Origin of the sequence: Brasilonema bromeliae SPC951 (assembly GCF_012912135.1) — a bacterium.
GTDB lineage: Bacteria > Cyanobacteriota > Cyanobacteriia > Cyanobacteriales > Nostocaceae > Brasilonema > Brasilonema bromeliae.
In genome coordinates this window covers 8,228-60,749 of sequence record NZ_QMEB01000003.1, presented here as the reverse complement: position 1 = coordinate 60,749, position 52,522 = coordinate 8,228, and the positions used below count along the sequence as shown (strand labels likewise).

General features: G+C 43.3%; 35 protein-coding genes and 2 pseudogenes. 17 read left to right on the top strand and 20 right to left on the bottom strand.

Annotated elements, in window-relative coordinates; all coding sequences use genetic code 11:
- Positions 1-86: 86 nt before the first annotated feature.
- Positions 87-674 (top strand): biotin transporter BioY, encoded by a 588-nt coding sequence (locus tag DP116_RS00915; RefSeq protein ID WP_169153373.1) that lies wholly within the window; start codon positions 87-89, stop codon positions 672-674.
- Positions 675-927: 253 nt separating this feature from the next.
- Positions 928-1,401: a signal peptidase II gene (lspA, locus tag DP116_RS00910; RefSeq protein WP_169153372.1), complete on the top strand. Its 474-nt coding sequence runs from the start codon at positions 928-930 to the stop codon at positions 1,399-1,401.
- 236 nt (positions 1,402-1,637) lie between these two features.
- Here the strand turns inward: lspA and DP116_RS00905 are convergent, their stop codons facing one another.
- Positions 1,638-2,072, bottom strand: coding sequence for a hypothetical protein (locus DP116_RS00905; protein WP_169153371.1), 435 nt, complete (start codon positions 2,070-2,072; stop codon positions 1,638-1,640).
- A gap of 449 nt (positions 2,073-2,521) precedes the next feature.
- On the opposite strand from DP116_RS00905, the gene DP116_RS00900 reads away from it, so the two are divergent.
- Positions 2,522-4,792, top strand: a complete 2,271-nt coding sequence (locus DP116_RS00900; protein ID WP_169153370.1) for a transglycosylase domain-containing protein — start codon at positions 2,522-2,524, stop codon at positions 4,790-4,792.
- 74 nt (positions 4,793-4,866) lie between these two features.
- Here the strand turns inward: DP116_RS00900 and DP116_RS00895 are convergent, their stop codons facing one another.
- Both DP116_RS00895 and DP116_RS00890 read right to left on the bottom strand, forming a co-directional pair.
- Entirely contained in the window at positions 4,867-6,357 is a 1,491-nt protein-coding gene (locus DP116_RS00895) for a DUF4335 domain-containing protein (protein ID WP_169153369.1), read from the bottom strand.
- Entirely contained in the window at positions 6,354-6,980 is a 627-nt protein-coding gene (locus DP116_RS00890; protein ID WP_169153368.1) for a DUF3038 domain-containing protein, read from the bottom strand. The genes DP116_RS00895 and DP116_RS00890 overlap by 4 nt, the downstream gene beginning before the upstream one ends.
- A gap of 389 nt (positions 6,981-7,369) precedes the next feature.
- Here DP116_RS00890 and DP116_RS00885 point away from each other — a divergent pair, with 389 nt between their 5' ends.
- The 3 genes from DP116_RS00885 to DP116_RS00875 all read left to right on the top strand — a co-directional run bounded on the left by DP116_RS00885 (position 7,370) and on the right by DP116_RS00875 (position 9,503).
- Complete coding sequence (locus tag DP116_RS00885) at positions 7,370-7,888, top strand: adenine phosphoribosyltransferase (protein WP_169153367.1); 519 nt, start codon at positions 7,370-7,372, stop codon at positions 7,886-7,888.
- 190 nt (positions 7,889-8,078) lie between these two features.
- Positions 8,079-9,125, top strand: a complete 1,047-nt coding sequence (locus DP116_RS00880; protein ID WP_169153366.1) for an ABC transporter permease — start codon at positions 8,079-8,081, stop codon at positions 9,123-9,125.
- Between the two features lie 96 nt (positions 9,126-9,221).
- On the top strand, positions 9,222-9,503 hold the full coding sequence (locus DP116_RS00875) for a hypothetical protein (RefSeq protein ID WP_169153365.1): 282 nt from the start codon (positions 9,222-9,224) through the stop codon (positions 9,501-9,503).
- Between the two features lie 41 nt (positions 9,504-9,544).
- On the opposite strand, the gene purF is transcribed toward DP116_RS00875, so the two are convergent.
- The 3 genes from purF to DP116_RS00860 form a co-directional block, all read right to left on the bottom strand.
- The gene (purF, locus tag DP116_RS00870) at positions 9,545-11,041 is read right to left on the bottom strand and encodes an amidophosphoribosyltransferase (RefSeq protein ID WP_169153364.1); all 1,497 of its coding nucleotides are present in this window, start codon (positions 11,039-11,041) and stop codon (positions 9,545-9,547) included.
- 148 nt (positions 11,042-11,189) lie between these two features.
- The gene (purL, locus tag DP116_RS00865) at positions 11,190-13,556 is read right to left on the bottom strand and encodes a phosphoribosylformylglycinamidine synthase subunit PurL (protein ID WP_169153363.1); all 2,367 of its coding nucleotides are present in this window, start codon (positions 13,554-13,556) and stop codon (positions 11,190-11,192) included.
- A 1,488-nt stretch (positions 13,557-15,044) separates the two neighbouring features.
- The gene (locus tag DP116_RS00860; RefSeq protein WP_169153362.1) at positions 15,045-15,530 is read right to left on the bottom strand and encodes an allophycocyanin subunit alpha-B; all 486 of its coding nucleotides are present in this window, start codon (positions 15,528-15,530) and stop codon (positions 15,045-15,047) included.
- Positions 15,531-15,817: 287 nt separating this feature from the next.
- Between DP116_RS00860 and rlmD the strand changes: the two genes are divergently transcribed.
- Positions 15,818-17,215 carry a 23S rRNA (uracil(1939)-C(5))-methyltransferase RlmD gene (gene rlmD / locus DP116_RS00855; RefSeq protein WP_169153361.1) on the top strand — a complete coding sequence of 466 codons (1,398 nt, stop codon included), beginning with the start codon at positions 15,818-15,820 and terminating at the stop codon, positions 17,213-17,215.
- A gap of 396 nt (positions 17,216-17,611) precedes the next feature.
- Positions 17,612-18,067 carry an ATP-binding protein gene (locus tag DP116_RS00850; protein ID WP_169153360.1) on the top strand — a complete coding sequence of 152 codons (456 nt, stop codon included), beginning with the start codon at positions 17,612-17,614 and terminating at the stop codon, positions 18,065-18,067.
- 64 nt (positions 18,068-18,131) lie between these two features.
- Here DP116_RS00850 and DP116_RS00845 read toward each other — a convergent pair whose 3' ends face one another.
- The 3 genes from DP116_RS00845 to DP116_RS00835 form a co-directional block, all read right to left on the bottom strand.
- On the bottom strand, positions 18,132-18,416 hold the full coding sequence (locus DP116_RS00845) for a DUF6439 family protein (protein ID WP_169153375.1): 285 nt from the start codon (positions 18,414-18,416) through the stop codon (positions 18,132-18,134).
- Between the two features lie 208 nt (positions 18,417-18,624).
- On the bottom strand, positions 18,625-18,822 hold the full coding sequence (locus tag DP116_RS00840; RefSeq protein WP_169153359.1) for a hypothetical protein: 198 nt from the start codon (positions 18,820-18,822) through the stop codon (positions 18,625-18,627).
- Between the two features lie 347 nt (positions 18,823-19,169).
- Positions 19,170-19,352, bottom strand: coding sequence for a hypothetical protein (locus DP116_RS00835; protein ID WP_169153358.1), 183 nt, complete (start codon positions 19,350-19,352; stop codon positions 19,170-19,172).
- 233 nt (positions 19,353-19,585) lie between these two features.
- Here DP116_RS00835 and DP116_RS00830 point away from each other — a divergent pair, with 233 nt between their 5' ends.
- On the top strand, positions 19,586-21,418 hold the full coding sequence (locus DP116_RS00830; RefSeq protein WP_169153357.1) for a right-handed parallel beta-helix repeat-containing protein: 1,833 nt from the start codon (positions 19,586-19,588) through the stop codon (positions 21,416-21,418).
- 14 nt (positions 21,419-21,432) lie between these two features.
- Here the strand turns inward: DP116_RS00830 and DP116_RS00825 are convergent, their stop codons facing one another.
- Complete coding sequence (locus DP116_RS00825; RefSeq protein ID WP_169153356.1) at positions 21,433-22,656, bottom strand: glycosyltransferase family 4 protein; 1,224 nt, start codon at positions 22,654-22,656, stop codon at positions 21,433-21,435.
- 455 nt (positions 22,657-23,111) lie between these two features.
- Here DP116_RS00825 and DP116_RS00820 point away from each other — a divergent pair, with 455 nt between their 5' ends.
- The 5 genes from DP116_RS00820 to DP116_RS00800 all read left to right on the top strand — a co-directional run bounded on the left by DP116_RS00820 (position 23,112) and on the right by DP116_RS00800 (position 31,059).
- Positions 23,112-24,143, top strand: a complete 1,032-nt coding sequence (locus DP116_RS00820) for an Npun_R2821/Npun_R2822 family protein (RefSeq protein WP_422614236.1) — start codon at positions 23,112-23,114, stop codon at positions 24,141-24,143.
- Between the two features lie 32 nt (positions 24,144-24,175).
- Positions 24,176-25,123: a glycosyltransferase family 2 protein gene (locus DP116_RS00815; RefSeq protein WP_169153355.1), complete on the top strand. Its 948-nt coding sequence runs from the start codon at positions 24,176-24,178 to the stop codon at positions 25,121-25,123.
- 324 nt (positions 25,124-25,447) lie between these two features.
- Positions 25,448-26,299 (top strand): transcription factor RcaD, encoded by an 852-nt coding sequence (locus tag DP116_RS00810; RefSeq protein ID WP_169153354.1) that lies wholly within the window; start codon positions 25,448-25,450, stop codon positions 26,297-26,299.
- Positions 26,300-26,353: 54 nt separating this feature from the next.
- Positions 26,354-28,429: an AAA family ATPase gene (locus DP116_RS00805; protein ID WP_169153353.1), complete on the top strand. Its 2,076-nt coding sequence runs from the start codon at positions 26,354-26,356 to the stop codon at positions 28,427-28,429.
- 17 nt (positions 28,430-28,446) lie between these two features.
- The gene (locus DP116_RS00800) at positions 28,447-31,059 is read left to right on the top strand and encodes a DNA translocase FtsK (protein ID WP_169153352.1); all 2,613 of its coding nucleotides are present in this window, start codon (positions 28,447-28,449) and stop codon (positions 31,057-31,059) included.
- A gap of 19 nt (positions 31,060-31,078) precedes the next feature.
- On the opposite strand, the gene DP116_RS00795 is transcribed toward DP116_RS00800, so the two are convergent.
- Positions 31,079-31,903 (bottom strand): hypothetical protein, encoded by an 825-nt coding sequence (locus DP116_RS00795; RefSeq protein ID WP_169153351.1) that lies wholly within the window; start codon positions 31,901-31,903, stop codon positions 31,079-31,081.
- Positions 31,904-32,413: 510 nt separating this feature from the next.
- Here DP116_RS00795 and DP116_RS00790 point away from each other — a divergent pair.
- Positions 32,414-33,337 (top strand): ParA family protein, encoded by a 924-nt coding sequence (locus DP116_RS00790; protein ID WP_169153350.1) that lies wholly within the window; start codon positions 32,414-32,416, stop codon positions 33,335-33,337.
- A 206-nt stretch (positions 33,338-33,543) separates the two neighbouring features.
- On the opposite strand, the gene ileS is transcribed toward DP116_RS00790, so the two are convergent.
- The 6 genes and pseudogenes from ileS to DP116_RS00755 form a co-directional block, all read right to left on the bottom strand.
- Entirely contained in the window at positions 33,544-36,534 is a 2,991-nt protein-coding gene (gene ileS / locus DP116_RS00785) for an isoleucine--tRNA ligase (RefSeq protein ID WP_169153349.1), read from the bottom strand.
- 198 nt (positions 36,535-36,732) lie between these two features.
- Positions 36,733-37,731, bottom strand: coding sequence for a cation diffusion facilitator family transporter (locus DP116_RS00780; RefSeq protein WP_169153348.1), 999 nt, complete (start codon positions 37,729-37,731; stop codon positions 36,733-36,735).
- Between the two features lie 227 nt (positions 37,732-37,958).
- On the bottom strand, positions 37,959-39,953 hold the full coding sequence (locus tag DP116_RS00775; RefSeq protein ID WP_169153347.1) for an alkaline phosphatase: 1,995 nt from the start codon (positions 39,951-39,953) through the stop codon (positions 37,959-37,961).
- 602 nt (positions 39,954-40,555) lie between these two features.
- Positions 40,556-41,037, bottom strand: a pseudogene (locus DP116_RS29895) (IS66 family transposase); the annotation flags it as partial.
- Between the two features lie 136 nt (positions 41,038-41,173).
- Positions 41,174-41,490: pseudogene (locus DP116_RS29890) on the bottom strand (IS66 family transposase); the annotation flags it as partial.
- 458 nt (positions 41,491-41,948) lie between these two features.
- The gene (locus DP116_RS00755) at positions 41,949-42,722 is read right to left on the bottom strand and encodes a Ycf66 family protein (RefSeq protein WP_169153344.1); all 774 of its coding nucleotides are present in this window, start codon (positions 42,720-42,722) and stop codon (positions 41,949-41,951) included.
- A gap of 533 nt (positions 42,723-43,255) precedes the next feature.
- Between DP116_RS00755 and gnd the strand changes: the two genes are divergently transcribed.
- The gene (gnd, locus tag DP116_RS00745) at positions 43,256-44,686 is read left to right on the top strand and encodes an NADP-dependent phosphogluconate dehydrogenase (RefSeq protein WP_169153342.1); all 1,431 of its coding nucleotides are present in this window, start codon (positions 43,256-43,258) and stop codon (positions 44,684-44,686) included.
- Positions 44,687-44,841: 155 nt separating this feature from the next.
- On the top strand, positions 44,842-45,120 hold the full coding sequence (locus tag DP116_RS00740) for a hypothetical protein (protein ID WP_169153341.1): 279 nt from the start codon (positions 44,842-44,844) through the stop codon (positions 45,118-45,120).
- A gap of 137 nt (positions 45,121-45,257) precedes the next feature.
- Here the strand turns inward: DP116_RS00740 and DP116_RS00735 are convergent, their stop codons facing one another.
- The 3 genes from DP116_RS00735 to hetF all read right to left on the bottom strand — a co-directional run bounded on the left by DP116_RS00735 (position 45,258) and on the right by hetF (position 51,259).
- A complete protein-coding gene (locus tag DP116_RS00735; RefSeq protein WP_169153340.1) occupies positions 45,258-46,760 on the bottom strand; it encodes an aldehyde dehydrogenase family protein in 1,503 nt (500 codons plus the stop codon).
- A gap of 320 nt (positions 46,761-47,080) precedes the next feature.
- Positions 47,081-48,346 carry a serine/threonine-protein kinase gene (locus DP116_RS00730; RefSeq protein WP_169153339.1) on the bottom strand — a complete coding sequence of 422 codons (1,266 nt, stop codon included), beginning with the start codon at positions 48,344-48,346 and terminating at the stop codon, positions 47,081-47,083.
- Between the two features lie 315 nt (positions 48,347-48,661).
- A complete protein-coding gene (gene hetF / locus DP116_RS00725) occupies positions 48,662-51,259 on the bottom strand; it encodes a cell division protein HetF (protein WP_169153338.1) in 2,598 nt (865 codons plus the stop codon).
- Between the last annotated feature and the right edge of the window lie 1,263 nt (positions 51,260-52,522).

Below are 52,522 nucleotides of genomic sequence, written 5' to 3'. Positions count from 1 at the left end.
CAAGATAATACAAAAATAAAAGAATAAAATAATACTTAATTGATTGACATGTTTGTACGAGAGTCCTTTGCATGAGTACTTTGTAAATGCTAGCTGCATCCAATCAATTACTATGGTCTATGATTGGCTTATTGCTAACGATGGGTGGTACCTTTTTAGAAGCTTATGTCGCCACCTCACCGTTGAGTTGGAGTCAATATGGAATTCATGCTTTTTCTCTGGGTGTCACCTATCAAATTGGCGGGGTGCTGCTAGCCGGTTGTTTAGGAGGCAAAAATGCTGGTGCACTATCGCAAATTGCGTATTTAGTAATGGGGTTAACATTGTTACCAGTATTTGCTGATGGTGGTGGCATTGGTTATGTTAAAGTATCCCAGTTTGGTTATTTGCTCGGTTTTATCCCTGGAGCGTGGATTTGTGGCTTTTTCGCATTTAAAGCTAGACCTCGACTAGAAACTCTGGCCTTTAGTTGCTTTTGTGGCTTGTTAACTGTCCACTTGTGCGGTATTACTTATTTGATACTCAGCTATGTTTTTCAATGGAAAGGAACAGAAACTCTGTCTTTAATGCAAGCTATGCTTAGATACTCCTGGTTTGCACTCCCTGGACAACTAGCCGTTGTTTGTGCTGTCGTCGTAATAGCATACGTGCTGCGCCACCTGATGTTTTACTAGTCATGAGTCCACAGTCAACAGTCAGTAGTCCAGAGTTCTTTGACTAATGACTAATGACCCTTACGGGTATCTCCTATGCCTGCACGACGCCTGCGGCGAACGGAGACGCTGAGCGCAAAGCGCACGTACTCGCGTTCGCGTTCGCCCTCTGGGCGTGCGCTTGCGCTTACGCCAGTCGCCGTGAGAGCGGGAGATCCTCCTGCTGCGCTGGCTCACTAATGACTAGTGACTAATGAGTAATGACTAATTCACCATGAGTGTAAAAAATCTTCTCTTCTGGATTGCTGCCTTTTTAGCTTTTCTCTTAGATCAACTGACAAAGTACTGGGTGGTGCAAACCTTTAACTCAGGACAGACACAAGCCCTGTTACCGGGAATCTTTCACTTTACCTACGTTACCAACACTGGTGCAGCCTTTAGTTTGTTAACAGGGAAGGTAGAGTGGTTACGCTGGCTATCTTTAGGAGTGAGTTTAGCATTGATAGCACTGGCATGGTTTACAGTGTTGCATTTTTGGGATCAACTAGGCTATGGCTTAATTTTAGGGGGAGCGATCGGTAATGGCATTGACCGATTTGTTCATGGCTACGTGGTTGATTTTCTGGATTTTCGACTCATTAACTTTCCAGTTTTTAACTTAGCAGATGTCTTTATTAATATTGGTATTATTTGCCTACTGATTGCTACCTTTCAAAAGACTCCCGCTTCGCATCGTAGATCACGATAACAAGTCAAAGAATTCCGAATTCCGAATTCCGAATGCAATGAGTGGGGACAACAAAATCCCAAGTTGACTCCCGGCTTTAAACTGTTGACAACTTCTTTGGTGAAACCAAAAAATAAAAAGTCCGTATGAACGGACTTTCTGTTTTTAACGCTAGACTCTCGTCTGAGGGCATTGATTATTTAAGAGACGACACTTAGCCAAGCGTAAGACTACTTCTTTACTCCGCCTGTGCTGGGCTATTTTCGCGTACCAGACCCTGGAGAACCAGAGGGAGTTGTAGTGCCAGGATTAGCAGGGTTACCAGCAGGGGGTGGGGCGATTTCATTTGTACCCCCGGGAGTGTTGGTAGTGCCGGGGTCAGCAGGTGCTAAACCTGGTGTTGCCGTACCGCCAGGGGTACTCTTAGAAGGTTTCTTTTTTGTTTCAGTACTGCTATCAGAAGGGCTTGATGTAGATGCTGAGCCTTCTTGACAGCGGGAGTTCAAAGGGTAATCGTTGCAAAACTTTTTCTTATTTACCCTTGGTGAAAGTTTGATTTCCCCCGATGATCCAGAGGATGAACCTCCGCTAGATTGACCTATCAGGAATTTGGCTGACTCGGCAACAGCAACGTTGCTGGTTAAAGCTAGAGTTAGTGCTGCACCGATAAGGGTCAAATATTTTCCGTTCATATTACTTAACCTCAACACCTCAACGGAGTACTTCCGCTCATTAAACCAAAATATGAGCTTTTAAAAAATCATCCTAAAAGAAGATATGTATTCTTGCTTTTAAAATTCTTATATGTTAACAAAATAGGGTTTTTCTATTTACTTTTATAAAATGTTTGGTAACAAAAGTCTATATCGCAAGTCTCAACATCACATTTGGGAAACAGAGTAAAGTAGACAAAATAACCACTACAAAGCAAGAAGAAAATTCCTGCGATTCTATTAAAAATGTGACAAAATTAACAACAGAAGTCTAGTTATTGTATATATTTTTTTGAAGTATCAAATTGAATCGGGAACCATTTCATGCCACCAACGTCTTCGTAGGCTTATGATTACAATGGTGGAATACTAGCATCGAGATTGCAATGCGCCCGATTCCTTACCAATAAATGTGGTGTAAATAGCCGATGAGTTCCCCCCAACCGCCTCAAAAGCCACAAACTTTGCTTGGTCAAATAACTCAAGCAGTACAAACAATTCAAGCGAGAGTCGATTTCTCGAAACTAGCACTCAAACCAAACGCCAAGGTACCAGAGCTATTGGTGCAGGATGCAGGGGCGGATAAGGCGGAGGTGTATCCGTTGTTGGGCGATCGCTACATGCTAGGTCGCAGTTCCAAATCCTGCGATATTGTTGTCCGTAACCCAGTTGTCAGCCAAATTCACCTGTCTCTTTCACGAGATTCTGCGAAAAGAGAATCTGTTTTCGTCATTAAAGATGAAAACTCCACAAATGGCATTTATCGGGGTAAGCGTCGCGTCAATTCTTTAGAGTTACGTCACGGCGATATTCTCACTCTCGGACCTCCAGAACTCGCCGCCTCAGTCAGACTGCAATACATCGATCCACCTCCTTGGTATCTCAGAGTAGCAACTTGGGCAGCTTACGGGGTGGGTGGAGCCACCGCTCTCATGGCTCTGGTTATTGGCGTAGAATCGCTGAAAGTTTCTGTCAAACCTTTACCTGGAGCGACGCGAGCACCAGTGGTTGTTTACGCTCGTGATGGAGTCACCAAGTTACGTGAGCCTCGGACGACTTCTCATATAGACATGAAGCAGTTGAAGGACTTTGGTCCTTTCTTGCCCACCGCAGTCGTTGCTTCTGAAGATAGCCGTTATTACTGGCACTTTGGAGTTGACCCGCTAGGGATTTTACGAGCCGTATTGATAAATAGCAAGAGCGGTGATATTCAGCAAGGAGCTAGTACAGTTACCCAGCAAGTTGCGAGGAGTTTGTTCCGCGATTATGTTGGCAGACAGGATTCTTTTGGTCGTAAATTCCGAGAAGCGGTTGTCGCCCTGAAATTAGAAACGTTTTACAGCAAAGATTATGTTTTACTTACTTATTTAAATCGGGTTTTCTTAGGAGCAGATACCTCTGGTTTCGAGGATGCTTCTCGATATTACTTTGACAAGTCAGCAAAAGAGTTAACTCTGTCAGAGGCAGCAACGCTGGTGGCAATTTTACCTGCTCCTAACGGCTTCGATTTTTGTGGACGAGATAGCCAGAATAAGCTCACAACCATTGAGTACCGCAATCGTGTATTGAAGCGGATGCTAGAGATGGGCAAAATCAAACAAGATGAGTATAACCGAGCGAGGCGATCGCCCATTGAAATCAGCTCCAAAGTTTGCGACCAACAGTTAAAAACGACTGCTCCTTATTTTTACAGTTATGTGTTTCAAGAACTAGAAGCCATTTTGGGAAAAGAACTGGCAACAGAAGGGAACTTTATTATTGAAACTCAGCTAGATCCAGCAATTCAAAAACAAGCGGAAGAAGCATTGCGTAAACATATTAGCAACGCAGGCTCATCTTTTGGTTTTTCCCAAGGAGCAATGCTGACACTTGATTCCAGCAATGGAGCTATTCTTGCAATGATCGGAGGCAAGGATTATAAATCAAGCCAGTTTAATCGTGCGGTTCAGGCAAAAAGACAACCAGGTTCCACCTTCAAAGTTTTTACCTACACAACTGCTATTGAGCAAGGCATTTCACCTGGAAATTCATATTCCTGCTCCCCTTTTCGTTGGAAAGGCTTTACCTACAAACCATGTCGTACAAGCGCAGGTAGCTTGGATCTCGCCACAGGGCTAGCATTATCTGAAAACCCTGTTGCATTGAGGATTGCCAAAGAAGTAGGGCTAGATAAAATCGTGACAACGGCGAAACGATTAGGAGTGAAGTCAGATCTAGACCCAGTTCCTGGTTTAGTGTTAGGTCAAAGCGTCGTAAATGTCATGGAAATGACAGGTGCATTTGCCGCTATTGGTAATGGAGGTGTGTGGAATCGTCCACATGCAATTAGTCGGATTCTAGATAGCAGTGATTGTCGCGACCGAAACGACTTAAAAACTTGCCGTGTGATGTACTCCTACGACCAAGATCCCGAAGCCAACAAACGAGTACTGCCAATCAACATTGCTGATACAATGATTCGTCTTTTGCGCGGTGTTGTTACAAACGGTACTGGACGCAGTGCTGCTATCGGACTGGGGGAAGCAGGTAAAACTGGTACAACAGATAAAAACGTTGACTTGTGGTTTATTGGCTTTATTCCTAGTCGGCGGCTAGCAACTGGTATTTGGTTGGGCAACGACAATAATGCCCCCACATCTGGCAGTAGCGCTCAAGCTGCTGAGTTATGGGGAAATTACATGGGCAAAATTACAAAATAAATGGAGTCAGAACAGAGAATTTACCAATCTTTGGAGAGAAAATTATTTCCTCGTTCCTGACTCCTAATAACAATCTACCGATATCCTCGCCAAGGAAGAACCTCCAGGCTACCGTCAGGCTTAAACATCACCTGGTAATGTGCTAGAGGTTCTTTATTATTTGGAGGAGCCAAGTTTGAGCCGTAGACATCTTGAAACATCTTAGGAAGGGGTGTTGCCCGATAATAGTCAACGGCTGGTTGGTTGAGTGGTTCGTAGTCAGCAATAACGCCATCTTTAGTAACCGCTACTCGGTATCTCAAATCTCGTGCAAAGGCAGAAGAAGTACTCCAATTTTGACGGATAGTGTTATAAAGCTTTTGGTTCAAATCCTTAACTGCGTTGGGGTCTGTAATTTTTGTACCAACAACATCTGGTGTCTTGGTGTATCCCCGCCAAGGGCTAACCTGTAGCACGCCTGCTTTTGTAAAGACTACTCTATATTGGGCGATCGCTTCATTACCACTAGAAGTGCGGTTTGCCGGATTAGAAAGTAGGTTTGCTAAAGGAGTGTTCTCCACTGCATCATTTGCTTGCTTATTGACTGCTTTGTATCCAACAATTCCACCATCTGCACCCACTCCCACACGAAAGACTAAATCCTCATTCAGTCCTGAGCGCTTTGCCCAACGTGGATTAATTTGGTTATATAATTCACGGTTCAAGGCACGCAGTTGAGATGCTTCGGTAATTTCTCCAGATGTATTTAAAAGTACTTCTAAATCCTTGACAACAGGCGCTGCACCCGGTGTGGGAGTTGCTGCAGTAGAATTTAATACTACTGAGGAAGAAGCTGTTGTGGGTGTGAATCTAGGATTTGCGGCTATCTGTTCATTAGCAGTTGGAGTAGGAGTGATAGATGCTGTTGCAGGACTATTAACATTAGTAGTTCTATTGACATCTTGCTGTGTGTTCAGTTGCGGCGAACGAACTTGCGGAGTTGGAATCATGGTAAAAGCAACTGCTGCTGCTGCCAAACTCGTCACTCCCACACTCGCAGGCACTGCCTGCTTGATCACAGCTTGACTGACACCGCCATGACGTCTGGCAACTGGTTGTAATTGTAATGTTAATTCTGGTAAAGTTTGGCTGTCTGCGAAAAACTGGTCTATTGCTTCCACTAAATCGAAAAACTGCACCGTGTTCAAATCGACTTGTATTCGCCGGTTTCCATTGTTGGAGTAAGACTCCATTTCATCTGCTGCATCGGAATGCACAATTAATCTATGTTGGTTATTGCCAATTTTTTGGAACTGCACTAACTCAGACTCAGAGTTATGCGCTTCGGCATGTGGCACACTACTCAGAAATTCCTGGGCATATGCACTGACTCCCCTAACCAAACTTTCAAAAAATTCTCGCCCTCCACTCAGTGGTCTAGTGTAGCCAGATAGATAGCATTCTGCATTTACCAATATAGATAATTCTGGGCGCAGTTCCTGAAAATGTGCCGCTCTTGAGGCATCACTTAAACCCTCTAGCAGTAGTGTGCAATTAGGTAAACTATACTTACGTTGAATATTCATTCCACCTCACCATCAAAAAGACTAATCCAGAATCGCTGCATTCCAGCTGTACCAGTACAAAATAATAATTGTTCCAACAAACTTATAGCTAGCTCATCTAATTTTTCATCGGAATTTAAGGCTAAAACACCAGAACGTCGAGAATTCATTCGGCTCTTAAAGTGGCTTCTAAAGCGCTCTAGATAGTTAGATAGACGTAAATTCTGTTCCAGTGGAAGCTGTTTTTCAACCATTTGTTGATGTATCGCCAGCAACTGGCGAATGACAACAGTTAACCGTCGCGCAATGTAGCAACCAATGACCACCAAAGCTTTGGCTTCCATGATAGACAGAGGACGGCGGATGTGTGCTCGTCGCATGGGGTTGGTGCTACGCATTCGCCATAAATTGACTCGGTTTTTAACAATTCCTTTAAGATCCAACTCTTCAGCAAATGCCAAAATAGCTTCAGAGCCACCAAGCTCTAAAGCTTCAATTGCCAGTAGTATAAGATCTATTTGCAACCGAGCTCTACGGGGACATCCCTGTCCTTCAACCACAGGTTCGGGTAAAGAGTCCAGAATCATCGGCACAGACTGGGGAGTTGGACTGTTAATTGGTGTGATACTAGCAGAAATATTCATTATAGATACCATTAACGGTTGCAACAAACTGAGTAAAACTAATTTAAAATAGATGACCAATCAAAAAAATCAGACTGATCGCATTATTAGCAAGTTTGCCTGATACATACATTACTTACTCTTTTGACACAAAGGTTTCCGCATTGCTTTTGATTAAAGTTTATAAACTTTAAGTTTTCTTAGCTCACTCGTTAATATCGTTATATCCTTAGCTTGGTGTAGATTCCAATAATCGTCAATGGATAGACTTTTTCGAGGTCTCATACCAAGCGTATGACATTTTAGTGTACGATTTTTCCGGTACATACCTCCTGTTGAACCGAGAGCTTGCAATCGGGCGATAGTGGTTGTAGGTTGTACTGCTGGAACTAAAACTTTTTCTCTATTTTATGAATTTAAAGTCTCTGATTCGTGACATTCCTGATTTTCCTAAACCGGGAATTTTATTTCGCGATATCACTACGCTACTGCGCGATCCAGAGGGACTGCGCTACACGATTGACCTGTTTGCACACAAGGTAAAAGATGCTGGACTGAGACCAGAATACGTGGTGGGAATAGAGTCACGGGGCTTTATTGTTGGCGCACCGCTTGCTTATCAGTTAGGAACTGGCTTTATTCCTGTCCGTAAACCTGGTAAGTTACCAGCAGCAGTTCACTCAATTGAGTACGCACTGGAATACGGTACTGACGGTTTAGAAGTCCACCAAGACGCTTTGCATCCAGGAAGCCGAGTTTTGATTATAGACGACTTGCTCGCAACTGGTGGAACTGCAGGTGCAACAGCAAAATTAGTCGAAAAAATTGGCTGCAAACTTGAAGGTTTTGGGTTTATCATCGAGCTACAGGATTTACAAGGACGAAAACATCTGCCAGATGTGCCCATCCTCACCCTTGTAGAATACTAGTACAAGAAGGCAGGAGGCTCAATTGGGAGCTATGCTGAAGGCGCAAAACTTAACACATAAAGTTTTTGTGTCCTTCTAACAAAACAGATGACTTCCGCCTTAATGTACTACTAAGTTAATAGTCTAGATTCCAAAATATTTTTGACTATTAACTCTTGACCCTTGACTGTTGACCCTTGACCCTTGACTAATGACTACTACACGAATTTCCTTGGATGCAAGTCGTGACTGGCTTTTGAAGTTAGTCACCAGTGAGAGTTTTATTTATGTCATCAAGCGGGTATTGCAGGCGCTGTTGACTTTATTTTTAGCATCGGCGTTGTCGTTTATCATTATTCAACTTGCTCCAGGGGATTATGTAGATACGCTACGGCAAAACCCAAAGATTTCCCCAGAAAGAATTGAGGAACTCAGACGACAGTTTGGTCTGGATAAATCTTGGCCAGAGCAATTTGGACTTTGGGTGTGGCGAATCATAACACAGGGGGATTTTGGCACAAGTTTTGTTTATCAACGGTCGGTGGCGTCGTTGTTGTGGGAACGGATACCTGCCACTTTGTTGTTGGCAGTGTCTTCTTTGATTGTAACTTGGGCGATCGCCATCCCTTTGGGTATAGTCGCAGCTGTAAAACAAAATCAGTGGGTTGACCGGATTTTGCAGGTAATTAGCTATGCTGGACAAGGGTTTCCCAGTTTTATCACCGCCCTATTGTTGCTGATTTTTGCCCAAAACGCCTCACCAATCTTTCCAGTGGGTGACATGACTAGCATTAATCACACTGAACTCAACTGGTTTGGTCGAATTCTCGATATTGGCTGGCACATGATTTTACCCACTATTGCTTTAAGTGTCACCAGCTTTGCTGGCTTACAGCGTATTACTCGTGGTGAATTATTGGATGTCCTGCGTCAAGATTACATTCAAACAGCTCGTGCCAAAGGACTGCCAGAAAACCGTGTTATCTATGTTCATGCTCTGCGTAATGCAATCAACCCCTTGATTACTTTATTAGGTTTCGAGTTAGCAAGTTTATTGGGTGGTGCATTTATTGCGGAATTTTTCTTCAATTGGCCTGGTTTAGGAAGGTTGACTTTACAAGCGGTGCAGGCTCAAGATTTGTATTTGGTGATGGCAAGTTTGGTTATGAGCGCTGTGTTGCTCAGTGTTGGTAATTTGATTGCGGATTTGCTACTCAAGGCGAGTGATCCTCGCATTCGCTTAGAAAATCTCAATTAACTCATTTTAAATTCAAGCGACGGTACACTCGTATTCACTGTCCTTAGTCATTAGTCATAGCTATGACTAATGACTAGTGACTAATAACTGATAACTATGTTTTCTGAAGTCTATTATCTTGTACGGTCGAAAGCTAACGGTGATTATCTTACCGCTCGTCCCAACGCCGAAGCTAATGGTTATTTACTGTTGTTTCGCGAACATTTTGATGCCCTCAGCTACCTCAATACTCATGCTGGTGAGGTGGCAAACCGCTTTGCTGTAGAGTTTGTTCCTGGTTCTCAAGTAGGAGGTTTGCTCAAACGTTGGGGTTTTAGTGGCGTGGGTATTGTTTCTGACCCATTATTACCAAAAATTGAATTTTTGCAACAAAGCTAAACCGCAGATAAAATTTCTCTGCGGTTCAAAATCTAAAATGCCTAAACAGATACTTTCTCCAATATCAATTTAGAACGCTTCACTTGCTCAGGGACAGAAACTGGATAGTCTCCTGTGAAGCAAGCGGAACAGAAGCTTTCTGGATCTTCTCGTGTTGACTGTAGCATTCCTTCTCTGGTGAGATAGGCCAGACTATCTACTTCTAGTAACTTGGCAATATCTTCTACTGAACTGGTAGCAGCAATGAGTTGGTCTTGGGTATCAGTATCAATACCATAAAAGCAGGGGTGAGTCACTGGTGGAGAAGAAATTCGCATATGCACTTCCAGTGCACCTGCTTCACGCAAGGTTTTAACTAACTTACGGCTAGTAGTTCCCCGCACAATGGAATCATCTACAATAATGACTCGTTTACCAAATAACACATCTTTGAGGGGGTTGAGTTTCATGCGGATACCCGACTCTCGCATACTCTGTGTCGGCTGGATAAAAGTACGTCCAACGTAACGATTCTTAATCAATCCTTCAGCATAAGGAATGCCAGAAGCTTGAGAGTAGCCTATAGCAGCGGGAATTCCAGAATCAGGGACACCAATCACCAAATCAGCATCAGCTGGAGATTCTTTAGCCAGTCGCCGTCCTATACGCATCCGATAGCTGTACAAACTCTCGTCATGCATGACGCTATCAGGACGAGCAAAGTAAATCATCTCAAAAATGCACAGCTTTCTCTTGGACTTTTGACTCCATTGAAAGGAAGTTAAACCCTCTTCAGTAATCCAAACTAGCTCACCTGGTTCCACATCTCGCAGGTATTGCGCACCAATGATGTCTAAACCACAAGTTTCAGAGGAGAGAACATAGCGAACTGGATTATCACCCAAGGTACCAATCACAAGGGGACGAATGCCATTGGGGTCGCGAACCCCCATAATACCCTTTGATGTACCAATAACTAAACTAAAAGCTCCCTGACAACGGTGAAAAGCCCGCATGCAGCCCTCTTGCCAATCTGCACCAGCGTTGATTTCTTCAGCAATGGCAAAAGCAATCATTTCTGAGTCAGTGCTGCTAACTAAGTTGCAGTTGTTCTTCAACAACTCCTCGCGTAGCGCCACTGTATTGACTAAATTACCATTATGTGCCAGCGCGACAGAACCCAAGCGAGTTTCGACAACAGCAGGTTGAGCATTCACTTTGCGGCTAGAACCAGTGGTTGAATAACGAGTGTGACCAACAGCTAAAGTTCCAGGCAAATTTCGCAAGGTAGATTCATTAAAGACTTGGGACACCAACCCCATGTCTTTGTGTAAGTTGACTTGTTCACCCTCAAATGTGGCAATACCAGCCGATTCTTGACCCCGGTGCTGGAGGGCGTACAATCCAAAGTACGTTAGTTTGGCAACGTCTTCTCCTGGTGCATAAACACCAAAAACACCGCAAGCTTCTTCTGGCTTATCTGGACGATTTTCATGGTCGTTGGCTGAGTTCGGGGGCAATTGAGAGTCATCCAAAGAGTCGGGTTGGCAGGAAATCATGGCAGGTGTGCTCCTGATGAGGATGTCAAGTCGCAAAAAATATATCTAAGGATAGTTGCAGACAAATCTTAAAATTTCTTAACCATCCATTAACACAGTATCGCAATTATGCCTATGAACGCTAGTCTCTTGGGTGAGGAGATGCTATCTATGAATTCGGAGTGGTGTTATGGATGTTCAAACGCCTTTCAATCGCGTTTAGGTAGCGATCGCTCATTTCCTCAATTGTAACTTTTATTAAAGTATGATTACCAGTTGTTAAAACCCGCAAACCTATTTCGGAATTCCCAACCGTACCAAGTTTTTGCCAATGATCACCTAGTTGTTCTCTTAAAAGACTCTCCCAAGTTTCTTGTTGTTCTATTCCAACAGAGACTATAATCCGTGCGCCACCTTCACCAAAAAGAACTTCATCCCAACGTTGGTTGTTGTCTGCTGGTAATTCTAATTGGATATCAGCACCAAATTTGCCCGTTATACAACATTCTGCCAGAGCAACGGCGACTCCACCCTCAGCACAATCATGAGCCGAACGTACCCAACCTTTGCGAATTCCCTCGCGACAGACTTGTTGTACTTGGCGTTCCAATTCAAAATCAACTCGTGGCGGTATTCCAGCAACAGTGTTGTGGATAGTGGCTAAATATTCCGAACCTCCTAGCGTAGAGTGGGAAGAAAGTTCACCCAACAAATAAATTACATCACCATTCACTTGCCAAGCTTGACCACAAATCTTGGTCAAATCAGGGATTAAGCCTACCATACCCACAACAGGGGTAGGATAGATTGGTTGTGGCTTACCTTGAGAATCGAGAGTTTCGTTGTAAAGAGAGACATTTCCGCCAGTCACTGGAGTTGTCATTTCTCGACAACCTTCAGCCAAACCGCGACAAGCTTCTGCTAATTGCCAGTAACCAATAGGTTTTTCTGGACTACCAAAATTCAGGTTATCAGTAACTGCTAAAGGTTCTGCACCCACACAGCTAAGATTTCGTGCTGCTTCTGCGACAACTGCCTTCGCTCCTTCATAGGGATCAAGATAAACATAACGGGGATTGCAGTCTACCGTAGCCGCTACGCCGCTTTGGGTATTGGAAACTTTCCCCTGAACCTCTACTTCCTGTGGACGTAAGCGAATCACAGAAGCATCTGCACCACCTGGTAGCAGAACGGTATTATTCTGTACCTGGTGGTCATACTGTCGATATACCCAACGTTTTGATGCGATTGTAGGAGTATTCAGCAAAGTCAACAGGATGTCATTCCAACTTTGCAAGCGTCCTTGAATTTCAATGCCAGCAAATGTACTCTTAGGCAGAGAATCAGGAGTCCATTCCCAAGCTTTTCGCACATATTCCGGTGGTTGGGCCAACAATTCCCGGTGATATAGGGGCGTATTTTCTGCCAACGCCGTTGCAGGAATTTCTGCAGCAACTTCACCCTGGAATAAAATCCGGACAATGGGTTCAGCAATGACAGAACCTGCAACAACTGCATGGAGTCCCCAACGATGGAAAATGTCAATTAACTCTTGTTCGCGTCCCTTGTGCGCAACAAACAGCATCCGTTCTTGAGATTCCGAAAGCAGATATTCGTACGGAACCATTCCTGCTTCGCGTACAGGAATCTTATCTAAATCAAATTCAATCCCCACATCGCCTTTTGCAGCCATTTCTGAGGTAGAACAGGTAATACCAGCAGCCCCCATATCCTGTGCGGCGACGACTGCACCTGTTTTAAACGCCTCCAAGCAAGCTTCAATCAGCGACTTCTCCAAAAAAGGATCACCCACTTGTACCGCTGGACGATCATCCATAGACTCATCACTGAGTTCTGCACTGGCAAAACTTGCACCTCCCATACCATCACGTCCGGTCGTAGAACCAACATAAAGAACGGGGTTACCTATACCAGACGCGCCAGATTTCACAATTTCTGGTGTTTCCATCAATCCCAGCGCCATCACATTCACCAAAGGGTTGTCAGAATAAGCGGGATCAAAGTAAACTTCACCGCCGACAGTGGGGACACCTACGCAATTTCCGTAATGGGAGATACCAGCAACCACACCACTAAAAAGCCTTTGGGTTTTCGCATCGTCCAGAGAACCAAAGCGCAGAGAATTTAACACCGCAATGGGACGCGCACCCATTGTAAAAATATCTCTTAAGATACCTCCTACTCCTGTCGCAGCTCCTTGAAAAGGTTCGACCGCTGAGGGGTGGTTATGTGACTCAATCTTAAACGCAAGTCGCAGACCATCGCCCAAATCTACAACACCAGCATTTTCGCCAGGTCCAACAAGAATGCGGGGTCCTGTCGTGGGAAACTGTTTGAGTAACGGACGGGAATTCTTGTAACAGCAATGTTCTGACCACATCACCCCAAACATTCCCAGTTCCGCTTTGTTGGGATGACGCCCCAGACGCATCACGATTTCTTCATATTCTTCTAGCTTCAAACCAACAGCCGCGATTTCTTCAGGAGAAAAAGGAGCAGAGGAAATGGGGATCATGGCAATAATGCAGCAAGGGGACAGAGCATTATTTTAGCGATTTAAGTGCCCTGTAGGTATTCACGCAAATGGTTTTCTATTTTCTCAAGTCAGATGCTGCGTGCTTTGTTCTGCTGCGTTAAGCTAGCTGCGCCTCCGGCGATCGCTATTCTTACTGAAGTCTCTTGCAAGACGTGACAAATTGGTATTCCTACTACCTTAGCCGATTATTCTTCTATGGTAGAGATTGTCGAGCAACTGTATAAACACGTAAATTTTTATAGAGGCTTTAAGTTTCAGAAAAATCAAATAAGTGTTTTCACTATTTGAAGAAGAGAAATCCTTTCATACCATTAATATTAACTAAGTCAAGTATGGTAAACAAGTTTTCCCATATACAATACGCGTATCTAAAGTGATGATTTAACAAGTTCGAAATTGTTACAATCATCGGTTTTTTCATGGGCAATCATACTTGTATTAGTTTGTAAAATTTGATTTTTGTAGTGTGCTCACTACTACTCAACACAATTGTCCCACGTACCCAATTGATTGAATTTGTGGTTTAATCTGCTCTTTTCACAAAAGGAATTGTATAAAAATGTTAGGGGAATCTTTCTCTGTTGAAAGTTCCTCTAACATTTTTCACATACAACAGAAAACCCCATTTCTTGGTAGGACTGGCTCCCCAATGTACTAATGCGTTGGACGCGGAAAGAAAGCTACCACTTGAAACCAGTAAAAATATTACAATATAAGTGTTGTTTCTTTGTCACTTTTTCCTTGTTGTACTTATACAAAAAAGCACCTATGCTGTCGGGCAAAGCCATTCCTCCAGATAAGGCTGTAATCCTTATAGCATCTACTTTTTGTCATTTATAACTGTTTAGTTATTTCTACCGCGCTGCACTAGCTTGGCTTCCAGTCTGAAGTGCAAGTTACACATTTGGGATGCTCCCAAAATAACTATTATGTGTATAAAATGATTTATCGAAATTAATACAGTTTCTGATTATCCAGAAACTGCTCCTTCTTAGGTAAAAGGCTATGCTGGTTGTATCTTAATTTTTGAGTTATGAAAAAGATGAAATTATGCGTATTTATGTATCTATGCAGTTTATTAGAAATAGTTTTGTGATGAGAATCACTGGTGCTGATGATTAAGATCCTATGTTTTATATAAGCCAATAGACATAATACTAATAACTGAACTCTAGCCGAGTCATTAATAGGGAACACACTAAACGCCGACAGCTTTCACAAGAAAACTGTCGGCTTTTTGTATAAAAGAGGAAATAGAGAAATAAAAATAGTAACAAATGACTCTTGACTATCAAATGAAATTTCCCCACAACTTGTTAGTAACTTGACACAAATTGTGCCGTAGCCACTATCCAGTGTGGGGAGAGTATGATCAGTATGTGGGTATTATTGAGATTGAGAATGAGTTGACTGCATTCTCACTTTGTAGTCTGCAAGTCCACTCAAAGAAGTCTCACTAACTTTGTCTTACGACATCGCTTGGATGATGTAATCAAAGTAGGGGGCTGCTTCAGCCGCGTCTTCTGCATTCAGTAAGTTAAGGGAGGCTTTTTTCAGACAGTTGATTGCTTCTACCATTCCAGGTACGGGAACGCCAAGGGAATTGTACATTTCCCTGACGCCAATTAAACCAATATCTTCAATTGGTTGTTTGTCACCAGCTAGTATACCGTAAGTGATTAGGCGCAAATACCATCCGTAGTCACGAACACATAAAGCCCGTTGCTTGTCACCGTATGCATTGCCCCCAGGTGCGATAAAGTCAGGACGCTTCTGCCAAAGCTGTTTAGTAGCTTCTTGAACTATCTTTTTTTCATTTTCGGCTAGGGTTGAGACAATTCGTATCCGTTGCTCGCCGGTTTGCAAATAGTCTTTGATATTGTTGAGTTCGCCACTGCTAGGATAACGCAGTTCGTCGTCGGCTTTGAGAATAACTTGGCTTACTACAGTCATGATTATTGCAATGACATGAATTAATTATTATTTGCTAGTTTAACGAGTCTTGAGGACACAAGTGAAGAGAGGACAAGGAAACAATGTAATCGGGAACCAGCGGAAGACACTTCCGTACCAAGAGTTGTTGGGCGGCTGACGCCCGTGGTCTAAACTATGCCCCAAGGGAGGTTTCACCGCCTTGCACTGGCTGGTAATGAACGGTAAGTTGCACACTCAGGGGGGATCCCCCGTGCGCTACCTCCAGAACCTCCAAAGGCGCACTGCTTGCTAATAAGTAATGACTAATGACTAAAAAAAATTGGAAACAAGGTGAGTTAATTGACGTTGAGATAGTGGATTTGAATGATGCAGGTGATGGTGTAGGGCGTTGGGAAGAAAGGGTCGTATTTGTAAGCGACACTGTACCGGGCGATCGCGCTGTTGTCTTTTTGGTACACGTTAAACCTAACTACGCTCACGGTAAACTCAAACAACTTTTGAAATCATCACCCTACCGCGTCCGACCTAGCTGTATCGTGGCTGATAAATGTGGTGGTTGTCAATGGCAGCATATTGATTATCAATACCAGTTACTAGCAAAGCAAAATCAAGTTATCCAGGCTTTGGAACGTATTGGTGGTTTTGTCCAACCACCAGTAGATCCAGTGCTTTCGACTCCTGAATGTTTGGGCTACCGTAACAAAGCGACTTATCCTGTGGGATTATCTGCCACTTTTACGGTTCAAGCTGGTTACTACCAAAAAGGTAGCCACCAATTGATTAACTTGAACCAATGTCCCGTACAAGATCCAAGATTAAATCCTTTGCTGTTGGAAGTTAAACAGGATATCCAAAAGCGGGGTTGGGAAGTTTACAACGAACAGCACCACACAGGTGTTGTACGTCATCTTAGTTTACGCATTGGTCGCCGCACAGGGGAAATATTACTAACTTTGGTGGTTAAGGATTGGAATTTACCCGGAATTCAAGACCAAGCGCTGGAATGGTTAAAACGCTATCCCCAGTTAGTGGGGGTTTGTTTGAACCGCAACCCAAACCGTACGAATGCCATTTTTGGACGAGAAACTCATTGCATTGCTGGGCATTCTTACTTAAGAGAAAAATTTGCCGGACTAGAATTCCAAGTACGACCGGATACATTTTTTCAAGTACATACAGAGACGGCAGAAGCATTGTTGCAGGTCGTTCAATCAGAACTCAATTTACAAGGTTCTGAGGTATTACTGGATACTTATTGTGGTATTGGGACTTTGACATTGCCACTTGCCAAACAAGTTAGGAAAGCAATGGGGTTAGAATTGCAACCAGAGGCAGTAGAACAAGCGATTTTAAATGCAAAGCAGAATGATATTTCAAATGTCATTTTTCAGACTGGGGCTGTCGAGAAATTACTTCCCCAAATTGAAATTCTGCCAGACATCGTTTTGCTTGATCCACCGCGTAAGGGATGCGAACGTACTGTTATTGAAACTTTACTCAAATTTCAACCCCCACGTATTGTTTATATCAGTTGTAAAGTTGCTACCCTTGCTCGTGACCTGAAATTACTTTGTGAAAACGGGGTATATAATCTCACACGGATACAACCGGCTGATTTCTTTGGGCAAACCGCTCATGTGGAAGCTGCCGCATTTCTTGTGCTATCGCAATCGGACAAAGGTACTAACTCATTTGCAACTTAACTGAAATAAAAATTTGTCGTCCAACGTATCGTAACAATGCTATAATACTATTAAGAGAAATATATAATTCCTTTTGTCTAAAGAGATTGACGTTGCAAAAACTCTCCCAAAAATATGAAATGAGTTGTCTAAGATGCGAATCGGCGTAAAAGAGTATTAACCTACTCTTTTGACTAAAAAACATATCAGTTGCTTACTGTTTAAACAGTTGCAAACAAGCCGTTTTTTCTGTAAGTGACTCTATGTCGTAAAGGAGAGTTAATGCTCCCTAGCATTTTCAAAATTTAGTTGTGAAGACGAAAGTTTGAAGGCAACATAACCACCTCAAATTCTATCAGGGTGCCTGTGACAGCAAACTGATGTCTAGCTAACTCTGAAAGCTACGGGGTTTCTATTGTGATTACTATCTCGCTTCGTCCTACAGGGCGTAATTGGGGCACAATTAGTTTTGCCTCAACTTTGTACCTCTGTCCGATACTAGATTTGCTTTTGGCAGAAATTCCGGGCAAATTACAAGCAGAACTGCGGCTAGGACTTCAAGAAGCTCTGGTAAATGCAGCCAAACATGGTAACAATCTAGATCCTGGGAAAAGGGTTGTCGTTCGCTTTTCCTTAATTGATAATCAGTATTGGTGGGTCATATCAGACCAAGGTAGCGGTTTTACACCATGTTTTACCAGCGACGTTGATATCGATCCTACAGAATATTTACCAGCCGATGAGTCAGAAAATGGTCGTGGTATGTCTATTCTTCATCAAATTTTTGACCAAGTTCAGTGGAACAGTAAAGGTACAGAGTTGAGGCTTTGTAAACAGATAGAAAATCGAAACCGACTCGCTTTGCGACGGTGAAGACGGATAAGCCAGAGGAGGGAGGACAACACTTCCTCATCTGGCTCATCCTCGTCACCTTCGGCTATCTCTTTTGCTCGCCGTGAGTTGGACAAGGTGGAGCAGAAATAGAACGATCCAACCAAAGCGCTGCTTGCTGGAGTCTGAGTAAAGCTTCTTGTGGTTCATCTTTGAGGAGAAACACAAGAGCTGCTGCTACTTGTTCACTTGCGCGAACATTGCGGTTAGACTTGAGACGATGCCAATCGTTAGGAGATATGCTCAGCTTCTCCATCAGGGCTTGGGCTAGTTCCAAGCTGCTAAACTGACTCAGTTGATTAGCTTGAGGTAGCTGGCTTGATTTCGACATGATATCAGACATGAGTGCCGAGTACTGAAGTTGTGGGTGATAGTCTGGGGCTATTTCATTCTATGCACAACCACACAGTCTAATAGCCGAAGTCTGTTAAAACTCAATACGGTTCAGCTAGCGTTAAAACTGAGATCTTACCCGCCATAATTATTGCGATTTTGTAGCCTCAAAAGCTTATTATTCCCTAGCGCGGGCACTGTTCACCTTACTCTTTTTGAGAAAGTGAGCCAGCGCGGTCTTGGGGAGCCAGCGCGTTGGGGAGCCAGTACTGCAGGAGGGTTTCCCTCCGTAGGTATCTGGCGTTCGGGTTTCCCGACTTGTAGACGCCGGAGGCGGCTTCCCGCAGGGTAGCACCTGGCGTTGTGGGGGTGTGGGGTGTAGGGGAAATGCACAGTCCTTTCACCCGGAGCGGGTACAAGCCCAGACCGCCACGCACTCCATAGCGGTTTGCACTCTATTGTGGTATGGGGTTCCCCCTACACCCTTATACCCTTATACCCTTATACCCTTACACCCCTAACGTAGGGCGTTGACAATAAATATTTTTTTCGCTAAGCGCTACATTGATAGTTCTGTTTTTTTTATACAAATCTGCGTTCAGAAACAGCATTTAAAAATGGGGGGAGATGAAGCAACCCACCTACTATCTTTGAATGCAACGCGGGTATCAGTATTACTTGTCCGACAGTACGTAGTAGGGTGTGTTATGCCTGGTGGCTCACCATGATCATCAGGCTTTGGTGCGTTATGCTACGCAATAACACAATACGGTTCAGTTAAGGTAATGGTAGGTTGGGTTAAGCGTAGCGCAACCCAACAACAAACGTTTTGTGTTGGGTTTCCTGGCGTCAAACGCCAGACACCTACGGAGGAGCCAGTGCGGTCTTGGGGTCTCCCCAAGTGGAGCATCTGGCGTTGGAAACCCTTCTGCATGGCTAGCGCTCCCCAACCTACGCAATTTAAGGGTTTTGGCTCTAACTGAACCGTATTGCGCAATAACACACCCTACAGATACTTAAATTTTTTCACCAAATCAAATCGGATTCTTATATTACTTGTCCGACTGAAAACAAGGCATCTCGTGATGAAGGCGATTCGCCGAGTTTTTTGAAGTTTTGCACCAAGGGAAAACTACAGATGTTCGTTTTCTCGGCAAGTTTTACCGAATGAAGAATCATAAGCTTAAGCGTTTCCTTTTTCCCAGACAAAACGGGACAGCCGTTCCAGCATGGCAGATTTTTGGGTTGTTTATGTTGATATTCTTCTCAATAAGCAGCCAAACACAGCCAGGATTGGCTAGTCTTACGAGTAACTTATTTACAAAGTTGTCGAGTTTTGTCATGGTTTCCCCCAACTCAGAGCAGAACAACTTTGCTAATCAGAGAAGAACGCTATATGTCAGCCCTGACGGTAAGGGGAATGCCTGTACAAGCACAGCACCCTGCACCCTGACAAGTGCGCAGCAGTATGTGCGTTCCATCAATACCTCCATGAAAACCGATATTACCGTCATTCTGAAAAACGGCACCTATTACCTGTCAGATACTTTTACCCTAGGAACACAGGACAGTGGCTTCAACGGGCATTCTATCATTTTTCGAGCCCAAACACCCGGAAAAGTTGAACTTTCAGGCGGTAAGGTGATTACGGGATGGCAAACTCAGGACGGAAAGGTTTTTCAGGCTACGGTGGATAACCAGGATTTCCGTCGGCTGTTCATCAATGGCGTTCCAGCTATCCGCGCCCGACAACCAAACACTGGCACTTATTTTCGTGTTGTTAATTGGGACATACCCAATAAAAGGGTGGAAGTAAACCCAAGCGAGATCAATCGATGGAAGAAACTCAGCGAAGCAGAAATGATAGTTTTCAGACACTGGACTATCAACAGATTTAAAGTTGAAGACTTTACAATAAACGGTAACATTGCTTCTGTCGCGCTACAGAATCCAGGCAGAGATCTAGCTTTTATGGGCAATACCCAATTCCTGGAACCAGAACTCTCCTATTATTTTGAGAATGCTTATGAATTTCTTGACGACAAGGGAGAGTTTTATCTCGATAAGGAAGCACACACCTTATATTACATACCCCGCCCAGGCGAAGACATGTCCCGAACAACTGTTATCGCCCCGCGTCTTGAGCATATCCTAAAAATTGCCGGAACCGCTGAAAAACCAGCACATAATATTGTTTTTCAAGGCATCGTTTTTCAGGATACCAACTGGACAGCACCTTCGCAAAAAGGATTTATCGGTGGCCAGGCTGGTACGGAAGTTAGCACAAAGCACGTATGGGGCGATACGACGATGATCGCAGGGGTAGAACTGTCTTACGCGGGAAACGTCAGCTTTGAGAAATGCACCTTCCGTAATATGAGTGCTTCAGGCGTCAATGCTTCTACGGATGTTGAAAACCTCTCCATTAGGGACAGTCATTTCGAGAACCTGGGGGGACAAGGCATTGTTATGGATACCCTTTTGCACTCGGAACCTGCAACAGCGACGATTCGCAATGTGTTAATCAACAACAATACCCTTACCGCCCTCGGTCAGGACTATCCAAATTCAGTAGGAATTTTCGCTGGTTTTGTCGAAAACATGATTGTTGAAAACAATAAACTGTGGAATCTCCCTTACACAGGTATCAGCATTGGCTGGGGATGGACGAAGGATATCCACAGGGTAAAAAGCAACACTATCAGGAACAACGAAATTTACAACGTCATGCATACCCTTGATGACGGTGCGGGTATTTATACTTTGTCTAACCAGTATAATACCTTGATTTCAGATAATTATATTCACCATGTTGTTCGCTCTCCCTGGGCTGCAAGCTATCCGATCTCCGGTGTTTATCTGGATCAGGCAAGTGGAGGGATTACAGTCACAAGAAACAAAATCGATAATGTTCTTATGCCAATTTATACACATCAGATTCAAAATAATAACATTATCGAGGGTAATTGGCCGAACGCCGTGACCGATAACAAGTCCTAAGAAACGGTATAAAATCACAATCCAGTATTTGTCAGGACTTCCTCATAGCGTTTACCTGCGCTTTCCCAAGTGAATTGACTTTCTACGAATTGTCTGCCGTTACGAGACAATTCTGCTCGCAATTGCGAATTTTCAAATAATTGACGAATAGCTGTAACGTATTCTGTAGGCTGATTTGCTCGTAATGCCCTCAATGGTATATTTGAACCATCTACAGCCAGTCCTTCTAAACCACGCTCACTTGCTACAACTGGCACACCTGCAGCCATCGCCTCTAAAGTTTTATTTTTAATACCAAATCCCGTCCGCATAGGCACAACGCAGACTGTTGCTTTGTGTAAATATTCTACCATAGAAGGAACACGCCCGGTAACAGTAATTCCGGGCTTTTCTTTGAGTGCTAAAACTTCTGGTGCAGGACGAGAACCAACAATATCAAAAGTAGTATCAGGGTAAAGCTTTTGAATTTCTGGTAATATTTCGTTGCTAAAAAAACAAACAGCATCAATGTTTGCTAAATTATCCATAGCACCAATGAAAATGATACGATGTCCGTTTGGATCATAAGTGCGGTAGGGAAAAGAAACTAAATCTACCCCATTGGGAATAACTTGAATTTCGCTGTTTGGGTTAAATTCTTGCATCTGAACCCTATCTTCTTCTGTTGTCACCACAATTGCCGAGAATTTAGAGCAGTAGCGTTGTTCATAACGACGCAAAAGTGGTAAATAGAGTTTATCGCGAAATCTATTTTCCGAAATGCCCGTTTTTAGCTGGTTGCGACAAGTACCGTAGACTGAACTATGAACATTAACTATAGTTCTAAGATGTTTTTGAAAATGCGCTCGCACATAAATTTCATTCACGCTATGTTCACAGGTAATAACATCACATTTCCCCGCCTCCACAAAGTTATCAATCCAAGTTTGCATCTCGCTTGAGTAGCGGTTTAACACACTTGGTGGTGTTCCTTGTTGTATAAAAGAATAAAAGCGCTGGATTTTTTTTAGTATTCTTCCAGATTTACTCGTGTCTTGAGGGCGATTAAAAACAATTAAGTTATCAACACAATTCCGTAATTCTACTACTTCTGTATCTGTCACATCAGGCTCTCGTTGAGTCACCAGCGTAATAACATGATGTTGGCTGAGATACTTGAGTAAATGAAATGTCCTTACCTGGGTTCCGCCTCGTGTAGGAGGATAGGGAAATGTGGAAGATAGCATTAAGATATTCATAAACCTAATTATAGGGAACGCTTAACAGGGAATAGGGAACGCTTAACAGGAAACAGGGAACGCTTAACAGGGGAAAAACAATAAAAGTGTACCTAGCTTCGTAAAAATCAAATAGGAGTTCTATAAAAGTCCTATACTAACAAAAGCGGTGATATATAGCAGTCCTAAATCATTCGTAAGATTTTCTCCTCTGTTTCTTGGCGTCCTTGGCGTCTTGGCGGTTCGATAAATTCTCACAACTCATATAGGATTGCTATAGCAGTCCGAAATCATTTGTGAGCAAACTTGATACCCGACTTCTGGTAAAAAGTCGGGTATTTTAGTTTTTGAATTTTCACAACTCATTTCGGTTTACTATACATATAGGATGACTTTTAATCACAATTTATATCATCATTTGACGACTGATAAATTTAAAATTTTGATAAACTACGTGAAGAAACCAAGGATATTTCATGATGGAAGATTTTGGTGTTTACACACTTGCCAATGATATTGTTTATAATCAATTAGTGGCATTACTAAATAGCATTGAAGTGAATGTTAGCCCAAATATTCCGATTTGTATTATTCCCTATGATGAAAGACTAGAGCTAGTGAAGCTAGAGGTAAGTTCTCGACCTAATGTCACCTTGTTTGAGAACAAAAGCTCAATGCAACGCTGGGAAGATTTTTACAATCAAGTTTGGAATGCCCATCCCCAGGCTAGGCAGCTAAAGCAAGGTCACTCTCGAAAATGGTACAAACAAAGTAATTTATTGAGGAAAATGTGTGCCTTTGATGGCAACTTTAAACGATTTGTCTTTTATGATGCCGATAGTTTGGCAATGACTTCGCTGGATAGGGTTTTAGAAAAGCTAGACGACTACGACTTTGTTTTTGATGACTGGGAGCATGGCAAGTCAAGTCCTGTTGCAGCACTCAATTTTTCTCGGATTGAAAAGGCAATTTCCTTGCCAGAATCCCAGGTCAAACCACTATTACATTGCTCTAGTTTCTTCGGTTCAAAAGAGGGAATTTTTGGCAAGGATGAGCTAGAGATGCTAAGAGAGCGTTTGGTGGTAAACCAGGAGTTTACCTGGATTAATGAGCGGTCTTGGTGGTGTGATGCAGACTTATTTAGTTACATGACATTCCGATGCGATCATCGCCCACTATTTAACTTTACCCTCAGCCCCAATGGTCAAGACATAACTGGTAATTGTGCCGACGCCGACCCTTTTATCAATATTAATAATGTCCTCTACAATCAAGATGGATTAAAACCGATTCATCGCCTGCATTACATGAATTATCCTGCAATTGATTTTACTCGGTTGTGTCAAGGCGAAGACGTTGATATTCGTTACAAAAATGAATTTTTATACTATCGATTTCTGAAAGAACCAGAAAAACGACCTAAGCAACTCAAGCCACCGAGTATAGTGGTTAAAACCCATAGATTCATGCAAAAGGTTAAGAGTAGAATTGAAAGAACTATTTCTTAAGTTTAGTTTTTGTCAACCCTACTATTACAAAAATGCCTAAAGTCAGTGTTTGCATTCCGACTTTTAATCGTGTTAATCTGCTGCCTTTCGCAATTGAAAGTGTACTCCAGCAGACTTATCAAGATTTTGAATTAATTGTTTGTGATGACGGTTCTCAGGATGAGACAGCTAAACTCATGTCGCAGTATACAGATAGCCGCATCAAATACATCCGTCATCAGCAAAATATTGGTAAAAGCAATAATATGCGCTCTGGCTTTGATGCTGCAACAGGGGAATATTTTATAAAATTTGATGATGATGACAGGTTAACTTCAGATTTCCTATCACGTACCACAGCAATTCTGGATAAAAACCCCAATATTGATTTTGTTGGAACTGACCACTGGGTGATTGATATTAACAATATCCGAGATGATACGAAAACACAAGAAAATTCTCGTCGCTGGGGTAGGGCGAATTTGCCAGAAGGTGTTGTTGATAATTTACAGGAAGTTGTCTTTGTGAATCAAAGCTTTCAAATTGGTGCAACCTTATTTCGCCGTTCTACCTTGCAAGAATTAGGATTTATGCAGCCTAATTGGCAAAATTGCGAAGACAATGATTTATTTGTGCGGCTGGCTTTGGCAGGAAAGAAAGGCTATTATCTACCAGAGTTGTTAATGGAATATCGTTTCCATGCACAACAGCAAGGGATTGACAGGGCGATTCCTTATTTATCTGACAAGTTACGATATTTGGAAAGTTATCAATTTGAGTTTGAGAAGCTGGAGAAAATTAGACAACAGCGTCTTACAGAAACACAGTTATTGTTAGGGTTACGGTTAATTGAAAAGGGTGAAACGCAAAAAGGAAGAAAGTTAGTTTTAGCAGGGAAGTCTTTTTCTCCTGCTAAGGCGTGGACTGGGTTGGGGTTGTCGCTGTTACCTGTGAGGTTGCGTTCTTTGGTGTTTGATTTGGTGAGAAGAGTGAAGGGGTAGGGGAGATGGAGGGGTGAAAATTGAAAAACTCAGATCCCCGACTTGTAGTGAGAAGTCGGGGATCTTGTTTCTTACAAATGATTTAGGACTGCTATAGCAATCCTATTTGAGTTGTGGAAATTATCGAACCGCCAAGACGCCAAGAACGCCAAGAGAAGAAACAGAGATTTTCATGAATTATTTAGGACTGCTATATATATGTATTGATATTTAGATAACACTCACCCTGCCTAAATACCCTAAATCTAGTTAGGATAAGAAAAGGTGTGAATTATTGCCACTTGAGCTAGAGTGGTGCTGAATTAAATACAGGCAAGAATCCGCATGGATACAAATGAGTTAAAGTTTCTACTCAAGTTATTAGGATGTCCTAATTATCGGTCAAGCCTTAGTGCTAGTGGTTTCAAAGCTTTTAAGGGTAAAGATAAAATTTGTCAAAGTTTAGGCGATCGCGAACTAGTAGACTATTCCCGCGAGATTGCCTCAGTTAAAATTTTACCACCTGGTAACGCTTTATTGAAACTCGAATCAGCTCAGTTGCCAATCACAGATCAAGAATTCAAGGTACTAGAAAAGATAAGTAAAGCTGCTGGTAAAGTCTCCCCCAGCAAAATCAAAGTGTCGTCGTTGAAAGCGCCTGAGAAAGAGGCGATATTGAAAACTCTGAGTGAACGGGGATTGATTGACGCTGAATCCAAAATCAAAAAGACTAAAGCTGAAGTATGGCTGACTGAACGAGCACTAGAGTATTTACGGGAAGATTATAGTCCGAAGGGCGCTGCAACGATTAGATTGGATTTGCTGAATAATTACCTGCGCTTTTTACGGAAATCTCTACATAGTAAGCCTGAGGAAGTCTCTACTTCAGCACCTACCAGTAGAGAATCGGCTGCTGTAACAATTATCAATTTGACTGACGAAGAAATTTTAGAAACCATCCGGAGATTAGATCGGGAACTGGGTACTGACAATTATTTGCCAATCTTCCATCTGCGGCAAAAGTTACAACCTCCGCTGTCACGGGAAGAAGTAGATAAGGTGCTCTATCGTCTGGAAGAAGCTGACCAAATTGAATTGAGTACATTAGCAGAACCACGCGATTATACTCCTGAACAAATTGACGCTGGAATTTCTCAGATCAGCGGTGGCTCTTTGTTTTTCATCACAGCAATCTAGCGACATACACCTAAATTATGAGCAGGCTAACTTTAAGACAGCAGGGATATTGGCATGGCAACAATTGATCAAGTTATTAAAAAATCGCTGAATCCATTTGATAACCCAGCAGCACGTAACTTTTGGGAAGAGCAAGAGCCATTCCCTACTGTTGAATCTATTCATCAAAAGCAATTAATCGAAATTAAAAGTGTAATAGCACAAATTGCCCAAGACCATGAAACCCGTAGCCTAATTCTCTATGGTGACGTTGGAACGGGAAAGACTCATTTCTTGGGTCAGCTCAAAGAACAGCTAAATGACCAAGCTTTTTTCGTTTACATTGAGCCATTTTCTCAGAGCGACCGTATCTGGCGGCACATCTTACGCTACACCGTTGATAGTTTGGTTAATGCTCCAGCAGGACAAGCAGATTCCCAATTAATCCTCTGGATCAAAAGCTGCTTGTCTACGATTGAGAAGGGCTTAAAAAGCGAGCAGCAAAAATTTATTGATAGAATTAAAGGCTTTTTTGGAAAAACAGACACTGAACGCGATCGCCAACTCTTCATTGACATCCTTAAAAAGACCATCGGTACCACAGGAATTTACAATGCCAATGAATTTTTTGGTGTGCTTTATGACCTGACAAATCCAGACTTATACTCTCTAGCTTGTGAATGGTTGAAAGGGGATGATTTAGATGAAGAAAGTTTGAAAAAGTTAAAAGTTAAGCAATCTATTGATGATGAAGACAAGGCGCGGGGTATTTTAGCCAACTTTAGCAAAGTTTCTGCGAAAACCCAGCCCATTGTGTTGTGTTTCGATCAGTTAGATAGCATTGCTCGTTTACCAGATGGCTTTCTTGATCTACAAGCTTTATTCAACGTCAACTCTACAATTTATAACGGCAGGTGGAAAAATTTCCTGATTATCATCAGCATCAGAACAGAGAACTGGTATAACAATTCTAAGCGAGTTCAGCCCTCTGACATAGATAGAGTTAGTATCAGAATTCCACTAAAACGCATCACGCTGGAAGAAGGCGAAGCCCTCTTAGCTTCTCGACTCTATCCCCTGCACAATCAAGCTAACCCCAAACCTACTTCCCTAATTTACCCGTTAAATCGGCAGGTGTTAGAAAAAGTGTTTCTCAGCCGCAAAGCTACACCCCGCGATTTTCTGACGCTAGGGAAACAACTATTCCAGGATTATAAGGAATGGCTATTTAGAGATAAACAACCTCCTCAGCCAAAATGGTTTGATGGTGAGGTGACGGTAGAAACGGAAATTTCTTGGGAGGTAATTAAAGCAGAATTTGAATTGCTATGGCAGCAGGAATATCAAAAAGTTCAGGGAAAAAATACCAAAATTATCTTGTTAGCTGCACCCGATCTCATTTGGATGTTGCAACAAGCCTTGGAAGCATTACAAGTACAGGAAATTAAGCCGAAACTTATAAGTGGAAGGTACGCTAGTTATTCTTTGAGTTATCAACAACCTGGTAAGCGTGAACGGGTAGGAGTAGTCTGGACAGAAGATTCACACATGAACAGTTTTTTCAATATGATGACTGCTTGCCAGAAAGCTATTCAGCAAAATCTCTGTCAAACTATGTACTTGCTCCGGGCTGGAGGGGTAGGGAAACCAAACCTTGTTGGGAATCAGCTCTACCAACAGATTTTCACATCTACTAATCATCGTCATATCAAGCCTAATCTGTCTTCTGTTCACTATTTGGCGACATACCACAGCTTTGTGAAGTCAGTGGAAGCTAATGAATTGGTGCTTGCAAGTAAAACCATTACTTTACAGGAACTACAAACCTTAATCCGTGAGTCTAAAATTTTAGAAAAATGTACTTTATTACAGGATTTAGGAATTCTTTCTAAACAAGAGACTGTTCCAGAAGATAGAAATGGGAAAAAAGATTTCAGACCTGTCAAAGATTTCTTGTTGAATCTAATCAAAACTCAAGGTTACATGGGAGTTCCAACTTTAATGATACAGTCTGTTAATCAGTTTTCTTTTGTTAAAGAAGCTGATGTTCAACTCTTGATTGATCTATTGTGTCAAGAACAGAAGGTGACAATTATTAATCCAAAAGCTAAGTTACAAGACCAATTAATTTGTTTCATAGCTAAAACATGATTTTTGTTTGAAAGCCAATGCAATATCTCACACAACCAACTGAAATACGAGCGCAAATAGCCAAATTTGCCTCGGCTAAAACCCTATGGCTAGATACAGAAATCGCTGACTGGGATACTTACTATCCGAGACTGTCGCTCATTCAAGTGCTAGCTGAACCGACAAACTTGACGAGTGACTCTGCTTATATCCTTGATGTATTGAATAAACCTGATTTAGCAGCATATTTTATTAATCAAATTATAGTTAACCCCCAAATAGAAAAAGTATTTCACAACGCCAGCTTTGATTTAAAATATCTTGGAGGTAAGCAAGCACCAAATGTTACCTGTACGCTGAAGCTAGCCCGAAAAATTACCCGCGAAGTTTTGCAAGTCTCTAATCTACAACTGAAAACTTTAGCAACGGAACTTTGTCAATTCTCTAATGTAGATAAAGAAGAACAGGGAAGCGATTGGGGAAAACGACCTCTCACACAAAAACAACTACACTATGCTGCAATGGATACAGTCTATCTGGCTGCTGTCCATCGTCGCTTATTGGAAATTTCTAACCCTAATACTATAAATAATATTTTTGATATGGTAGCTAATGGTTCAAAATCAAGAAAAAAATCTGAACAATTATCTTTAAGCGCTACAAAAGTACGAGTTGCTTTTGAATGCCCACGCTTATTTTATCTCAATCAGCGCTTTGGAGGCAATACATTATTTTTGCCTCCAGAAAATCCTGTTGGAATTGGTAATACATTTCATCAATTAGCTAATGATTTTGTACGTTTTGTTTCTCATGAACCTCAATGTACAGATTTGTTTCAACCAACAGCAGCCCAATTAGAGATAGAGGAAATTGCTTCTAGTCTGCAACAGATTTTTTATGAAATCAAGTTTTATTCTTACCTACAAGAAGCTATTAAAAAAGATTCGAGTCAAGCACAAGCATTATTCAAAGTTTGGCAAGGATTACAAGGACTCATCAAACACTTTGCCCAATTGCTAATCATCAATCGCCGCTATTGCAGTGCAGAAACACTTATTCGTGACACTTTTATCACTGAAGAGCGCAAGCTTGAGTACTACTTTAATCTGCCGGATGACACGCAGCAACGAATAGCAGGGGAATTTGATTGCTTAGTCTACAATTTTGAAAAAAAGCGCCTTTGTGTGGTGGAATTTAAAACCTATCAACCAGCGGATCCATCAGCACAATTAGCTCAAGTTGCGCTTTATAGTTATATGCTGTGGCAAAAGAAAAAAGTAGCTGTTGACTCAGCGGTTTACTGTGTTTTACCAGAATTCAAAGAGTATCAGTATTCTTGGGAACAACTGGAAAATACGGTTCATCAGTTGATTCCTTATAAATTACAGCAAATGCGTCAATGGTTGACTTGGGAACCACCATTACCTAATTCTCCACCCTTAACAACCCAGCCTCACCTGTGCAAAATTTGTCCACAGCAGCAAAAGTGTCAAAGTTACTTTGTGGAACAATCTCAAGGTGAGGAATCATCTTATGAAGAGAATCAGCAAAAAACAGTTAGTCAGGATGAACAGACAGGAAACAATCATAAGCAACCATTTAATCCTGATGAAATGGGAGAAAATTTGGTTAAAACTCTGCAATCTTTTGGTATTAGTGTAGATTATCACGGAGCGGCTGTTGGTCCAGCTTTTGTTCGGGTAAAACTTAAGCCTCAACTTGGTGTTAAGGTGAACTCCTTGCTGAAATTGTCAGCAGATTTGCAAGTTCAATTGGGGTTAGCAAATCCGCCTCTGATTTCCCCTCAAGCTGGATATGTCAGTATTGATTTACCTCGTCCCGACAGACAAGTTGCTAAGTTTGAGAATTACATAAAATCGCAAGTTTTGCCAGCAACAGCACCAGTGAAAATTGCAATTGGAGTAAATTTGGAGGGACAACTGATAGAAGCTGATTTGTCTGATCCAAATACGTGTCACTTTTTGGTAGGGGGGACTACTGGAAGTGGGAAGAGTGAGTATTTGCGATCGCTCCTCCTCAGTCTCATTTTGCGTCATTCCCCTGCACATTTACAAATTGCTCTTGTTGATCCTAAACGAGTGACATTTCCTGAGTTTGAGCGGATGCAGTGGTTGTATTCACCTGTTGTGAAGGAGAGCGATCGCGCTATTGAACTGATGCAGGAACTGGTAACAGAAATGGAATCGCGCTATCAACGGTTTGAAAAAGCGAAATGCGCTGATTTAAGTACTTATAATCAACGTTCTCCTCAGCCTTTGCCTAGAATTGTCTGCATCTTTGATGAATACGCTGATTTCATGGCGGAGAAAGAATCCCGCACAGCACTAGAACAAAGTATAAAACGATTAGGTGCAATGGCAAGAGCAGCCGGAATTCATTTGATTATCGCCACTCAACGCCCAGAAGCCGGTATTGTCACCCCAATTATCCGCTCAAATTTACCAGGAAGGGTTGCACTGAGAACTGCTAGTGAAGCAGACTCAGCTATTATCTTGGGAGGTAAACAAACAACCGCTGCTCGTTTATTAGGGAAAGGCGATTTGCTTTATCAAATGGGCGCTCAATTGTACCGCTTACAAAGTTTATTCGCAACAGATATTCGGCTACCCCTCTCAACCTCCCATCGGTAACAGGGTTGATTCAGCGTAACTATTGCATTGACTTAGTTTGCGGAATTGTTGGAGAAGGTTGGTTAGTTAAGTTTGGTATAAATTGACTGATAAGGAAAAGTGTACTCAGAGTTAATGCAACTGATAAAATTGCAATCATAATAGGATTATTTTTTCGAGTGCTTAGTTTACCTTGTGTATATGCTGTATTGGCTATATCTATTTCACGCCTAGACTGTTCTAAAATTGATTGAAGAGCATTAATTTCTTCATCTTCGAGTTCTCGGAATTGCTCTTGCCTAAAAGCATTTTCTATAATTTTTACTTTTTCTTCTGGAGATGCTTGACCAAGTTCTGTTTTAATAACTTTGTAAGGATTATTTTGCTTTACAGGTTGTGATAATGGTGGAGTTTGAGCCGTTGAAGCTTGTTGAGGTTGACCATTTTGTTGGAAAGATTTTTCCGAAAATTTCTGTAGGTTTTCGTGCTTACTAGGTTGTGATGATGGAGTTTGAGAGGTTGGCTTGGCATGTTGTGATGATTTAGTTTGAGGAGTTGATCGAAGTGGACTATCTTGTTTAATCTCTTCTTTAGTAAAGCTATACAGGTTATTTTGCCTTACAGGTTGTGATGACTTAGTATGAGAAGTTGGCGCTTGAGTTGAGGGACGCTGAGTCTTGCTTATTTGATTTGTTTTCAATGACCATCTATAGTCACTATCTTGCACAACCATATGCTTTAATGAAGAGTATAGGTAGTGGTTTATCTCTCTTCTTTCAACTCCAAGCATATCAGCAATATGTACTGCTCTTAGAGGAGTACCACGCTTTAAAATTTCAACAATTTTCGATTCTAAATTATCCATCTTAGCCCCCGATTTGCATCTTTTCTAATGATGCTGAGATAGCTATTCCATTGCTCCAATGTGCTTTCCGGATATTTTTAATTGGCATGGAGTAATGCCTTCTGCACAGACAGAAAGACACGATCATAGTACTGTATGATATAAAGAAAATTACGTAACTCAATTAACTTGTACCTACCGTAAAGCTATCAATCATTTTTAGGATCGTTTTTTCTCTAAACCTTCTGAAAGCTTGAATTCAGAATTTATAAACAAAACTATTGAGCCGAACTTTGCTAAATTGCTTTGTATCTATTATAACCATAATAGATCTAAAATAAGAAAGATTACACCCTTATCTCCCCACCAAAGTACCGCTCACTGCTATAATCTTGACTGCTTCAATTAAAGAAGCGTCACTGAGGTCATGCTCTTGACTATTTAAAAATATTAAACTTCGCAAAAATTTTCTCTCTATAATAAAACATTTACGTTAAGTAGATGAGAATGCTTTATCAGAGGAATTAACCGATGGGATATGTCATTGCTACTGCAAATATGAAGGGCGGAGTTGGTAAAACCACCCTCACCGTCAATATGGCGACTTGTTTAGTTAAAAATCATAACAAGCGGGTGCTTGTCCTTGACTTAGATAGCCAAATTAGTGCCACACTTAGTCTGATGTCCCCTGTGGATTTTGCCAAGCTTCGCAAAAACAAACGGACATTGAGATATCTGATAGATGACATTATCAACCCCTCATCAAGGGCAAAACTGACGATTCGAGATATCATTCAGCCTCAAGTTTGTAATCTCCCCGGACTGGATTTATTGCCAGGAGATATCGACTTGTACGATGAATTTGTCGTCTCACAAATGCTGCATCAACAAGCAGTCAGTTTGGGTGAAAATGAATTTGAAACGATTTGGAATCGTTTTGAAAGAGTTTTGGTTGGAAAAATCTTAGAACCCATTCGGCAAGAATATGATTTTATCATCTTAGACTGCGCTCCTGGATATAATCTTTTGACTCGTAGTGCTTTAGCAACTAGTAATTACTATATACTTCCTGCTAAACCAGAACCACTATCTGTGGTAGGTATTCAATTGCTGGAAAGACGCATCGCCCAGTTGAAAGAAAGTCACGAACATGAAGCACATATAGATATACAAATGCTGGGAATCATCTTCACAATGTCTAACGCTAACTTTCTCAGCGGAAGATATTACAAACAAGTGATGCAGCGCGTTCATCAAGATTTTGGGGATGGAAAAATTTGTCAAACACAAATACCAGTGGATGTGAATGTTGCTAAGGCTGTTGACAGTTTTATGCCTGTTGTTTTAAACAATTCCAGCACAGCAGGGTCAAAAGCATTCTATCAATTAACTCAAGAGTTGTTGCAAAAGCTAGAGTCTGCTGAACTTCAAAAGCAGCAAAAAACAAATTTATAGCAGGGAACGCTTAACAGGGAACAGGGAACAGTTATCAAGTTTGGTGAGATGGATTTCACAGTGAACAGTTATCAAGGTTATGAGTAACAAGTACTGATAACTGATAACTGATCACCCTATGGCTGACGCCACGCCTTACGGCTATCGGGTTCGCCAGATGCCTACGGAGGGAAACCCTCCTGCAGCACTGGACTCACTGATAACTGTTAAAACTCTCCTGCTAAAGCAGAAACACAACGTTCACAAATCAGGGGATGTTCGGCTGACTCTCCGACATGAGTTGAGTAGTTCCAGCAGCGATCGCACTTTTGTCCCTCTGCGTTCACAATTCCAATTTCCCATGCATCGGACTGCAATTTGTACTCCAATCCTTGCACCGCTTCCGGAGAATCCAACAACTCTACTTGTGAGGTAATGAACAAATAACGCAGTTCGTCTATTCCATTCTGAGTTGCATTCAGTGATTTTACTGTAGAGCGTAACTGCTCATCTACTACAGACAGTAGCACCTTAGCTTCCAAGGAAGAACCAATCATTTTCTTGACTCTGGCTTCTTCCAGCACTTTATTCACCTCAGTGCGGACTTGTCGCAATTGCTGCCACACTACTGCTAATTCTGGATTTCGCCACTTCTCGTCCAACTGCACCCAACCAGCTTCAAACACTGACTTGTAAGGTGTTTTGTACGGGAGAAATTGCCAGATGTCTTCTGCCATATGGCATAACACAGGGGCGATCGCCCGTGCTAAATTCTCCAAAGCAATCTTCAGCACCGTTTGACAACTGCGACGCCGGAAAGCATTTGGCGCACTGATGTACAGTCTATCCTTAGCAGCATCCAGATAGAAGTTGGATAAATCAACCACGCAGAAATTTTGAATTGTTTGGAAAAAGCGGAAGAATTGGAAACTTTCAAACGCTTCTGTCACTTCCTTAAAGACTTCCGTCATGCGGTGCAGCATATAGCGATCAAGCTGCGGTAATTCCTCGAACGGTACTGCGTCTTTTTGAGGATCAAAATCGTGCAAGTTACCCAACAAGAACCGCGCCGTATTGCGAATCTTGTTTCTGATATCCGTCAGTTGCTTGAGGATATTTTTACCAAGCGGAACATCCGAGGTGTAATCTACTGACGACACCCATAAACGCAACACGTCTACACCATAGGCGGGTTCTTCTTTTTGATTTTTCCCACCTTCAATCACGACTTTCGGTTCAACCGTGTTTCCCAGTGACTTACTTTGCTTACGCCCTTGTTCATCTAAGATAAAGCCGTGAGTCAACACCTTTTTGTACGGCGCACAATCGTTAACCGCTACACTGGTGAGTAAACTTGACTGGAACCAACCGCGATGTTGGTCTGAACCTTCCAGATACAAATCAGCAGGATAGCGCAACTCTGGTCGTTGTTCTGCCACAGCTGCCCAAGATGAACCAGAATCAAACCACACATCCATCGTATCAGTCCCCTTACGGTAAGACCGACCGTTGTTCCGGTATTTTTCTGGTAATAACTCCTCAACCGAAAGTTCCCACCAAGCATCAGAACCCTTTTCGGCAAATATTGCTTGGACGTGGGAAATGGTTTCTTCATTCAGCAGTGGTTCGCTGGTTTCTTCATCGTAAAAAACAGGAATTGGGACACCCCAACTGCGCTGACGGGAGATACACCAGTCAGAACGTTCTGCAACCATTGGTGTGATGCGGTTTTCGCCTTGGGCGGGAATCCATTTTACAGTGGCGATCGCCTTGAGTGCCTCATCCCGAAATCCTTCGACTGAAGCAAACCACTGTTCCGTCGCCCGGAAAATCGTCGGTTTCTTTGTCCGCCAGTCATAAGGATACTTGTGAACATAAGCTTCCTCCTTCAACAGAGAACCCGACGCCGTTAAAGCATCAATCACCGCCTGGTTTCCATCACCCAGAACATTCAACCCAGCAAACTGTCCCGCTTCCTCGGTGAAATTTCCATTGTCATCTACTGGCGCAAGAATCGGTAAACCGTAGCGCTGACCAACTATGTAGTCTTCTTGACCATGTCCGGGAGCTGTGTGTACCAAACCAGTACCTGACTCAGTCGTTACATAATCACCGCCGATGACAATCGGACTTTCGCGGTCAAACAAAGGATGACGGTAAGTGGAATGTTCTAAATCTTTCCCTTTGACTGTGGTTTTTACTGTTAGCTGAGTTCCCAGAACCTCAGATAAACGTTCCACCAAATCAGCAGCAACAATCAGGTAGCGGAACCTCACCCCCTCAGTCCCCCTCTCCCCAAGGGGAGAGGGGGAAGCAACTTCTTCACTCTCTCTTCCTGCTTGCACGGAGTGGGAAGCATTTTCTTCACTCCCCCTCCCTGCTTGCGGGGAGGGGGTTGGGGGGTGGGGTTCCACTTCCACCACCGCGTACTTGAGATCTGGGTTTACCGCAACAGCCAAGTTAGCAGGAATTGTCCAAGGTGTCGTTGTCCAGATAGCCACACCCAACTGAGTTAAAAATTCCCCTAGTGCAGGTTTTACCGTCTCCGATAAACCCGTCATTGGGAAAGCCACATAAATACTACGCGAAGTGTGACCTTCAGGATACTCCAATTCAGCTTCTGCCAGTGCCGTATTAGAACTCGGACTCCAGTGTACTGGCTTCAGACCACGATAGATGTATCCTTTTAACACCATTTGACCGAAAACACCAACTTGAGCCGCCTCATATTCCGGCTTCAGAGTTAGATACGGGTGTTCCCAATCACCCCAAATCCCGTAGCGTTTGAAACTTTCACGCTGTTCATTGACTGTAGAGAGGGCAAAATCTTTTGCTTTATGACGCAGTTGCAAAGGCGTCAAATTTTGTCGTTCTGCCGACTTCATATTTTGCAACACTTTTAGTTCAATCGGCAAACCGTGACAGTCCCAACCAGGTACATAACGAACTTTACGCCCGCGCAGCAGTTGATAGCGGTTAATAATGTCTTTAAGAATTTTATTTAAAGCATGACCAAGATGGAGAGAACCATTTGCGTAGGGTGGTCCATCGTGCAATATAAATAACTCGCCTGGATTATTTTGGGACAGGCGTTCATAAATTTTATTTTCTTCCCAAAACTTTTGGATTTCTGGCTCCCGCTTCACAGCGTTCGCTCGCATATCAAAGTTTGTTTTGGGTAAATTTACGGTATCTTTGTATTTTCCAGTTTCTGTCACGATTTCATGCCAAGGAATAGTAATGTCTTTTTCTCACGAATAACGGTGAGAAGGTTTTTGACTTGGGTGCAAAACATTTCAACAGGCGACGCGAGCTATGCCTGCGAAGATAGTCGAATATTAAACATATGGTACTCTATCTTTGTTGTTAGGAGTTTTCTTTAAAGTAATCCGATTAATCCTGCTGACATTTCCCGGTTACTTATAAATATATGAAACCAGGCTACGGTTGAGTAGCGGATGCAGAGGAACCAAGTTTGTGACACTGCCGCTAGACAATTGCAGCGTCGATTCGTGGATACCAAACGCTTCGACTAAATGAGTCTGTAACTCCCATTGCAATTGATCCTGCTGTTGAGCATTTAACGGCTCGATACGTAAGTGGGCGCACAGGGCAGTCTGACCGCACCCAATCGCCCAAATTCTTAGCGTTTCAACCCGGCGCACCCCCGGAAACGATTGCAATGCTGCTTCAACCTCGGTAGGCTTGATGAAGCGCGGAGCATACTCTAGCAAAACCTCCAGACTACTCCAGATTAGGGGAATGGCGCTTAGACCAGCAAAACAGGCAATCAATAGACTCATGACCGGGTCAATCCACCACCATTTCAGCCAGTAAATCACCAGTGCTGCTACCAGAATCCCCACCGCGCTAAATGCATCAGCAACGATGTGCAGGAATGCTGCTCGGAGATTCAAATCGTCGAGACTGTGCTTGTGCAGCAGCGTTAAATTCAAACCGTTGACAATCAACCCCAGTCCTGCTCCTAACAACAAAGGCAGACTCAAGATAGGTTCTGGATTCTGGAACCGTGCGATCGCTTCCCAAGCAATAAACCCGGCGATCAACAGCAGCCCTAAACCATTTATTAACGCCGCCAGAATTTCAACTCGCCCATGTCCAAAGGTCGCCCGCCCCGCCGCTGGACGCCCGGCAAGCCAGCTTGCCAACAGTGTTAGCCCCAACGCACCGACATCCGATAACAGGTGTCCGGCATCAGCTTGGAGCGACAGACTATGGCTCCACAGTCCGATACCAATTTCTGCTGGCAGAACACTGATTAGCAACGCCAGCACCAGCCATAATCGCCAGATCTTTTTCTGAGGCTGATTTTGTGAACGACTAAAGTCACAACAAGTGCAGGAGCGATCAAAGGCAATTTCAGACCAATTCAAGTGCTGCTTAACCGAAAGCATATCGTAATATCTAATGTTTCTAGCTGTTTGTAATTGGGTAAGGTACACCAAAGAAATAATGAACCAGAGATGAACACAGATAAATGTATCTGTAACTCATTCAAAACTCCTTTCCCTCTCCGAACCTGCGGAGAGGGAAAGGAGTTTGGTAAGGTTTTTAGTTTTTTACAAGTGTTTATCCGGACATGATAGACAAGGGGGAAACTCTAATTTCAGACAAGCCCTTTTTATGAGGGATCTTGCGGTTCTTTACCAGTGATAGCCTCATACATTGCCTTGTAAATGTGAACCTGGTCTACTGCATTTGGAACGCCAGGAACATCAAATCCGTAGTTTTTGTAGCCCTTACCGATGTACTTGTCCAGCTTGAACGGTCTGCCCTGATAGTAAACTGGCACCGGACGACGAGTGTGGCTGCCCCAACCGTATTTGTCTTCAGGAATTGACCCAAAGCTGTGACCCACAGAAGCCGAGTCAGTTTCAGAACCATAGGTAAGTGCTTTAGCGCCCTTGGTTCTCAGCAATTCTGGGAAGTTGGGATACAGTGTTAAATAATGGTCATGGTCTGCCGTGACAATTAGAACGTTCTTTTGCCAACCACCGTTACGCTCGATCCATTTCATTGCAACGCCTACAGCCTTATCAAAGTCGAGTACCGTACCAATGATGTTATCGATGTTGTTGTCATGAATTCCCCAATCAACATCGCCGCCTTCGACCATCAACCAGAAACCGTCCTTATCCTTGCCTAACACATTGAGTGCCGCTTGTGTCAAGTCTCCTAAGGTAGGATTCTCATTCACCTCACGCGCAATGAAAGCCTCATTGGTTTCACCGGGCTGGAGTGGGCGATCGGTATCATTGACTGGTATATCACCCCGCTTATAAGCATCGTTGGTACGGTTGTACAAAGAAGACTGACGGGCAAAGTTGGCAAGACCGGTAATACTGTAATCCCCGTCAGCACCACTCACTGGAATGTTGCCCTCCTGTCCGCGAGCACCGTAGAGTCCCAGCAAGCGTTCACCCTTGTTGGGATCAATTTCTCTGGAAGTCTTTAGGAGAAGCTTCGCGGCATTCGGACTCCGTTCTAAGAAACGATAGCCGTAGCGGTTGTTGGGATTCGATGAAGCAGTCGCTTTGCAAGCCTCTGCATCACTGAGAGAAGTTTTACCTGTCAGTTCCTTATAGGTAGATGCTCTGATGTAGACGTAGTTGCAAGTACCTGGCTCTTTGTAACCCACTTGACCTGGTGTGTTGACCGTGTTGTCATGATCGAGGGGATGACCACCACCTAGCAGCACCGTGGGTAGGAAAATGTCCTCCAGGTCAGGTCGGTCTGGGTTTTCATTGAAATCCGGTCTAATAGACTGCTGGATAATGTTATCCAAGGTTGGATAGTCAGCATCATACTTGGTACGCCGGTTGACAGACGCTTCGGCTGCACCGGGCGTTGCGTGGCTGATGGGAACTGAGGTTAACAGACCTGTTGATTTGCCTTGCTTTCTCGCGGTTTGCAGAATCGTTTCGATAGGCTTTTCAAAGATGTCTACCATGGCGTTGTTGTAGCTCTTCACTCCTGTGTAGAGTGTGAAGGCAGTGTTGGCGGAATCTGGTAGGCTCAGCTTGATATATTCTGCCTGGCAGTTGAACCGATTAGGAACGTCGTTAATAGATTTTCCTACTGGTACTGTAATGTCGCAAGGTGGCGGTGTAGCAGGTGTCCAGGGATTAGGACCACCTTTTTCAACCTCCCAACCTGTAAGATTACCCAACGATGGGTCTGTTGCACCACCTGATCCACTTGCTAAGTCAGTACCGGGATTAAACGGTAAAGGCTTAAAGGAAAACCCAGGACGGATGTTGCTCTGACCGGTTACATTGTTAGTTCCATCCAATGCGGAGTTGCCGGTAGAAAACCTACCACTCTTCTGATCGAAAATGGTAGTACCGTAGGTCGTCGCATAGGTGTAGCCTTTCAGCTTCTGTAAATTCAGACCACGACCTTCTCCACGGGTGTAAAAAGAACCACCGTTGGTAATGGCAGCTGCACGCACAGGCTCCCAACCCATTCCATCGCCAATCATGATAATGACGTTAACACCATTCCCGCTTACCTCTTGAGCAAAGGCAGGCTGTTCAATCAAGAGCGTCGTGAAAAGGAGCAGACAACTTGTGAGCCATGCGATCGCTCGTACATGCTTTTCAAACCAGGAAATCATCGGGGTTGCCTTGATAATTTATTTAGAAATGTTTCGTCAAAAGTTGAAATTGTAATCTATCGGGATCACTAAGGAACTTCCAAAGTGCGATTCAGCCATCAACGAATCGCACCTTGGAAGTTCCTAAAACCTAGAAGCCACTAAAAATTTGGCAAGTGGTTTGAATCCCTGGTCACCCCAGCCGACCAATACGGAGTGCCAGGCGGGTTTTTTGGGGTATATGCATGAGCAGAACTCTGATGATTGGGGTTCTGAGCGGTTGAAGCTAACTGAGTAAGCGGCAATCCCAACGCTAACAGAAGCACACAGATCAAGCCAACTGCAAACCAGATCAATGTTCGTAGATGATCTCTGAGGAGTTGAATCATAAATACCACCATTCGTGCGGATTAAACAAAGTTTCGATGCTCTGCTGTGCTGAGGAAAATTTCAGGCAATTGAGGTTAGCTCAAACATTCCGTGCCCACCGGAGTGCCATTGCAAGGGAGTGCAGTAAGTCTGTGTATTTTTTTACGCTTGCTAAAGCTTACAGAAAGAATATCAACTGTTCAATTGATCAAACACTAACGTTTGATTAAACTTAGGTAAAATCTTTAGTTGTAACGCGAACCACCACTGACTTTACGTTTTGTTACCGCCAATCGCAACGAGCGCTCCGCCAAATTGTTATCAGGGGGAACTTCCGGATGATCAAGAAAAAACCACCACGCTGTCATACTTGTCCGCAATTTCGATAACAGGTTCAACACAAAAGCACTAGCTTTTGGTATCCAAGTATTCAAGGCATGGCTCAACTTTGATTTGAATTGTTTCGCCCAACTGGTATACTGTTGAAAGTCGTTTGAGTGTTGAAATTGACGATAGTTATCAAACACATCATCAATCAAATCAACGAACGCATTACCTGCTCGTTGCATTATCCCGACCAGGACGCGCTCATTAACCGCAGAAAATGTCGTCGTAAGTGTGCCAGACACTTTTGGTGACTTGCAACACAGTAGGCATTGTAAACACTAAAATCGTCACTGCTGTTGACCCCACGATACTCAGTTCCCAATAATTGTTCGAGTTCGACACGCGATCGCGCCTTGCGCGGCTCCCCTTGGGAGCAGGGCGCGCTTCGCGCTACTGCCAAAGAAAGTTCTTCCAGAATAGGGTTCCCCGAATCTCCGATTCGGGGCAACGAGGCGTAGCCTGGTTGGGCAGTATACGGGCGATCGCGTGTCGGCGGCATGAAACAAACAAAACGTTTTATTGGCGACGACCCACAACCATTCCTTTACTCCTTTGACTGACCAAGGTGTCTCATCAACGTGAATATTTGGTTGCTCGTTTTTCACCCATGTACCCAATGCTTCGACTGGCGGGTCAATCGCAACAGCGACACGTTCATTTGTCGCAACGAGCGTTCCCTCGCCGATATCAATTTGTCCCAACTCAAATAACAGTTCGCGGATTTTCGCATATGGTACGTGTCCGTAATTGCCCAACCAACCAATTAACGCTTGCAGTCGTACTCTAAATCTTGTCCTGGAATCATCTCCCGCTTCATTAAAACCGGAAAAACTGCGGTGCCCTTCGGGTTCGCCAGTCGCCAAGTGAGGGAAACCCTCCTGCAGCGCTGGACTCACCTCATTACTAAGCGCCTTGGTTTAGCGCCAACGTTCGCGCAGCGTGTCCGGAGGACACTCTGGGCGCTAAGATGCCCCAAACGTAGATTTTTCGGAAAAAATGAGTATTTATACACGGGGCATCTCAGGTCGGCACCGCAGTATTTCAATCGTTGTGACCCAACCCTGACCAGTCGGCAGGACAAGATGTTCCGCAGTGCGAACATTGATTGTGATAGCGATGATATTCGACGATTTCAATAGGAGAGTGCGACTAACTGCGCGACTTGCTGGATTTCGACATTAACCATATTAGGCGCGAAGTACTTTCCTCCGCAGTGCGGACACACTTGTGGACGTAGAATTTTGATATCGCCTTTAACTATTATGAACCTTCAGCCTGGTTTTTCGGTGGTACTTGTCCTGGAGGTGCTTCTGCTGGAGGAGCAAGTGCAGCTCGTGGTGCTACTTCCTCAATCGGAGGCGGTGTTTTTTCCTCAGTCTCATGTGCTTGAGCGGCTTCTAGCAATTCCGGAGATGAAGGATTCGGTGGAACTGCTTCTGGAGGAGTCTCAGTTTTTGCTTCCGTAGGAGCAGATGCTGTTGGGGTTTTTGCTTCGGTATCAGTGGTAGCAGGCGGGATAACTGCTGGTTGGTCTGTGACTGGAATGCGTTCATCGACAATCTCAACTACAGGTTTGGCTGTGGGTACAGGAGTCTGTGTCCTTTTAGACTTTTCGGGTGTCTTTTTACCCGCAGTTTGCGCTCGGTCTTTGACCCCCGAAAAACGACTACCAATAGCTTTTGGTAACTGAGCAAGTTTTTGTGGAAGCGACAACTGAGAAACCTGCTGCTGAATGTTTGTTTTTACTACCTCAGTGCTGGGTATCTGAGTTTGTTGTATCTTTGGTGTGAGTTGACGACGTAACGACAGTGTTTGCCAGCCAAACCAACCTAAAAGAGCCACACTAGCTACATGACCCAGCAAAAGACCCCCAGTAATGCCTCGGGCAAATATCCATAACACCAAGGCGTAGAACAGTCCTACACCACTCAAAATAAAATCATTCTTACGGTGGATTTCAGGAAAAAAGAAAGCTGCTATGTAAAGCGCTACACTTCCAAGACCGACAGTCAACGCTAGGATATATGCCAGCATTTTGTGGTTACTCCTTACTGTGTCATTTCACTAGGGATTTGGGATTGAGGATGAGGAATTGGGAGTAGAAGTACTCAGTCCAAAGTATCTAGTCCAACGCGGCGGAAATAAAGCTACCCTAGTGGGAACGGCCACGCCTTACGGCTATCGGGTATGCCTGCTTTCGCCTGACGGCTTTAGCCCTCTGGGCGTGCGCTTTGCGCATACACCAGTCGCCAAGTGAGGGAAACCCTCCTCATGCGCGCTGGATTCACCATTCCAAAGCAGCGAAAAGCCCACATAATCAACTTTTTGACTTTTGACTTTTTACTTCCGCGCAGCGGTACTAGTCCCCCATCGTTTAACTAGATATCTCAATTTTGCAAATTTTGCCAGAAAGTTGTTGAATCAGATACAAATTAAAATTTTTTATCTGTGTGGGTGGAATATTTCGGCTGAGTTTAGGAAGTCTTAATGTCTTCTTTAGGAGAGAAGCAGAAATCTCAGACTACCCTTAAAGAGAAAGAGAATCTGCAAGAGTTAGCCAAAATTTTATGACACAGCAAAGCTTTGGTGTGATTGGTCTAGCTGTTATGGGTGAAAATATCGCTCTAAACGTTGAACGTAACGGCTTTCCAATCGCAGTTTACAACCGCTCGCGCGACAAAACTGATAAATTCATGGCTGAGCGTGCCCAAGGAAGAAACGCTAAAGCTGCTTTTACTTTAGAAGAGTTCGTTGGCTCCTTGGAACGTCCCAGAAGAATTTTAATCATGGTGCAAGCAGGTAAACCTGTAGACGCAGTGATTAGTCAGCTCAAACCCTTGCTGGACGAAGGCGACATTATTATCGATGGTGGTAACTCTTGGTTTGAAGATACAGATAGACGCACCCAAGAACTAGAACCCGCTGGGTTTCGGTTTATTGGTATGGGCGTCAGCGGTGGTGAAGAAGGAGCACTCAATGGTCCTTCACTAATGCCAGGAGGTACTCAAAGCTCTTACCAGTATCTGGAGCCAATTTTTACAAAAATTGCTGCCCAAGTCGATGATGGTCCCTGTGTCACCTACATTGGTCCTGGTGGTTCTGGTCACTACGTCAAAATGGTACACAACGGTATTGAGTACGGCGATATGCAACTGATTGCAGAAGCCTACGATTTACTGAAAAATGCCGCTGGACTTGACCATAATCAACTTCATGAAGTTTTTAGCCAGTGGAACACCACAGACGAGCTCAACTCGTTTTTGATTGAAATTACGTCAAACATTTTCCCTTACATTGACCCAGACACAAATTTACCTTTGGTAGATTTGATTGTTGACTCCGCAGGTCAAAAGGGAACAGGACGTTGGACTGTACAAACTGCTTTGGAATTGGGTGTTTCCATACCAACGATTATCGCAGCAGTTAATGGTCGCATCATCTCTTCCTACAAACAAGAACGGGTCGCAGCATCCAAGGTACTCACAGGTCCTACTGGCAAGTATGACGGAGATACCAAAGAGTTTATCAACAAGGTGCGTGACGCGCTCTACTGCTCGAAAATCTGTTCTTATGCTCAAGGAATGGCGTTGCTGTCGAAAGCTTCCCAAACCTATAATTGGGATTTGAAACTGAGTGAATTGGCGCGGATTTGGAAAGGTGGTTGTATCATTCGCGCTGGATTTTTGAACAAAATTAAGAAAGCGTTTAACGAAAATCCAGCACTACCTAACCTCCTGTTAGCCCCAGAATTCAAGCAGACAATTCTTGATAGACAAACAGCTTGGCGTGAAGTTTTGGTAACAGCCGCCAAACTGGGAATTCCAGTGCCAGCATTTAGTGCATCTTTGGATTACTTCGATAGCTATCGTCGCGATCGCCTACCTCAAAACCTCACACAAGCTCAACGCGACTACTTCGGTGCGCACACCTACGAGCGTGTCGATAAGCCCGGTGCCTTCCATACAGAATGGGTACCCATCACTGAAACATCTGTATAACATGGCATGTCATAACAACTGCAAGCTAGACAACCAAAGACACCTTCAAATTCTACGGTAGTCTCAAGAACTTCAGTTGAGAATTTTGAGTGACTCTGAGTTTTTCAGAGTCACTTTTTTTAGCTTGTTTTCTCGTTCCTTGCCTCTGGCAAGGAATGCATTTGGTCAAGGCTCTGCCTCAAGCTGACAATACGGTTCAGTTAAGGATAATAGTAGGTTGGGGAGCCAGCGCTGGAGGAGGGTTTCCCTCACTTGGCGTCTGGCGTTTGAGCAACGTTAGCGCAGCGTGTCCGCAGGACATAAACCAAGATTTTCAGAATTTTGTTGGGTTTCACTACGTTCAAACGCCACTTGCTAACTCCTGCGGAGACGCTCTTGCAACAAGTCGGGCATTGCCCGCCCAACGCAGTGGCTCCCCAACCTACAAAATTTAAGGTTTTTGGCTCTAACTGAACCGTATTGCTCAAGCTGATTAATAAGGAGGCAGAGCCTCCCATACTTCATTCCCATGCAGAGCATAGGAACGATAAAAATTGATTTATACCGCAATGACACAGAGGCTAACAGTATCCTAAAGCTTCACACAAACAGATTTGACCTCAGTGTAAAGCTCTAGCGCATTGTGTCCCATGTCTCGACCCCATCCTGACTGCTTGTAGCCGCCAAAGGGCAGAGCAGCATCAAAGATGTGATAGCAGTTAATCCAAACCGTACCAGCACGCAATTTAGACGCTAAACGATGAGCTTTCGATATATCGTTAGTCCAGATTCCTGCCGCTAAGCCATAAGTGCTATCGTTAGCCAGTGGGACAACCTCATCCACTTCTCTAAAAGGCATCGCCGTTACAACCGGACCAAATATCTCCTCTTGTACCACCTTCATTGTCTGCTTAGTATCAACCAGCACTGTAGGCTCCACAAAATAGCCTTGCTCACCAATTAGCTGTCCACCAGTTACGGCTTTTGCACCTTCAGCAAAACCTGACTGCATATAACCATAAACTCGGTCGAGTTGCTCATCAGAGATCAGTGGTCCCATTTCTGTACTGGGGTCAAGTCCTGGTCCAATTTTAATTTTCTTAGCTTCAGCAGCAACACCTTCCACCACTTGGTCAAAAATATCTTGTTGAATGTAAAGTCTTGAACCAGCATTACAACATTGACCATGATTGAAGAAGATAGAATTGGCTGCGCCCTTAATCGCTATCTCTAGATCAGCATCTTTGAACACGACGTTGGGTGATTTACCGCCTAGTTCTAAAGAAACCTTTTTGAGGTTACCAGCAGCAGCTTGGACAATCAATCTACCCACTTCAGTTGAGCCAGTAAAAGCAACTTTATCAACATCCGGATGTGCGGCTAGGGGAGCACCTGCAGTTTCACCATAACCAGTCACAATGTTGACCACACCATCAGGAAATCCAGCTTCACAGATTAATTCGCCTAAGCGAATAGCTGACAGGGGGGTTTGTTCGGCTGGTTTCAAAACGATTGTGCAGCCAGCAGCTAAAGCCGGACCTAATTTCCACGCAGCCATTAGCAAAGGGAAATTCCAAGGAATAATTTGTCCGACAACTCCAACAGGTTCGCGCACTGTGTAGGCAAAATATTGAGTCCCAGCAGAGATGGGAATCGTATTTCCTTCAATTTTTGTCGCCCATCCTGCCATGTAGCGAAACAAGTCAACCGCACCTGGCACATCGGCAACACGAGCAACACTGATTGGTTTACCATTATCCAGGGATTCTAATTCGGCAAATTCTTCCAGGTTTGCTTCTATTAAGTCCGCTAGTTTCCAAATGAGTCGTCCGCGTTCTGAAACAGTGAGTTTTGACCAAGGACCATTTTCAAAGGCTTCACGTGCAGCTTGTACTGCTCGATTAATATCTTCGCTCTCACCAGAAGCAGCATGGGCGATGACTTGACCTGTTGCTGGGTTATATACAGGAAAGGTTTGACCACTGGCAGACTCAACCCATTTTCCCCCAATCAGTAGTTTCAATGGCTGAGTTAAAAACCTCGACACTTGGTCGCTCAGAGGAATTCCAACTGCTTGTTGAACTAAAGTTGACATATTAATCTCCTTTTTATGAAGCTGTCATGCACTTACAGCAGTTTTCTGTAAGGTGGGCATTGCTTACCAATATCTCAAATGTCTATCACATAACCTTTTATGGGCAATGCCCAACGCCAGATGCTTCAAGCCGGGAAACCCGTCCAACGCACTGGCTCCCCTACGATTTTGTTTTTAAGGTTAAGTAAAATTTGTCAATTTTTCCCCACTTTATTTGTAATACAAAAGTTCGGCTTAGAAAGCCTTCCTTCGATAATTCTTATTGAGTTATGTAAAACCAATGTTAAAATACTATATAAATTTTGACAATGTACTATCTATCATTCACCTTTTTTATACTTAGCCTTTAATTCTTCCAATTCTTCATCTATTTCGCTTTTACTAAAAGACAGCGGATTAGCCTTTAACTGTTCCAATTCTTCATCTATTTTGCTTTTACTAGAAGATGGCTGGGGTGTTTGTGGCTGAGGCTGAATATTTTTGCTTTTACTAGAAGACGACTGGGGTGTTTGTGGCTGAGGCTGAACATTACGACCTTTATTGCTTTTGGATTTTCCACCTTGAAGAAATAGAGTTTTCATTTCCTCTAATTCTGTATCTATTTGAGTGGTCGCTTGATTGGTAGAAACAGGTGTGGAAATAGGTTTTGATGGAGTAACAGGTTTGATCGGAGTTACGGGTGTTGGGGCTAATTGCGGCTTTTGATTTAACTCTTTGAGGACTTCCTCTACAGTTTGGTAACGTCGAACGGGAATGCTTTGTAGCATTTTGTCCAAAATACGGCTCAACTCATTGCTAACTGGGCTTGTAAGATATTGTTGCCAAATCCAAGCGTCGTTGTTGATATCGTACAAGTCAAAAGGAGAGCGTTGAGTTAACAGGTGAACACAGGTAACACCTAAGCTGTATATATCACTGGCAAAAATAGCTCTTCCTCTAATTTGTTCAGGAGCAACATATTCTGGACTCCCAATACTGGTTCCTGTTCGATTTAAAGCTGTGTAAGTCGCTTCTTTTGCAGCACCAAAATCTACTAAAACCAGATTTCCGTTGCTTGATTTTGTGGTTGTACGACGAATAATATTTTCTGGCTTGATATCTCGGTGAATGACTTGTCTTGCATGACAAAATTGCAGCACTGGTAATAAATCATTCAGCAGTTGCCGAATTTGAGCTTCATTGAAAGCACCTTTTTGTTCTAATTCCTGGGCTAAGTTCAGTCCGTCGATAAATTCTTGTACAAGATACTGCCTATCATCTTGAGTAAAATAAGCTAATAGTTCTGGAATTTGGGGATGCTTGCCCAATTCATCCAAGCGCATTGCCTCTTGGGTAAACAACTCTACTGCTTTCTGGACTGTGCTGGTACCTTGAGCTTGGGGGTAGAATTGTTTAATGACGCAGCGTGGTTTGGATGGCTTATCCTCATCTACAGCCAAGAAAGTTCTGCCAAAACCACCCTGTCCTATTGGTTTGATGGCATGGTAGCGCTCTTTGAGCACTAACTTGGAACCACACGTGTGGCAGAATTTTTCATTATTGATGTTAACAGGGTTGGGGCAATTGGGATTTAAGCAATAGCTCATGTGACGAATATGGCTTTCGCGTAGCCTTGATACGTTGGCTAGGCTTTCATATGTTTTTATTTTGGCACGTTCAAAGATGATGGCGAATATTAGTAAAAAATATCTTAAGAAGAACTCAGTTGTTAGAACTCCGCAGCTAGGAATGCATCCCCCCCAAACAAATGCGCGGGGCTTTAAATAATGACGCCGTAATTCTACGCGCCTACTTGATGAAATACATTTTTTCTTTTTTAAAGAAATTCATGAATGGCTTTGTATCTTTTTTACTATTCATCCTTTTGACTACTGACTTCTAAGTTCTGAATTCTTTCTTGGTCAATTTTGAAGTGTGGAACGCTGACTTTTTAGTTGGAGGAGTGTTTTCCAATCTTGTAAAGTTTTGTCCGTCCAAAGCCAATTTTTCGTCAATTCTTTAATCTCAAAATTGACTGGGTCGTCTTTAATGATCATTTGACGCAGCTTGATGGCTTCATTGAGATATTGCTCGCGTTTTCCATTTGGTTGGTTGTTTGCAGTTTTATACAAGCCAATAGCTAACCCAGCATAAGCTGTTAAAGCATCCCGAGGGACTGGCTTTGAGGGTAAAAATGTTGTTGCAGAAGCAGCCGATTTACTCTGCTGTTCTCTGACTGCGAAACTCAACGCCTTAAACCAATAGTCATTTGCTCGGTTAAGGTTACCTTGTGCATAGTAGGCAAAGCCTAAAGCATTATTATACAAAATTGAGTCTGGTTCAGTTTTGAGCGCACTTTCCCAATAACGACGGGCATCATCGACGCTATATCTATTGTCTCCTGTCTTGATCAATTGCCATGCTAATCGTCCTTTGAAAAAGTAGACTGATGGATTGTCTGCAAACTGTTCGGGAATGGCGTCAAGGGCGGCTTGAGCGTTAGGAAGTAGATTACGATTAAGCAATTCTTCGACAGCTTCAAGTCCTATTTGTAATTCCCCCTTACTCAATTTGTCGGTGGCGATCGCACTAACAACTTTAGTTTCAGTCGTTTTAAAATTGGCTTGTGGAGTGCTGCGGCTTTCTTGTTGAGACTCAGGAGAAAAGACCGGTATTTGTTGATTATGTGACCACCAGTTGAAACCGACTACGGCTACGATGGCGCAAAGGGCTGCTCCCGCAAGAGCGATAGCACTGACTCCTATACTACCCCGCGATACTTTACGTCTTTTGCCTTGTTTTGGTTTGGCTGTTGGTGTTCTAATAGCGGTCGTCTGAGTTAATGGCCCGACATTCGAGTTTTCCCAGTCTACTTGCAAGTCCAACTCTTGTTGGCGACTCAGTTGACTATTAGAGGCGAGTTCGTGAGGATCTGCGTCCTGCTGTCTACCATAAGATGCTGCTTCACGGACTTCTTCCCACATCCCGAGATCATTTTCCAGCGAAGCTATTTCACCTGAAACTTCTTTTTCGTCGAGACTATCTTCCCCAAATTGAACAAGTTCTGCCTTCATGGAAGATTGTTCAGATGTCTTTTGTTGATCTAGCTGGCGGAACAAATCTGAAACAATCGCTGAATCTTCTTCATAAGTTGGGTCATCGTACTCGATTTCATCAATCAGGTCGCCCCAGGTCTCTTCCCCTAGCAAGTCTAGATCATCGAATGAGTCTCTTGCCAAAGATGAGGGTAACATATCCTCAAGGGGTAAAGGCATACTGGCGTCGTTTGCCTGATCTGAGTAAATTATTGCTGACGTCTTTAGAGAAGGATTGTACTCGTTAAATAACTCCTCACCTTGAGGTAACGATATCTGTGGACTAAGATAGCCGTCAAATCCTGGCTGGATATAAAGAGTTGGTAGTGCCCAGTATAGTTGGTGAGAACCATAGGCAGCAATCAATCCTTGACGCATCCGACTCACGCACAAATCCACAGGATATCCGTGAGAAAGGTTGCGGTAAAATAACTGTGTTAACAGTAGTGCCACTTCATCAGGAATACGTTCTGACATCGCCAAAACACTCCTGATGCCGCGCCTCACCAAGCTTTCTGTCAAATTACGTTCCCCTGTGTCTCTGACGCCACCAGAGGAGGTCGCTGCATATGTTCCCAGGCAGGAGTTAAATACTGCCATTTGGATGTTATTGTTGACCAACAAGCCCGCTAAGTCGTCACCACTGAGGGTTTCCCTTAAACCAGTTCTGCTACTGACAAGATAAATTTCTCCGCCGTTAGGACCTATGTTACTGTGACCGGAGTAGTGCAGAACATGGTATCGTCCTTGTTCTAACGCTTGTGTCAACTCTTCTCGCCCTGGTTGTTCTAACAGGGTCAGTTCTATATTGTGCGGGAGATAATTGCCGCTTTCGCCTGGGTGAAGTTCGGCTTGGAGTTTAATGGCTTCTTGTTTGAGGAGATCTAGACGCACCAGATCTGTGGGAGAAGCAATTGCCATCAATACCTTTAGCCCACCTTCCTCTGCAGGTGCTGGCATACCTGTTGACGGTAGACGAGACGTTCTACCAATTCCATTTTGGTAGCGAGAAAAGGCGATATAGGGTCCTGTGGCAATCGGGCGATCGCCTGCATGCATGACTTCCCAAGGAAGACGTGCTAATTTAGTATCCTTCAGCCCTAACCGCAAACGCAACACTTGTTGGTGGTTTTGGGCTATTCCTTGTGCCGTAATCCAACTATCTCTGAGAGTGCCTTGAAACAGTGCATTATAAAGTTGCTGACCCAACGCCACCAAGTTGACGGAGTTTCTTGCGATCGCATCTCCCTGCAGCACCGACTTCAACGGGTCATTCATCAAATGTCCCGCAGCCGTCAACCAATCAGCCACAGGCCAAGTCACCAGTTCTTCTGCTAATGGCACCCCAGGCGCGACTTGTTCCGTGCGCACCAAGTAGTCATTTTGCCCTACTGGGGTTACGGAAATGTGAAATTCCTGGGTCACAACTGCTCCTGTTTGCCTCCTAAATCTGGTTTGAAACCCGAAAGTTTCAAGTCGATGTTTTGCTTCTTCTTATACCTTAGATGCATCCTGGCACTGATTGTTTCTGATTCGTGTTGTTTTGCTCATCAGCGTGTGAGCTGTAAGCATTCATCACCCACGAGTCATCATTCATGCTGTCTTCTCTCCGACTAGGTTAAAAGTCTCGGTGAATTGCTGAAACCTCTGGGGTATCGCAGAGAAAAAATTATTTGTTCATAAAAGTACATCCCATAGATTGAGTTCTTGTACTACAATTTTAAATTCGGAACCAATCTTCTTTCATAACTTTATCCGGATCTTGTCAGTTTAGCCCAGAACTTTCTTACTGGTAGATGCACCTTGATCTTGACTCCCATGTAGGTTAACACCTTTTGGGAGTTTTTCTGTCTTTGGTGATTTCATTTTCATGCTAGGAGTAGGGGGTTACGGGTCTCTTGGGAAAATAATTTCCCAGCACCTCTACATCCAAATTAATTTTCTCGTGATAATTAGCTCATTTGTTCACACCCTCTGAGTTTTTGTGATAATTTACAAAAAATCTCAATTATTTCTGATATACAAAATCATCCGGAGAAAGTCGTTATCTCTAGAACATAGTATTGGTAGATGCACCCTGATAACTGACACCCCTAGTGGACTTTCGGCTACTTGGGGTTTTTTTTATTTTTAGTGGGTCTTGAACTTTCACTACAGAATCACGCGATGAAAATCCTTATTTCTTTTGCCCTCTGCTTTCTTTTCATGGTAGATAAAAGCAAAATATTTTTTACCTCTATTTTGCAGAATTTATCCGGTTCAAGCCGTTCTTTATAGAACATAGGATTGGTAGATGCACCCTGATAACTGACCCCCTAGTGGACTTTCGGCTGCTAGGGGATTTTTTCTGACTGACACAACTATCACTCTCATTTTCGCGCTTTTTGTGACAAACACTTAGTTATTCATAAAACATACAACTGGTCAATCCACCCTGATAACTCACTTTTTTAGTCGGCTTCCACTTACTGGATTTTATTTATTTTTTACAAATCAGACAAGTATAATATTGAGTATTTTATAAAACATCATACATATAGATGCACCCTGATAACTCACTTCCCTAGTTGGCTACTCGCTGCTGGGGATTTATTTTTTTTGACACAAAAGTAGCGATCATTTGGTAGTTTTTGTCCGGAACACCCTAGTTATTCATAGAACATAGTATTGGTAGATGCACCCTGATAA

What these genes read in the sequence shown, in the direction of transcription:
- DP116_RS00880 (WP_169153366.1), top strand. Translation starts at nt 8,079, where the DNA reads ATGACTACTACACGAATTTCCTTGGATGCAAGTCGTGACTGGCTTTTG.
- DP116_RS00820 (WP_422614236.1), top strand. Translation starts at nt 23,112, where the DNA reads ATGATGGAAGATTTTGGTGTTTACACACTTGCCAATGATATTGTTTAT.
- gnd (WP_169153342.1), top strand. Translation starts at nt 43,256, where the DNA reads ATGACACAGCAAAGCTTTGGTGTGATTGGTCTAGCTGTTATGGGTGAA.
- DP116_RS00895 (WP_169153369.1), bottom strand. Translation starts at nt 6,357, where the DNA reads ATGAATATTCAACGTAAGTATAGTTTACCTAATTGCACACTACTGCTA.
- rlmD (WP_169153361.1), top strand. Translation starts at nt 15,818, where the DNA reads ATGACTAAAAAAAATTGGAAACAAGGTGAGTTAATTGACGTTGAGATA.
- DP116_RS00815 (WP_169153355.1), top strand. Translation starts at nt 24,176, where the DNA reads ATGCCTAAAGTCAGTGTTTGCATTCCGACTTTTAATCGTGTTAATCTG.
- DP116_RS00885 (WP_169153367.1), top strand. Translation starts at nt 7,370, where the DNA reads ATGAATTTAAAGTCTCTGATTCGTGACATTCCTGATTTTCCTAAACCG.
- DP116_RS00800 (WP_169153352.1), top strand. Translation starts at nt 28,447, where the DNA reads ATGCAATATCTCACACAACCAACTGAAATACGAGCGCAAATAGCCAAA.
- DP116_RS00755 (WP_169153344.1), bottom strand. Translation starts at nt 42,722, where the DNA reads ATGCTGGCATATATCCTAGCGTTGACTGTCGGTCTTGGAAGTGTAGCG.
- lspA (WP_169153372.1), top strand. Translation starts at nt 928, where the DNA reads ATGAGTGTAAAAAATCTTCTCTTCTGGATTGCTGCCTTTTTAGCTTTT.
- DP116_RS00795 (WP_169153351.1), bottom strand. Translation starts at nt 31,903, where the DNA reads ATGGATAATTTAGAATCGAAAATTGTTGAAATTTTAAAGCGTGGTACT.
- DP116_RS00915 (WP_169153373.1), top strand. Translation starts at nt 87, where the DNA reads ATGCTAGCTGCATCCAATCAATTACTATGGTCTATGATTGGCTTATTG.
- DP116_RS00740 (WP_169153341.1), top strand. Translation starts at nt 44,842, where the DNA reads ATGCATTTGGTCAAGGCTCTGCCTCAAGCTGACAATACGGTTCAGTTA.
- DP116_RS00730 (WP_169153339.1), bottom strand. Translation starts at nt 48,346, where the DNA reads ATGAGCTATTGCTTAAATCCCAATTGCCCCAACCCTGTTAACATCAAT.
- DP116_RS00775 (WP_169153347.1), bottom strand. Translation starts at nt 39,953, where the DNA reads ATGATTTCCTGGTTTGAAAAGCATGTACGAGCGATCGCATGGCTCACA.
- DP116_RS00875 (WP_169153365.1), top strand. Translation starts at nt 9,222, where the DNA reads ATGTTTTCTGAAGTCTATTATCTTGTACGGTCGAAAGCTAACGGTGAT.
- DP116_RS00735 (WP_169153340.1), bottom strand. Translation starts at nt 46,760, where the DNA reads ATGTCAACTTTAGTTCAACAAGCAGTTGGAATTCCTCTGAGCGACCAA.
- purL (WP_169153363.1), bottom strand. Translation starts at nt 13,556, where the DNA reads ATGATCCCCATTTCCTCTGCTCCTTTTTCTCCTGAAGAAATCGCGGCT.
- DP116_RS00900 (WP_169153370.1), top strand. Translation starts at nt 2,522, where the DNA reads ATGAGTTCCCCCCAACCGCCTCAAAAGCCACAAACTTTGCTTGGTCAA.
- DP116_RS00805 (WP_169153353.1), top strand. Translation starts at nt 26,354, where the DNA reads ATGGCAACAATTGATCAAGTTATTAAAAAATCGCTGAATCCATTTGAT.
- purF (WP_169153364.1), bottom strand. Translation starts at nt 11,041, where the DNA reads ATGATTTCCTGCCAACCCGACTCTTTGGATGACTCTCAATTGCCCCCG.
- DP116_RS00830 (WP_169153357.1), top strand. Translation starts at nt 19,586, where the DNA reads ATGAAGAATCATAAGCTTAAGCGTTTCCTTTTTCCCAGACAAAACGGG.
- DP116_RS00835 (WP_169153358.1), bottom strand. Translation starts at nt 19,352, where the DNA reads ATGCAGAAGGGTTTCCAACGCCAGATGCTCCACTTGGGGAGACCCCAA.
- DP116_RS00890 (WP_169153368.1), bottom strand. Translation starts at nt 6,980, where the DNA reads ATGAATATTTCTGCTAGTATCACACCAATTAACAGTCCAACTCCCCAG.
- DP116_RS00845 (WP_169153375.1), bottom strand. Translation starts at nt 18,416, where the DNA reads ATGTCGAAATCAAGCCAGCTACCTCAAGCTAATCAACTGAGTCAGTTT.
- DP116_RS00780 (WP_169153348.1), bottom strand. Translation starts at nt 37,731, where the DNA reads ATGCTTTCGGTTAAGCAGCACTTGAATTGGTCTGAAATTGCCTTTGAT.
- DP116_RS00905 (WP_169153371.1), bottom strand. Translation starts at nt 2,072, where the DNA reads ATGAACGGAAAATATTTGACCCTTATCGGTGCAGCACTAACTCTAGCT.
- DP116_RS00810 (WP_169153354.1), top strand. Translation starts at nt 25,448, where the DNA reads ATGGATACAAATGAGTTAAAGTTTCTACTCAAGTTATTAGGATGTCCT.
- DP116_RS00860 (WP_169153362.1), bottom strand. Translation starts at nt 15,530, where the DNA reads ATGACTGTAGTAAGCCAAGTTATTCTCAAAGCCGACGACGAACTGCGT.
- DP116_RS00790 (WP_169153350.1), top strand. Translation starts at nt 32,414, where the DNA reads ATGGGATATGTCATTGCTACTGCAAATATGAAGGGCGGAGTTGGTAAA.
- DP116_RS00825 (WP_169153356.1), bottom strand. Translation starts at nt 22,656, where the DNA reads ATGAATATCTTAATGCTATCTTCCACATTTCCCTATCCTCCTACACGA.